The following is a 50,771-nucleotide window of genomic DNA, read 5'->3' on the forward strand; positions in this document are numbered from 1 at the left end:
TTGCTCAGTCCAGGGTCTTCATGCTTTGCTGATCCCTCCGGAGTCGCCACTCTCCGCTACAATCAACAGGATCCCCCAACTATCAAATGAGGTAATGGAAATGATGATGAAGAATCAAGTTAATGAACGAGAACAGATGGAACTGCTTACGATCAAACAGTTAATTCTGCAAGACCATCTGGTTCGTAAATTAGAGGCAGAAATTGATTTTTCCTTCATTTATCTATTGGTTGCAGATTTATATTCTCTACTCAGGAGACCATGCATAGATCCTGTTGTTCTCAATAAAATGTCATTTATTTAATCCCCTAAACCCACTTAGGATTGTCCGTCGTATACCATGCTTCTCTTTGGATTCGGTAAAACGCGTTCAACTGTCTCTTTAAATTTCCATAGACTTCTTGGATTCCATATAGGTGTCTTAAGTCTTCTGCTACGTCTAGTTAGTCCTGCCAACTGGACATGGAGCCCCAAATTGAATTGTTGGCTGAATGATGTGAATGTGTCCTGGGACATTCAGTTGATTGAAGTGCAGGACGGCGACTCCTGGGGATCAGCGCAGCGCGAAGACCCCACAGGAAAAGCCGTAACGAAGAACGGTTTTTGCGAGCATAAGTGCAACGTTGGGAGCACATCTTTGCTTTCGAAGCGACGAGGAGGCTGAGGGCAAGCCCCCGGAAAGCGACCGTCCGGAACGGAGATCAACGGCCTGTCATCCTTCATTTCCAGAGTCAACGATGCAAAAAGACAAAAGGGATGGAAATCAAATCGATTCTCATCCCTTTTGTCTACAATCTGAGGGACATGCCTAAATTGGCGTGTCCCTTTTTCATTGATAATGTTTGAAGAGAACTTGGGTACCTTTATCACCGTATCCTTTAGCCATAAGGTCCTCATAAAGACGGATTGCTAGCTGTAATCCCGGCAGATCCAGTTCCATGACACTTGCTTCATCAAGTGCAATACGCAGATCCTTAAGGAAATGCTTCGTGTAAAAACCAGGTTCAAAATTCCCAGAAAGCATACGAGGTCCAAGATTTGAAAGGGACCAAGAACCTGCAGCGCCAGGAGTGATGGACTCTAAAACGCGTTCTGGATCCAGTCCTGCTTTTTCGGCATATGCAAGTGCTTCACAAACACCAATCATATTAGTCGCAATGGCAAGCTGATTGCTCATTTTTGTGTGCTGTCCAGCTCCTGCACGACCTTGAAGTACAATTTGACTTCCAAATATCGAAAAAATCGGTTTGACTTGCTCAAATACGGTCTCGTCACCGCCACACATAATCGAAAGCGTTCCATTTTTAGCTCCTACATCTCCGCCAGAAACAGGAGCATCGAGTGAAGTCATTCCTTTTTCAATAGCTGCTCCTTCGATTTTTTTTGCAAGTGCCGGACTAGAAGTCGTCATATCCACAACAATTTGTCCACTTCTTCCATTAGCGAGGATACCATCAACATTTAGATAGATTTCTTCAACGTCGGCAGGCATGCCAACCATCGTAAAGATGATATCTGCTGTTTGTACAGCCTCAGCGACCGTAGAAGCCCACTTAGCTCCTGCCGCAATAAGTGGCTCCGCTTTCCCTTTCGTACGTGTATGTACAGTTACTGGATAGCCAGCTTGAAGCAAATGATCGACAATACTAGATCCCATTACCCCTGTTCCGATAAATGAAATATTTTCCATGTTCATAATCCCCCTTAAAATTAATGACACTATACTAATAATACTCTAAAATAAGCTGCATTTCTTGCTGTGAACAAAAAAGAGACGGTCCTGGGAAAGGACCGTCATCAAAAGGGGGAAATGAGAATGTTGCTGTGTTCAATTGTAGTATCCCCCTTCGTCAGATTTCTAAACACGTTCAGCCAATATTTTCACTTTTAATTTTTACTTTTCTCTCTAAACTACTATTTTTAGCAACGGCGCTCTTTTCATCGTAAGAATAGACATTCAATAAGTGATCCAATTCCACGCTCAGTTTGACCGTCTCATTGGAGGATAGACCTTTTTCCTCTGCAGTCTTCAAGAGTTCCCTGCGAATAAATTCAATTTTATATTCCAGATTATCCATAGAGATCCCTCCCGAAGATTAATTACAAAGCTTAATATATAATAACATAAAGCCAAAACAACTGTGTCAAAACCTTTCGACAATTCGCGACAAACAATTGTCGAAACAATAATAATTTGTACATTCTCTCATTTCATGATACTTTACCTGTATTGCTTTTGTTAAGTATACTAAGATTAATTAGTCGTAAAAGGAGTTGAATCAGATGGAAGAAATGGAAGAATTGAATATTGCAGAAGTTGGAACCATTATTGAATTTAAGGATGGTTTACAGGGGATTGTAGAAAAAGTGAATGAGAACTCGGTTATTGTGAACTTAACGTATATGGAAAACTTCGAGGAACTTGGGCTTGAAGAAAAAACAGTTGTGAACCATAAACGCTACACCATCCTTCATAAAAAAGAAAATTGAAACTTTTATTGCAAATTTGCGTCACATTGAGTAAGGAGGAGATGACCGTATGAAAAACAAAAAATTACTTTACACAGCATTGTCTGCCTCACTATTATTAGCCGCTTGTGGAACGGATACAAGTGAAGAGGACAACGATAAGCAGCCAATTGAAAATACTGATCAAGGTGCTGATACTGGCACAGAAGCATCTGAAGGTACGGAAAGTGAAACTGATGGAGCAGAGGGAACAGATACTACTGACGAGAACGCTTCAAGTGAAGATGAAGCGACGGAAGATGATACAACTAGTGATTCAGAATCAGAAGCGGACAGTAGCGAATCTGATGACGCTACGACGTTAGCAGATGCTGTAGAAACAGAGAGCGATGAGCAATCCTTTAAAATGCAAGTGCTCCCTACTTATGAATTGACGAGTGAAGAGCCAGGACGTGACATTCTTTATGTAAAAGAACATGAAGATAAATATATGGTTATCGGAACAATGCAAGCTTCTGAAACTGATTTTGACAAAGCTGTAGAAAACATGACAGAAACGCTTGCTGCTACAAGCGAAGATGCGTCTCCTGTTGAATTGACAGACGTAGCACAACTTCCAACTAGTAAAGAACTAGAAAAAGTGAAAGCGTATCGTGTAGATTCAGCTGAAGGTCCCATTACAGCAATGATCTTCCAAAAAGGAGAGCTAATCGTTCGGGTCATGATGTATGATAACAACGATGAGAGCTATTATGAAGAATATTTGAAAATGGCTGAAACGATTCAACCAAAATAAGACCACTAACAAAAAGCTGAACAGCAATTTGCTGTTCAGCTTTTTGTTGAGGACAAATCACGAATGGATACTCCCAACTTTTGGAGCAAACTTGTCGCTTGTTCTTGCTCCTCATTAGTCAATGATGAAAGTAAACTAGTAATGTTCTCTGCATGCCCTGGAAACAATGCATCCATTAATTGTTCCCCTTGTGTAGTAATTTCTACATACGTTACGCGTTTGTCGATAGAATTGACTTCTCGTTGTAAGTAACCGTTGGACTCCAGTTTATTAATGACATAGGTCATTGAACCGCTACGCATTAAAATCTTTTCCCCAATTTTTTGGATAGGCTGTTTTCCTTTGTGGTACAACAACTCGAGAACCGCAAACTCCGTCGGATTCAACCCTTTAGAAGAGATCAGTCGATTCGTCTCTTCGTGCAGCACTTTATTCGCCCGTGATAGGACTACAAATAATTTTAGTGCGCGTTCGTTTGCTTTCCCCATAAATTATTCACCTGCTGTTTTCCAATTTGATCTATGAAGATAGTATAGTTGGTTGAATACCAATTCGTCAAAACTGATTCAATATGAATTGTTAATTAGCAGAGGATTGCTCGACTATTACACAACTCTCCAAATAATGTTGTGGAAATACCAATGTGAATGTTGTTCCTTGTTCTGCCACACTTGAAACCGCTACGGCTCCCCCCAAATCTTCCATTGTCTTGAGAACGAAAGGTAGTCCCAGACCTGTTCCTTCTGGTTTAGAGGTGAAAAAAGGCATGAATATATTTTTAATCTGCAATGGAGTCATTCCTTTTCCTGTATCCGTAACAGAAAGAGTAAATGAGGTACCTTCCGCCTTTTCAAGTTTCAGAGTCAAAATCCCTCCGGGTTCCATAGCCTCGAATGCATTTTTAAAAATATTCAAAAGAACTTGTTTGATTTTATCTGCATTAGAATAGATCATCGAGTTGCAAAAAGAAGCATCTTGCCAGTCGATGTGAATCGATTCAAACATTGCTTTCGGCTTCATGATCTCGAGCACTTTCGTAATAAGTACTCCTAAGGAGAACTCAGAAATTTTTTCTTCCGATGGTTTTGATAACATAAGCATTTCATTCAGAATTGCTTCCATCCGTTTTAGCTCGTCGTCCACAACAGACAAATATTTCGCTGTATCTCCTGTTGCAGTCACTTCCATTAACTGCACAAATCCTTTTAACGTCGTCATCGGATTACGGATTTCATGTGCAATACTTGCTGCCATTTGTCCTACTGTTGACAAAGATCCGGAATGATCCAGCTTCCTGCGAAGCATTTCTATCTCTGTACAATCTTGTATTTCCACGATATACAAGTCGCTATCGCTATTATATACGGCATGAATCTCAAAAAATTGAATCGTATTCGGTTCATCTTCAAATCGTTCTCTGATGGTGACTTCTCCAATAGTGCGAAGTGTTTTTATATAGGCCTCATACTGGGCCTCTGCATTCCTCTTTTGCGTGTTGAACTTTCTATACAACGATTGAGCACGTTTTCCAATAACCGCATTCCTAGTTAGGTTAAATAATTCACTAACTCGATTATTGACATCAATAATGTGACCTTCACGATTAACAATCATCGTTAACCTTGAGGCATGCGTAAAGCACCCTAAATAATCAACTATTGGTAGTTCTGTACAAAAAACTGGCAACACAAATGTAACGATAGCTTGTTGTGTTTGGTTTGAATAAAATATATGAGCTTTACATAAACACTCAACATTCTCTTCAGAAACCACGGTGAAATCATCTAATACGATTTCTTTTGTTTCAGTGCATTCTTGCTTAAAGTCATTCCAGCTGCGTAAACCATCTCTTTTAAGTAACGATAAAAAGTTATCATTTTGTCCCAACGAAAACTTTTCACAAAATAAGAAATTTGCCTCAGCAATGACACCATCCATACTGACCAAAATACAAGGGTGACGATTGTCGGTAACGAAAAGTGATCCATAACTATTCACATTTTCTAATTGTTCAAGCATTCTTTACCCTCCCGAGACTGTTTAGACAAGATATGAAATAGCACCATATGTTATAACTTACATAAATAAACGATTCAATGTGTATAATTCAGATTATTCCATATTTCCACAACTCGTTATATAGGCCTTTAGAATTATATTGCACAAATTTTCTTCCATACAAGGTTATTCAAAGAAATATAGAATCATCTAATTGAACATTCAATAAATTCTTTCATTCTAAATTACCCTATAATTACTCGCTCTTTTGGATAACGGAAAGAGGTTTTGTTTACTTTCCCACCTAGTGTGAATAGAAAAGAAATAAGCCCCACTCGCCCAATGAACATGAGCGCCATAATAATGACCTTGCCCGGGACAGATAAATCAGCAGTAATTCCAAGAGACATACCGCACGTTCCGAATGCAGAGGTTATTTCGAACAATAATGCGACCACTGGTACACCCGGCTCCGTGACTAACATTATAAGAAGTGCAGTCATAACCATGAAGCCAGCCAGCAAAATGACGGCATACGAACGAAAAATGTCGACAAGCTTGATACGCCTTTTGAATATGTGAATAACATCTTTCCCTTTTGCAAAGTTAATGAGAAATAGTACAGCGATAGCAAATGTCGTAGTTCGAATTCCCCCACCGACTGAACTTGGGGAGGCACCGATAAACATCAATGAACTGATTACGATATCCGTCGCATCACTAAAGTTAGTAATATCGTATGTTGTTAAACCCGCAGATCGTGCGGAAACAGAGTGAAACAGGGAAGAAAAGATCTTTTCATGCCAAGACATCCCTTTAAAAGAATGAAATGACTCTAAAATATAGATCATCACCGCACCTACTAACAACAGTATTCCAAAAGTAGATGTCGTAATTTTGGTAAATAGTGAAAAACGAAAATGAGGGACCTTTTTTGAAAAGAAACTTTTTACTTCTACAAGAACAGGGAATCCAATAGCTCCTAAAATAATTAACACCATAATAACAAATTGTACAAAATAATCGTTGAAATACGGCAACAAGGAAGCATCTGTGATGTCGAATCCCGCATTTGTTGTTGCAGAAACTGACAAAAACATTCCATTCAGCAGTGCTTCTGAAAAACTATCGTAGAGAGGCATAATGTAAATGGTCAGGACGATTCCACCAATTAGTTCAATCAGAAAAATAATCCGTACAATTTGTTTAATCAATTGTACGACCCCAGCTAGTGAGTACTGATTATGATCTACCATAATGAGCTGTCTTTCTCTTAATCCAATACGTTTTTTTACGAGCAACCAAAAAAACGTACCAATAGACATAATCCCGATTCCGCCTATTTGCAGAACGAGCATTAGCATACATAGTCCGAAAACAGTGTACGTGCCTGCGATACTAATCGGCGTCAGTCCTGTAACGCTGACAGCGCTGACAGATGTAAATAAGCTATCGATAAAAGAAACCTTCACACCGGGTTTATAAACTCCAGGTAGATTCAACAATAGAAAAGAAAATGCGATTGCTAAAAAATAATAAAACACAATTAATTGAGCAGGTGTGAATCTGTGTAAACTATCTCGGTTAAATTTCATTTTGTATCCGATCCTTTCCTTCAGGAGGACATAATCATACCATATTCGAATTTATCCTGTCAGAAAAATTCGGTTCTCTTATAGCTTCGGCTGCTAGTTTCATTTTCAGTCACCTAATTTATCCTCGTTATTAAGATTTACCTAGTAATTATGTACAAGCTAATCAAAAAAACTGTCCACTGCGAGAAACATCTCTCGCGCTGGACAGTTTTAGAATCGTTATTTGGATTTTTTTCTATTACTTGCAACAGCAGTTAAATAACCGCCTAATGCGATGGCTGCAAGGACAGACCAGAAAATAAGTTTCCACGTCAGAGAATGTGGAAATTCTGTATCGAGAATTTGAACATTAGGATGTGCCAGTGTCATTACAGCAAGTTTAACACCTACCCAGCCAACAATAAGGAATGCAGCTGTTTCAAGTGCTGGAAACTTCTCAAGCAATGTTACAAATTGGCGAGCTGCAAATCGAATCATAACGAGACCGATAATTCCACCAACCAGCATGACGGTAAATTGTCCACCATTAATGCCCCCGATATGGAAGTTACCTAGTTCTGGAAGTGTTACCGCAAGTGCTACCGCTGCAAGCATGGAGTCTAGTGCAAACGCAATATCCGCAAGTTCAACTTTTAATACAGTAACCCAGAAACCAGACTCTTTCCGTTTTTTCTTAGTCGGATCCGAACTTTTATGATGTCTTTGGTCGTAAATATTTTTTGCCGAAATATACAATAGGTAGACTGCACCTAGCGCTTGAATTTCCCAATAATTCACAAGGTATGTGATGAAAAACAGAGCTGTAAATCTGAAAACAAATGCCCCTAATAGTCCGTAGAACAATGCTTTCTGTTGTTGTACTTTTGGAAGATGTTTCACCATAACCGCCATAACAACTGCATTATCTGCTGCAAGAAGGCCTTCCAAAACAATTAGTACAAGTAGGACCCACGCGTATTCAAAGAAAATACTTTCCAACAAAAATTCCTCCCTTTTTTTCAATCAAAAAAACCCTCACCTAATAAAAGGCAAAGGTCTCGCTAAGTCGGAATTCGTTAAAAATCCAGCTATCATAACCGATGGCGCTGTATCACCATGTATTGACGACTATGAAATAGGTTTCCCTATAGCTACTCCCCTTTGACAAACGTCAAAGACATTCAGTTGTTGGGTACTTTTCTCCCTCTATTATACTAATCATCAGCTGTTCTGTAAACTAAACATCCGCTTTTTCAAAAAAGTTTCTTCTCGATGTTTTAGTTTCGACACAATCGATACCAATCGGGAGAATCGTATTTTGTAGCTGCTGTTTTTTCAAATAAAACATTCCTTTGCAGATACTCACATTATATGAGAAATCGGTACATTCTATGAATGATTGTCCTATTCATACCATACAAAAAAGCAGAGGGATCTTCTCCTCTGCTTTTAAGTCAACTTCTATAGATCATTTTGGTTATCCACAGATGTTGTGGGTCGTGCACGTCTTCTTGTTTCTTTATCGAAGAGACTATAAATAATCGGTACGATGAAGAGTGTCAAGAACGTGGAGCTGATGAGTCCACCAATCACGGCAATTCCCATCGGTTGGTTTATTTCTGTACCTTCACCAATACCAAGTGCAAGTGGTAACAGGCCAAGAATTGTCGTTAGAGCTGTCATAAGAATCGGACGCACACGGTTTTTAACCGAGATGACGATTGCATCATACGATTTCATACCAGCAGCCTTTTGCTGGTTAATGTAGTCCACAAGAACAATCCCGTTGTTCACGACGATTCCTACTAATACAAGAATACCAATGATCGAAGTGACACTTATAGGAGTGTTCGTCACAAACAAACCAATCGCGACACCAATCACCATCAACGGAACAGAGAACATGATAACAAATGGGTATTTAAACGACTCAAATTGAGCTGCCATAACAATGTAAACGAGAACTACTGCAAGTATAAGTGCTAGCATCATATCGTTTGCTGCACTCTCAAAGAGTTCACGGTCTCCACTGTAGGACATCTTCACTTCATCCGGCAACTTGAGTTCATCAATAGTATCGTTCACGGATTTCGTCATCTCTCCAAGTGATTTATCATTTTCATACTTCACATCGTATGAAACAGAGTGTGCTTGGTCAACACGTTGAATAGCAACAGGACCTTCAGCAATATCGATTTTCGCAATCTGCCCTAACTTAACAAACTGTCCTGTTGGTGTACGAAGCTTAATCTTTCGTAACGCTCCGGTGTCTTTATAAAACTTTTTGTCATACTGGACTTTTACCGTCAACACTTGATCATTTTCATCGACGATTTGAGTTGCAAATGTACCTCGTGTAACGTCTGTAATCGTTTGAGCTACTTGATAAGGAGCCAAACCAAAATTCGCGGCTAACTTTGGATCAACGGTGACTTGGACTTCCTCAACTGTATCCATTAAGTTATTAGAGACATCTGTTACACCATCTAACTTTTTGAGAGCAGCATCTATCTTTTCAGTTGCCTCATTTAACCGGGATTCGTTTGTATCTTCAATTGCAAATGTCAACGTATTCGGATTAGAACCTGCAGCAGCTTGTACGTTAAAGCTAATCTCAGCAGTATCCCCAATCGCTTTTTCGACTTTCGGCTTTACATCATCCATAAAATCGAATACGGAGCGCTCTCGATCTGCTAGCGGTTTCAGCTTTACATACATTTCAGCTGTATCCGCTTGAGAACCACCTTGTGCCATAGACTGCTGCGTTCCACCGACTAGACTGACATATACGTCGACATCTTTTTGTTCTTTCAACACATCTTCTACTTTTTTAACTGCTGCATTCGTTGTTTCTAGTGAAGATCCATTTGGAAGTTCAACATTAATGCTGAAGAAACCTTCATCAGTAGACGGTAAAAATTCCGTCCCGACTTTAAACAAACCAAATGCACTAGCGCCAAGTAAAACTACCGTCATGACTAGAATAAGGAACCGATGACCTAAAGACCATTTGATGGACTTCTCGAATGTACTGAGTGTTTTCGAGCGTCGTCTACGTGCTTCTACATTGCGACGTGGTTTACGTAACATGCGACTCGCCATCATTGGCACAACAGTCAATGCAACAACTAATGATGCAAATAAACTAAATGAGATCGTCAACGCAAATTGAGTAAAGATTTGTCCGATCAATCCACTAATGAAAATGACTGGAACGAAAACAGCCAATGTCGTCAAAGTGGATGCAATGATCGCCCCACTGATTTCTTTAGCCCCTTCGCTTGCTGCAACTTTTCGGTCTTTCCCCATAGCAAGGTGCCGTTCAATATTTTCAATCACGACAATGGAATTATCCACTAGCATTCCGATACCGAGGGCTAACGCACCTAACGTCATAATGTTGAGTGAGAAGTCCGCAAAGAACATTAGCACGAATGTCACAACAACAGAATAAGGAATCGCAACACCAATAATAATCGGACTTCTAATTCCCCGTAGGAAGAAGAAAAGAACGATCATGGCGAAGAGACCACCAAGTATGAGTGATTGACCTATGTTATTAATGGCCAATTTTACGTAATCACCTTGGTCAAATAATATATCCGCTTCGACGTCCTTAAATTGTTTTTCGTCTAACATCCGATCTAATGATTGTTTGAAAGACTTGGACACTTCAGCAGTATTCGCTCCCGATTCCTGGAGGACAGAGAGTAACACGGCTTGTTGATCATTTGCACGAGTTAACGTGCCACTATTTGCTTCTGTGCGGGTGACAGTTGCGACATCTTTTACATGCAATCGCTTACCAGTCACAGGATTTGGACCAATAATGACGTTTTTCACATCATCAGCTGAATTGAGGGTACTGATAATACGCGTCGTAAGTTGTTTGCCACCAGAGGCACTCACTGGCTCACCTGGCATCGTTACGTTCGAAGCTTGAACTGCTTGCAACACGTCAGCTTGAGTGAGCCCGTTCTTTTCAAGCTTACTCTCATCTAATACAATTTGAATTTCTTCGACAAGCTTACCAGATACGCTGACACTCGCGACACCATCAGTTTGCCGTAATTCTGTTTCCAATTCTTCTGCAATCTTCCGTATGTCCACCTCTTCAGAATCTGTTTTAAGTGCAAGTTGAATGACCGGGAATTGAGAAGGATCAAACTTCATGAAACGAGGTTTATCCGCACCTTCAGGTATAGGAACCTGGTCGATTCGCTGCAAAATGTCGAGCTGAACATCGTCGATATCAGCAGACCAATCAAACATCATGAAGACTAAGGTAGCACCTTCTTGTGAAGTGGATTGCAAGGACTTTAACCCAGGTGCTGTGGAGAGACTTTCTTCTAGCGGTTTTGTTAGCTTTTCGCTTACTTCTGTTGGAGATGCGCCCCCATAATTCGCAACGACCACTGCGACTGGTGGGTTTAAATCTGGTATGAGCGTAACGGGTATTTTTAGAAAAGATACGGCCCCGAGAATAATAATTAAAAACATCGTGACAATCGTAAATACCGGGCGTTTAATCGAAAAATCGCTTATTTTCATGTGCGCGTCCCCTTTTGTCTTAAATACAATACTTTCATCATATGCAATGCGTCGCTTGAGTTCAAACAGAACGTTCGAAAATTTAATGATAGTAAAAAAACTCGTACACAAATAGGTAACGAGTTTTTAATGTGGGCTACTGCTTATAACAAACTATATAAACGAATATCCGGGAACTTGTCACCGAACCAACGCATTGCAAAGTCGTTTTCAAATAGGAAGACTAAGTTATCGAAACGGTCTTTTACGAGCATAGAGCGTGGACCAGTCATAGATTCCTTTACGTCTGCTTCGTTTTCAATCCACCGCGCAACTTTAGAGCCGATGTGCTCCATTTGGACTTCGACATTATATTCATTTTTCATACGATGCTCGAACACTTCAAATTGAAGCTGACCTACTGCACCAAGTATGACTTCTTCAGTATGAAGTGTCTTGTAATACTGAATAGCGCCTTCTTGAACGAGCTGTAAAATCCCTTTATGGAAGTGTTTCGACTTCATAACATTCTTTGCCGTAACTTTAACGAATAATTCTGGGTTGAACTGTGGCAACGCTTCAAATTGGTATGTGGACTTACCGCCAACAACAGTATCTCCAATCTGATAGTTCCCTGTGTCATACAATCCGATAATATCGCCTGCTACCGCTTCATTCACTGTCTCACGATCATCTGCAAGAAACTGAGTGGTTTGTGATAACTTTACCGTTTTCCCAATACGAGGTATGTTTACAGACATTCCTCTTTCAAACGAACCAGACACAATTCGAACGAACGCAATCCGGTCCCGATGGGCTGGGTTCATATTTGCTTGAATCTTGAAGATGAATCCTGAGAATTCATCTGTCATTGGGTCTACATATTGTTCGTTTTCTGTTATTCGTGGTTGCGGTGAAGGAGCAAAGTTCAAAAAGGTTTCCAAAAATGTCTGGACACCAAAGTTTGTCAAGGCACTTCCGAAAAACACAGGTGTAAGCTCACCCTTGGCTACGCGACTTTCATCAAAAGAATTCCCTGCTTCTTCTAACAAAAGTGCATCTTCCACTGCTTGTTTGTAATAAGAAGTTTCCATCATTGGATGGGGCTTAGCCAGTTGTCCTTCGTCGTCTAACTCAAGATACTTATCTTCCCCTTCAACTCGGGCTTGTTCAATACGATTATTGTAGCGATCGTAAATCCCCATGAATTCTTTCCCCATACCGATCGGCCAGTTCATTGCGTAGGACTCAATGCCGAGAACTTCTTCTAGCTCTTCCATTAACTCAAGTGGTTCTTTACCTTGTCGATCCATTTTGTTCATAAACGTGAAAATGGGTATACCACGCATACGACAAACTTTGAAGAGCTTGATAGTTTGAGGCTCGATCCCTTTTGCTGAGTCGACCATCATAACAGCTGCATCGACCGCCATAAGCGTTCGATAGGTATCCTCACTAAAGTCTTCGTGTCCCGGTGTATCGAGAATGTTAACCCGTTTTCCGTCGTAATCGAATTGTAAAACAGAAGAGGTCACAGAAATACCACGTTGTTTTTCAATTTCCATCCAGTCGGACGTTGCATACTTTCCACTTTTCTTTCCCTTAACTGTCCCAGCATCCCGGATGGCGCCACCGAAATAGAGCAGTTTTTCTGTCATCGTCGTCTTCCCGGCATCTGGGTGAGAGATGATGGCAAACGTTCGTCTTGAAGCAATTTCTTCTTGCATATTTTTAGTCATTTCCTTATTCTCCTTCGTATATGAGCCCGACATTTAGCTGCCGATTATGCCTTTACCAAATTTCTTTTCCGCCTCTTCAAGTGCAATTGTTGCATCCGAATGCGGATATTTTGTTGAGCCGATAATTTGATAATCTTCATGTCCTTTACCTGCGAAGATAATAATATCGCCTTCATCAGCAACTTCAATCGCATGTCGCACGGCAACTTCGCGATCTCCTATACATGCAAACTGCTGATGAGTCATTCCTGCTGCAAGTTCAGATGTTATGGAGTCATATGGTTCGTCTCTCGGATCATCAGTGGTTAAAATCACGTAATCCGCAGAGGAAGCTTTTTCAGCCATCACAGGACGTTTCTTCCGATCCCTGTTCCCTCCTGTGCCAATGACAAAGATAAGTTTCGATTCTGCTGATTTATACGGCAGTACAGCATCAATCGCTTTTTCTATCGCATCAGCAGAATGGGCATAGTCCACGTATATTGTTAAAGGCAGTTCAGTTTCCACTCGTTCCATTCGGCCTTTAATAGGTGCCAGATAACGGAGTGGCGCTAAGATATCGGGGATTGCAAGTCCTTTTGCATAGAGTGCAGTAATCGCAGCAAGAGCATTGGATACACTAAATTCACCAATCATTCGCATGTCTACTTCCCATTCACCTTCTGGCGAGTGTAGCGTAAACGAGCTCCCATCTGTTCGAAGGTCTATATTTGAAGCAGAGAACATTGCATCCGCATGAATTCCGTAAGTTAGCACAGGATAGGATGTCATCTCCTTCATCTTAGTGTGCCACTTATCATCTGCGTTCAACACAGCAACTTTTTGTTGTTGTAAGTCTTGCCCAAGCTGAGCAAACAGAAGACCTTTCGCATTGCCATAGTTCTCCATCGTTCCGTGGAAATCCAAATGATCGTGTGTCAAGTTCGTGAAAACGGCAATATCAAATTCTGTTCCCGCTAACCGTCCCTCTATGAGACCATGAGAAGAAACTTCCATCGTCATCGTGTCGCAACCTTCTTCTGCTGCTCGTGCAATCATCTTTTGTGTTGTCAACACGTCCGTCGTTGTATTTTCCGTTTCATACAATACTCCATCCAAGTTGAACCCGATTGTCCCTGAGACAGCTGAACGTTCACCAGCTCCCATTAGGATGCCGTGAATGATATTACTTACACTTGTTTTTCCGTTTGTCCCAGTTACCCCGATCATTTTCATTCGTTTGGAAGGATAACCACACCAAGCAGAAGCGAGTAAGCTAATTGCTCTAGAAGTGCTTTCTACGTATACCACAGCCACTTTTTCAAGATCGACTTCTATTGGTTTGGAGGCGATGATAACCCGTGCACCTAATTCGACTGCTTGTCTAACATATTGGTGTCCATCTACTGTAAAGCCTTCAATACAGACAAATACTCCTCCTGCACTGACAGCTCGAGAGTCTGTTGTTAAATCTGTTACTTGTTCAGGTAGTACCCCTACCTCACGTTTAACTGGCAAAACCGCCAATAATTGTTTTGTATTCATTGTACTCCTCCGTTCAGCCGTACCTTACAGTGGTCCATTTTCGATTTTCGACCACCTGCTTTTTTTAGGCAATACATTCATTATACGTTTTTTTTGTTGCTACGTCATGGTTGAATTAACGAATCAAAAGAAAAACCACTGATCTTAACGAATCAGCGGTTTAATGTATTTCAGCTTATTACCGTATGGAGGAAAAGCAGCTCTCATTGGAATCGCAGTACTACGATTCATCATAGCTTTTTCATGAGTGAAGACGTCAAAGCTTGCTTTTCCATGATAATTACCTTGTCCGGACGATCCCACTCCTCCGAATGGCATGTGAATGTTGCCAACATGAGAAATTGTATCATTGATACATCCTCCTCCAAAAGGCAACTGTTCTGTGAAGTATGTAGCAGCTTCCTCATTTTCAGTGAACATATAACCAGCAAGTGGTTTTGGCATTTTACGAATTTGATGCAGCAATGCACCTAAGTTTTCATACTCAAGTACTGGCAAGATTGGTCCGAACAATTCATCTTCCATAGAAGGGCTGTCAAAATGAATACCTTCTAGGACGGTCGGTTCGATATATAAGTCTGCTCTGTCAGTGTTTCCACCACTACTTACAACATGTTGCTCTCTTTTAAGAATAGTTTGGAGACGATCGAATTGTTTCTCATTTATGATCCGACCGTAGTCCTTGCTTAAGGACGCATCTTTTCCATAAAAACGTCGAATGGCCTTTTTAATCTCTTTTAACAGTGGTTCCTTAATCGTCTTATGTGCCATTACATAATCTGGCGCAACACACGTTTGACCCGCATTCGAGAACTTCCCCCATACTATCCGTTCAGCAGCAATTTTTAAATTAGCTGTCTGATCTACAATCGCAGGACTCTTACCGCCTAGTTCAAGTGTTACAGGGGTTAGACGTTCAGATGCCGCTTTCATAACAATTTTGCCTACCGTGACACTGCCTGTAAAGAAAATTGAATCAAACGGAGCATGTATCAAGGCTGAAGTTTCTTCTTTTGCGCCTTCTACAACTCGAACATATTCGGGTGGAAATTGCTGTTCTAGAATTTTTCTAACAACAGCAGCAGTATGAGGTGCTGCTTCAGATGGTTTTGCAACTACACAGTTTCCAGCTGCTATTGCACCTACTATTGGTTCCATGATTAGTTGAAACGGATAATTGAACGGTCCAATTACTAAAACCGATCCAAACGGCTCTCGGATAACATAACTTTTCCCAGGCTGTAAATAGAGTGGTGTTTTCGCTGTTTCCGGTTCCATCCATTCAGCTAAATGTTTCAACACGTGACCAATACTTGAAAGAACAAATCCGATTTCAGTTACATATGCTTCAAAAGAATTTTTCCGCAAGTCCCGGTAGAGCGCTTTTTCGATTTCTTGTTCATTTGCTTGAATCGCTTCTTTTAAGCGGATTAGCATTTCTTTTCTAAATTCAATAGAACGAGTTGCCCCTGTAAAATAAAAATTATGTTGGCGCTCAATTATTGATTCTACGTCTTTAGATGTAAAGTTCATGGACGTTCCTCCTCTTAAGCGGTTTCTTCTATCTTAACTACCTTTAGAGTGTTACGCAAAAATCCAAACTGCTCAATATCAAAAAGTTATTTAAAAGTCAATCATTCAAAAGGATCTGTTTTTGTTATCATTAATTCCGACAAAATACGCAGGTTAGCAACGCCTGTCGATTCATATACTAACCACATCAGGCAGTTCTACAAAATTGGAATTTCGTAGCAGGACTATCGGAGCCTTTTTTCAGAACAACGTTTTGAGCCAAACAGAGTTTGGGTAAAGAGTGTATAACAAGCAACCAACCACATTCTTTAAGGGAGGAACTAATGATGACAACAACTGATACTTGGTGGGAAACAATTTTTGAAGGTAATTTAGCTGCTGGCTTGAATAAGGAACGTATAAACGAATTAGACGAAGAGCACTTCCTATATTTTAGAGATGAAGAACTCACTCACGAGGTCGTCAACTGATTTTGAAGACGAATCTCGCCCAACAGACTTTTCAAAACGACGGTGGTACATAAAACAGCTTTTCTTTTGCGGAACGCGAAAAGAAAAGCTGTTTTTGTTTGCCTAAAAATGGACATCCTTGTTACTTCTATAATCCTCATAACTCTCCGACTTGCCTAAAAAACCCTATATTTCTAATAACTTTATCAAACAAATTATAAATAATCTTACACCCATTTAATAGGTGATGCAAATTGTTCGCTCATGAATTTGAACAGATAAGAACCTTTTGTGACATACTCACTTGAGCATTGTAATCTTGGTTTCACGGTACTATTATAAAGTTCGCACGGAAGTCGTTTACATTTTCATGAAAAATACAGACCGCTTTTAATTATTCGAATATATTTTAACGGTCAATTATATCGACTTCCATTGTCACCATTTCACCCTTGAGAGGAGTTCTATCATGAAAAAAAAGTGGATAGCACTAACGCTATTTTCTATTACAGCCATTTTGCTTGCCGGTTGTGACAACCCACTGCTCATATTAGATCCAAAAGGTCCGCAAGCTAGGACATTATCGAGCACAATCCTGTTTTCTATCGCAATGATGGCAGGCATCCTTCTCGTCGTCTATGTACTTTATACAGTTGTTCTTTTGAAGTATCGTGCTTCAAAACTAGATGACGATTACGAACCACCACACGAAGAAGGAAACAAATGGTTAGAAATCATTTGGACAGCGATTCCGGTCGTCATCGTAATAATTCTTTCCGTTGTTACCGTGTCTACCACTAGTACAGTGGAGCAAAAATCTGTCGCTTATGCCGATGAAAAGCCAATTGTCATCTACGCTTCTTCCTCCAACTGGAAATGGCATTTCAGTTACCCAGAAGAGGGAATCGAAACTGTAAACTATGTGAATTTCCCAGCAGACCGCCCAATTGAGTTCCGACTTTATTCATTCGGACCGATTACAAGTTTTTGGATTCCACAACTTGCTGGTCAAAAGTATGCGATGAGTGACATGGTGAATACCATCCATATGTCTGCAGATGTCCCTGGATCATTTATAGGGAAAAACTCGAACTTCAGTGGTGAAGGTTTTGCCAAAATGGAATTTGAAGCTCAATCACTGTCAGATGCAGATTACAAGGAATGGGTGAACGATGTGAAAACAACTGCCCCTAAGCTAACAGAAGATGAGTTCGACGATTTGTTAGAAGCTGAACACGTCGGTCGTAAGACTTATTCTTCTAACCACCTTGAATTCAAACCCGCTCCTGAAGGGGAAAATAGTGGACATCATCACGGTGGATCTACATCAACTGATGATCAACATGAAGATATGGATATGGATATGGATATGGATATGGATATGGATATGGATCATGATGCGCACTAAGTGCATGCAGTGCAACTTCAACCTTCCATTCACATACTTAACAAACGAAAGGAGTTCAACGATATGAAATGGGACGAATTTTTCGTAACCGGAGAACCGATGATTTACGCAGCAATGGTAAGTATTGTTGTTGTATCTCTTGCGATCCCGATTGCGCTCACATACTTTAAAAAGTGGAACTGGCTTTGGATGAACTGGTTAACTACAGTTGACCATAAGAAAATCGGAGTCATGTACATTCTCTCTGCACTTCTCATGTTATTCCGTGGAGGCGTCGATGCACTCTTAATGCGTGGTCAGACAGCCATTCCTGATAACGGATTGCTTGACGGTCAACATTACAATGAAATCTTTACAACACACGGGGTTATTATGATCCTGTTCATGGCAATGCCATTCATCATCGGATTAATGAACGTCGTCATTCCGCTACAAATCGGAGCACGCGATGTTGCATTTCCTCGATTGAACGCAATCAGCTTCTGGTTATTCTTTGCTGGTGCGATGCTGTTCAACATTTCGTTCGTCATCGGTGGTTCACCGGATGCCGGATGGTCTGCGTACTTCCCACTTGCGAGTCTGGAGTTCAGTCCGACAGTCGGGAATAACTATTATTCGCTCGCGTTGCAAATTGCCGGAATTGGTACCCTGTTAACAGGTATTAACTTCTTGGTGACGATTCTCAAAATGCGTGCACCTGGTATGACACTCATGAAAATGCCGATGTTTACATGGTCTGTTTTGATCACAAACGTCATTATTGTCTTTGCATTCCCTGTTTTGACAGTTGCACTTGCATTGATGACACTCGATCGTCAGTTTGGCACACAGTTCTTCGCCATGCAAAGTGGTGGTATGGACATGCTTTGGGCGAACCTGTTCTGGGTTTGGGGACATCCTGAAGTGTATATTGTTATTTTGCCAGCCTTCGGTATTTACAGTGAAATCATCTCAGCATTTGCACGTAAAAACCTCTACGGCTATAAATCGATGGTTGTCAGTATGGTTGCAATTTCGCTACTATCCTTCGTCGTTTGGGCCCATCACTTCTATACAATGGGCCACGGCGTTATGGTCAATAGTGTGTTCTCAATTACAACGATGGCCATCGCGATTCCAACCGGTGTGAAAATATTCAACTGGTTATTCACGTTACGTAAAGGGAAGATCAGCTTTACGACACCTATGTTGTATTCACTTGCCTTCATTCCAATCTTCACCATTGGTGGGGTAACAGGTGTCATGCTTGCTATGGCGAGTGCCGACTATCAGTATCACAATACAATGTTCTTAGTTGCCCACTTCCACTATGTACTTATACCAGGTACGGTGTTTGCGGTCATTGCCGGGTTCCATTTCTGGTTCCCTAAAGTGTTTGGTTTCATGTTAAATGAAAAGCTTGGAAAGCTGTCATTCTGGTTTATCACAATCAGCTTTAACGTGACGTTCTTCCCGCTCTTCATTCTCGGATTAAACGGAATGACACGTCGGATGTATACGTATTCAGAAAGCACTGGATACGGACCACTTAACATGTTATCCATGGTCGGTGCGGTCGGTCTTGCGATCGGTTTCATCATCCTTGTATACAACATTTACTGGAGTGTTCGTTACAGTCCTCGGGATATAGACCAAGATCCATGGGATGCTCGTTCACTTGAATGGAGTACACATAGCCCGGTACCTGAATATAACTTTGCATTGATCCCAACTGTGAATAAATTGGATGCTCACTGGTTTGCGAAGAAAGAAGGAAAACCACTCGCAACTGGAAAGTATGAGCCAATCCATATGCCGAATAATAGCGGTCTGCCTGTCATTATGGGTGCACTGTTCTTCTTCTGGGGCTTCTTCATGGTATTCAGTTGGTGGATCCCTGCGATTGTCTTTGGAGTTTTGATTTTAGGAACACTTGCGTATCGATCATTCGAAAAGGATCACGGACGTTACATTTCTGTTGAAGAAATTGAACGCACAGAAAACGCATTGCGAGGTGCACAGCATGAAAATTGATCACTCAGTACCTATGGAATATAGTACCGATGAAAATAAAATGAAGATCCTTGGTTTCTGGATCTTCTTGGGGGCGGAAATCGCCCTCTTCTCCACTTTGTTTGCGGTGTACTTTACATTACAAGGCAATACAAATGTCGGACCTTCTGCATCTGATTTGTTCCATCTAAGTCCGGTCATGATTGAAACGATTCTTCTCTTGTCAAGTAGTTTCACGATAGGTCTCGGTGTACATGCGATGCGACTTGGCTTGAAGAAACCGATGATGACATTCTTCGGTATTACTTTAGCGCTTGGTGCTGCATTCCTGGGTGTAGAAGTTTATGAATTCGTAACGTATGTTGGTGAAGGTGCAACGATTCAAACAAGCGGATTCTTATCTGCCCTCTTCACTCTTCTCGGAACGCACGGATTGCACGTAACATTCGGTCTCCTTTGGGGCGGCTCGATTTTACTACAAATTAAAAAGCGTGGCTTTACGCCGGAAACTGCGAATAAGTCATTCATCTTCTCTTTGTATTGGCACTTTCTTGACGTTGTTTGGATCTTCATCTTCAGCTTCGTCTACTTGAAAGGACTGATGTAAGATGAAACAACTTTTTCCAGCACAGCACGTTATGGGATTCTTATTCTCCCTGTTACTATCACTTGTAGCACTTGTAGCAGTACTTTTTGACTTATCATTTACTGCAGGAATGACGATTCTCGTTGTTACAGCTCTTGTACAAGCAGGATTGCAACTGTTCCTGTTCATGCACGTGAAAGAAAATGCAGAGAGCAAGACGCTGTATTTAAATATCCTCTACGCCTTGTTTGTAGGACTAGTCACGATTTTCGGGACATTGTTCGCAATGCGTTGGGGCTATATGGTGAAATAAAGTTAATATAAAAAAAGAAGCTGCCTCAAAAGGTCATGAATTGACTTTTTGGGACAGCTTTTTAAATTGGTTAATTATTATGGGAGATTAGACGGTGATGATTTTCGTTTCAGATGGACGCGGGCCAACAGGATGTAGGTCATGCAACCGTTGCCGCACGACGCGGCGAACTTAGGTTGTTTCCATTTGAATCCCTCCGGAGTCGCCTTCTTCCACTTCAATCAACGGAGCTTCTATTATTTAGCGACTTCGCTAATCTTTGATCGTATAAAAGACTTCTCATCTAACCCTTAAAGAGAAAATCAGAATCGATTTCTAAAATTGTTCGGACTCCTGCTAACGCCATGGAGATTTCAAGTTCGTGGAGAATTTTCTGGACTACTTGTTTTACTCCTTCTTCTCCACTAATAGCTAGTCCATAGATGAGTGGACGACCTAATAAAACTGCGTCTGCACCTAGTGCGAGTGCTTTGAATACATCGCCCCCTGTTCGGATTCCACTATCTAGTAAAATTGGAATACGGTCTTGTACGATTTGTTTTATATCGGGTAAGGCATCTAATGAAGCAATGCAGTGGTCTAACTGTCTTCCGCCATGATTAGAGACGATAATACCATCTATATTGTGCTCAAGGGCTAACTTTGCATCTTCAGGATGTAAAATCCCTTTCACCAAAATCGGTAAATTCGTCATCTCCCGAACTTTCTTGAGCTCATTCCAATCGAGTCCTGGCTGGTCGATGATGTCAATTTGTTTTTGTAAAGCCGCTTCCATATCTTCATCAGGTGAACGATCTAGTAATGCACAAAATGCGGGGTCAGTTAGATAATTCCCACACCCGTCTCCTTCTTCTAATGGGGAATATTGATTGTGAGCATCCGTTTCACGAATGCCCAATACCGGGGTGTCTACAGTGACGACAATTGCAGAATATCCATTCGCTTCAGCTCGCTGCACGAGGCTCCTTGTTACCGAATCCTCAAGCGAACAATAGAGCTGAAACCAACGTGAACCATCCCCTAACTCATTCGCAATCTCTTCCATCGAAAAAGATGATGCACTGCTGACGACAAATGGGATATTTACTGCTTTAGCTGCTCTTGCTGAGGCTAATTCTCCTTCCGGGTGAGCAATACGTTGTACTCCAATAGGCGCGAATAGAATCGGCGAAGACAGCTTTTCATTGAAAACAGTACACGACAGATCTACTTTGGTAACATTTCGCAAAACGCGCGGCCTGATTTTCCAATTTGAAAAGACTTGAAGGTTCTCTTTCATTGTAGCTTCACTGCCCGCACCTCGAGCAATGTAGTCGAATGCTTCTCTGCGAGTTTTTTCGTATGCTTTTCGTTCTAACACGTTTTCAAACACAGGTTGTATTTCTGCTGCTGTGATCATTTCCTCACTCCTCTTTTTGAATGAAAATTAAAAAGCTTTATCGCACTCAGCTCAACTTCCAACTGGGCCGATAAAGCTCATTTTATTAGTTAAAAACGAATAGGTGTGCAATCAGCACAATAATCGGCAACGTAATAATCGTGCGCTCTATAAAGATAATAAACAGATCAACTATTGATACTGGAATATTTGAACGTAAAATAAGAATTCCGATTTCAGACATGTAGACTAATTGTGTTAACGAAAGTGCTGCTACAACGAATCGTGTAATTTCTGCGTCAATCGATCCTCCGATTACTGCTGGTAAAAACATGTCTGCAAACCCAACTAACATCGTTGGTGCTGCTTCAGCTGCTTGCGGTAATTGCATAAGTTCCAATATCGGGACAAGAGGATACGAAATGATGCTAAAAACTGGTGTGAATTCAGCAACAATTAGTGCAAGTGCACCAAGACTCATTACAAGTGGAATTAAGCCTAACCAGATATCTAATACTGTCTGGATACCATCCTTCGCTAATCCCATTGGACTTTTTGCAGTACTTGCCTTATCCAATGCCTGTCTCCATCCCCATTGGATATTAGAAACACCTTCAGGCTGAGACTCATCGATTCTTTGTCCAACCGGTTCATAATACGTATCTGCTTTTCTTGAAAGTGGTGGAATCCGAGGCATAATGATAGCAGCGACCACACTTGCTATGGAAACGGTAATATAAAATGGAATAAACAAATGATCGATCTTCGCAACTTTTGCTACAACTAGAGAAAACGCAACCGAAGCAATAGAAAACGTAGTGGCAATAACTGCTGCTTCACGCTTTGTATAATAGCCTTCATCATATTGCTTCATCGTAACTAACACACCAACAGTCCCCGCACCCATCCATGATGCCATGGTATCTATTGAGGAACGGCCAGGTAGAGTAAATAACGGACGCATAATTTTCTTCAACAAAGCTCCGACAAACTCCATTAGACCAAATTCAACTAAGAGTGGAAGTAAAATCCCCGCAAACAAGAACCATGTCAATAAAACTGGAGCTAAGTCATATAACACGACCCCACCCGTGTTACGAGAAGCAATGAACTCTGGTCCAATCTCGAAGAAAGCCATAACTCCAACTGCCAGACCGAATACGCGTGTTGTAATACCGAACCAACCGACTAGGAATACGTTTTTTAAAAATGGTCGATTGACAATCACTGACGGCTTAAATGCGACAGTTAAAAGTGTGAATGCAACTGTGAAAGCTAACAATATCAATATGAAGTGGGGAATATAATCCCCAGCACCTTTCAGAAGCAACGATGCGAGGACCCCAACCCCGATTGTAACTTCCCCATTCACTTTGATCGGTACTAGAAATAGTAATATACCAATAAGTGATGGAATCAGAAACTTCCAAACGGTACTCTTTGAACTTGTGTTCTCCCCTTTGAACGCAACAGACATGGCTTTTCCCCCTTTTAGTTTGAAACTGATTGAATGGCTGTCTTCAACACATCAATACCTTTATCAATTTGATCCTTTGTGATAGTAAGTGGTGGGATCATTCGAATTACTTCACCCGAGTTCCCGCAAAGATAGAACAAAACACCGTCAGCCAAACACTTGTCGAGAACTTCCATTACTACTTCCCCAGAGGCAATTCCTGTTTTCGGATCACCTAATTCGATGCCAATCATTAGTCCGACTCCCCGTACATCCCGAACGATAGGGGATTCTTCCTTCATCTCGAGTAGCTTTGCCATTGCATAGGCACCCATTTCTTGTGCGTTCTCCAGTAATTTCTCTTCTTTAATGATTTCTAATGAAGCTAGTGCTGCAGAACATGCAATTGGATTTCCACCAAACGTGGTACCATGTGCTCCTAGTGGCCATTGATCCATCAATTCTTTTGAAGCAATCGTTGCACTGAGTGGTAACCCTGCACCAATCCCTTTCGCCACCGCCATTATATCCGGTATTACGTCGAATGTTTGAGCCGCAAACCAATTTCCGGTACGCCCGAATCCGGTTTGAACTTCATCAAAGATTAGTAAAATCCCGTGACGGTCACAGATTTCCCTAATTTTTTTCAGCCACGATGCTGGAGGGATGATATAACCACCTTCACCGAGAATCGGTTCGATGATCATGCATGCAACTTCCTCCGGGTCAACTTGATGACTAAACAGTTCCTTCGTATCCCGCTCTAGTTTTCCAGCGAAATACACATCTGGATCCTCTCCTTCAGGTAGATATTCTGGAAGTGCATAGGGCAACTGGTAGGCAAGCCATGAAGGTTGAAGGTGTTTTCGATATTTACTTTTCGAGGTTGTTACACTGAGTGCTCCAATCGAACGTCCATGAAAACACCCTGTAAAGGAAACAACATATGGTCGCTTCGTAACATATTTCGCAAGCTTGAGTGCTCCTTCAATCGCTTCTGTTCCACTGTTCGCAAAAAAGAAATTATCAAGGTTTGGGGGCAATACCTTTTGCAGCTCCGCAGCCAACTTTAAAATCGATTCATATATAATGACGCCAGACGGTCCGTGAACTAAATGATCCGCACTATCTTTAATGGCTTGCACAACTTTCGGATGCCGATGGCCAACGTTTTCAACCGCAATCCCGGAAGTGAAATCTAAATACTCTCTACCATCCACACCGTAGTAATAGCACCCTTCTGCACTTTTCACTGGCAAGTTCGGATGATCTTTTGCCATACTAGGTGCTAAAAAGTTACCAATTGAGTCAACCATTTGAACCCAGTCTTGCTCTTCGTTAGTTTGTTTTTGCATAAAATGACCTCCCTAATACTATTTGTTCTAACACCTTATCGAATAAATATAGATCAAAATGAATTTTTATTCAATTTATTTCTATATATTTTCTTCTGTCTGTGTATATTTCTTCAGCTTTCGAACTACAGAGGGCTGACTTATTCCTAGAATCCTTGCCATTTCAGTCGTTGTTTTGTAACGTTTTTTCGCCCTATTAAGTATTTGCATTTCTACTTGTTCAAGAATGACCGGCAGTGTTTCACCGACCAAAGTGAAGTCTGAAAAGTCATCTTCAGGCAATCTATATTCATGCGGTAAATCATGAGTATCGATCACCTCGCCAACACTATGAACAACTAATCGTTCAATAACATGACGAAGTTCTTGAATATTGCCTCTCCACTCAAGTTGCAAGAGTTGAGTAAAGACGAGGTCAGTCATCATTTTTTCCGTCTTATATTTTGCCGAGAAGGTTTGAAGAAAATGGGAAATAAGAGCGCTTACATCTTCAATACGATCTCGCAAGGGTTTTAAGGTAATAGGAACGATATTGAGTAAGTAATATAACTCTCCCAAAAATTTTTTTTCACTAACTGCTCGCTGTAAATCCGTCTCCGAGGAACATATTATTCTTACATGTAATGGGATAGAGAATTCACACCCCAGAGGTTGAAAACGTTCCTCTTTGAAAATTTTTGCAACTTTTGCTTGCAAATGAAGCGACATTCTATCGACATTTTTCAGAAAGAAGGTACCTCCCTCCGCGATGCTTAAAAGTCCAGGCACTGTTATAGTGTCACTTGATTGTTCACCTACAAGTTCTTTTAAGAATATGGATTCAGGAATGGTTGCACAATCGAATTCAATGAATGGTCCATTACTTCGCATACTCTCTTTATGCATTTCTTTCGCAATCGTTGTCTTTCCTGTTCCTAGTTCTCCATATAGGACAACAGGTACATCAAGTGAAGCAACACGCCGTGCGGTTGAAAAGGCTTCCTGCGTACACTTACTTCGCATTATATATTCAGATGCAGTAAACATTTGTCTACGCAAATGCTGTACTTCTTCTTGCACTTTCGCCATTTCATATTCAATTTCTTTCATATAATCCTGGATTACGAGTAACTCAGACACATCATAGGAATAGCTAATGACATAATCGACATCCCCGTTGTAATTAAAAAACGGCATTCCTGTGATCAAAATTTTTGAACCCGATGCTGTTTTCTGAATCGTAACGATTTTCTTCTTCTGTTTTAAAACTAATGGTGTAACTGCAGGAGTAAATATTCCTTCCTTTTCTAATTCATATACTGACTTTCCTATTAAATCTTCCGCTTCTAATCCATATCTGTGACCGCTAATCCGTGTAGCTTTCATGATAATTCCCTCGTGATTTGTAACAATAACATCCTCATCATGAGTTTCCAGAACTTCTTGAATTGAGTTCGGGGTTAAATGAAATTGTGCCATACCTTCTCCTTTCATTTTGAATAGAATTTTCAGATATTATCAAGTTATGAATCAACTATACAGGAATGAATAAGAAGTATGCAATAGTATATTTGAATTTTCAATATTTTAGATTAACTTGTTCGAAGTAGCTAGTCACTGACCTCTTTGAATTCAACGCAAAAAGAGAGACGATTGAGTTCAATCATCTCTCTTTTTTCTCCTACTATATAGGTCTTACTTCAATACTTCTCCAAAGGTACAGCGCCGCGTAACTTAAATAAGGAGACCAGTCAGAAAAACGATCACGTATTTCGTCTTGCGTTGGTTTGCGATCTAATTTCCACAATGATTTGAGTGCATTTTGAAGTCCGATATCTGCAACTGGAAACAGGTTCGGTCTTCCGAGACCAAACATCAGAAAACCTTGCGCGGTCCATGGTCCGACACCTCTGTAGGCAATGAGTTCCTCAGCCACTTCTTCGTCGTTTTTCATGCGCATCGCTTCAAGGTCTAATGCTCCTGTAGCTATCGCTGACGAGAGACCGATAACATACTCTGCTTTCCTAGTACTGAATTGCATTTCCCTCAGTTCGTCAACTGAGACAGCAGCAATTCGTTCGGGTTTCGGATACCGCCAGACCCCATCTTGCTGGGAACCGTATTTTTCCACAAAACGCATAAGCAACGTGTTAGCAAATGCCAGATTTAATTGTTGATGGATAATACTCTTCATAAGCTCACCATAAAGCGAAAAGCTTCTGACGAGCGGTGTGCCGATATGTTCTTGAAAGATAGGAGCTAGGTCTGTTTTAGCAAAATGAGCAGCAATCCCATCAAGAGATTCTTCAAAATGGAAAAGCCATTTGATGTGAGCAAGTTGCTCCTCGTCTTCCAAGCCATCAATGAGAAAAGCTGGATCTTCTGTAGTCCCTGTCGCTTGAACCTTGACCAGATTTCCTTCTTCCATCGGAACACGCACGAAGCGTTGCTGAAGATCCACAAAATTCACAGGTGTCCCGGATAATCTCTCAAGCGCACGATCGAAATCATATGGGAATGATAGTTTCAATTCAATGTTCAAAAGAATAACCTCCTTGCAAGATAATAAACGATTACCTTGATAATTACTTGTTATAATTAAAAGAATATTATAAAATCAAGGTTGGATACATGACTATAATTTTCAACTATCGGAGGAAACGAATGAGTCTATTTATACTAGGGGTATTGTTTGTATTTGCTAAATTCAATTTGCAATTCCTAGAAACTGGAGTCCTCTATTACGTTACAAATAGCATCGGGTATATTTTAATTTATATCGGATTAAGGAGTATAAGTAATAGCTCAGACTCCATTCGACGCATTCAACCCGTTGTTTTGTTCATGATTTTGCATAGCATTGGATTCTCAGTTTTAAATGGATTTGGACATTCGATTACAACCATTCCGCTTTCCACAGGAGTCGATACTGTGGTTGCTTTGAGTCTTACGTCATTAGCGGTGGCTGGCATGATATTGATATTTTATATTATCCACCAACTCATTCTTGCTGTTCGCAACAACACCGATGATTTCACCTCTTATTCTAACATAACCATTCTCGAGAAAACCCCTAGCATGCTGGTAGTATTGCTAATCGTAACAGGTGTCCTATTCTTTACAATACCTTCTGTCGCTCCTATTTCAATGATCTTGTTACTGGTTGCAGAAGTATTTTTCATCCTCAACTTTTCAACAAAAGCGCAACAAGCCGATTAATCACAAAAAGGTTAAGTCATCAAACCAAGGTATAGAACAAATAATAAGGGGTCGAATCCAATACGGATTCGTACCCCTTTTCACATTTTTGACGTCCGTATCCCTCAAGAAAACCGGTTAACGTAATACAACTTCTCAGCTAACTGAAACTAATAAAAATATTAGTACGTAATCCAACTTAATCCTGTAGTTCCTTCACCCGCATGTACGCCCACGCAAATACTAAGTGGAACAACTTGTACTTTTAAAGTTGGGAACTCTTGCAATAACTCGTTCTTCCAAATTTCCGCGTCAGGGGCATTATTGCAATTAATAACAGCAACTTCTGGTACAGTACCATTATCCATGTCCGTACGAAGTAAAGAAGTCACGTTTATTTTTGCTCGCTTATTTGAACGGACTTTTTCTTTCATGAGCGGTTTACCATTCTCAAAACTAATGATTACTTTAATGTCCAGCAAATTACTTAAGAAGTTCTGAGTTCCAGAAACACGTCCACTTTTCTGTAATTGGTTTAGACTGGCGGGTATAAAGGACAACTTCGATTTGGATGTTATTTCGTTAATGGTTGCAACAACTTCTTCCACATCTTTACCGTTCGCAAACAGTTCATCGCCGATTTCAATCATTTTTACCATAGGAAAAGAACCGATTTTCGAATCAATAGGATACACTTTGAAATCTGTCATTTCACAAGCCGCCTGTGCGCTTTCAAATGTACCTGAAAGTCCACTCGATAAGTGTAAAGCAATGGCAAAATCGTATCCTTCTACCTGCAGTTTTTCGTATAAAGAAACCATCTCTCCGATTGCGGGCTGCGAGGTTTTAGGTGAATCTTTCGATACGTGTAATTTATCGTAAAACTCTTTCTGTGTCAGATCGATGGATTCCTTATATGCCCCATCGGAAAAAACAACACCAAGGGGCAGGATATGTACATGATGTTTTTGGATGAAAGATTCCTCTAATTGCGCAGCTGTATCCGTAATCCAAGCTATTTTCTTCATTAAAAACTTCTCCTCTAACTGTAAATTTCATATCGGAATTAGCTAACTACTACCGATAACTTACACCACATATTATTAGTGCAATAGTGACAGTTGTCATATATAGAAGAAGTTTAAAATTAGCTGTCATAATTTGAACATATATAGCATCCCTCTTATTATCTATCGCATTGGTAGACAGTAAGTAGGTATTTAAAATATTGCTACTTCACTAGAATGCGAGAAGAATGATCCAAAAAAGACACTCTTTAATATCTACTGGTTTCTCTTCAGTTGTACAAATAGACCATTAACTAACGGAGAAAATCGAAGAACAATTGTTTAAAATACTAGTGGATAATAGCGAGCTGCTGCTTCAAAATTTGTACTTATATTAAACCGCTAATCTTATATGCAAATGCAGTGGAAAACTGTTTGGGAAGTGAAAGAAGATATTCAGAGCATGGCAAGAATGGAGTTGGGATTTTTTCTTGAGTTAACGGAAGAGTACACTTTACAAATTCACTATTAAGAATGAGAATTACTTCATGCCAAAAGGTGGAATTGAAATCGTTCATCAACTCCTTTGAAAGACCGCACCAAAATTTTAGGTAGGCGTGAAACTTGTCAACTCGCAATCATTAATACTATACATCTCTCATAGAATGCTCTGAACAAACAACTGAAAAGGAGCAGGTGTATGACAACTACATTCGTAACACAGTCATTAAATGAAATACGTTTTTGGGCGAGAATTATGAAAGAACATGCTTTCTTTTTAAGTTTGGGATTTACAGCCGATCAAACCGAACTCATTCAAGAAGCAAGACAGTTCATCGATGTGTTTGAAAAAATCGAAGAACAATTGAATGAGTATAATGAAAGGACAGATCCAGAAGTCATTAAGCGCTTTAATATTCAAGTCTTCCAGGCTGCAGTATCCATTTGGGCATACAAAAGAAAAGTACTGGGATTAATTTTAAGTTGTAAAATCGTATCTAATAATATGCCATTGCTCGTTGACCATACAAGTCGAGAAGCTGCTTACTTCGCCAAGCGTTTAAAAGAATTAAATGAAGGCAAATTAAAACCATTACCAGAAGCTATTATTAAAGAAAATGTATTTTTCTTGAAAATCATGGCAGATCATTCAAAATTTATCGGTCACCTATTAGATCCCTCTGAAAGAAAACTTGTTGATCAAGCTAGAGAGTTCAGTAATGATTTTGATCAGCTTCTTTTCCAAGCACAAGATTTGGATCATATGCGTCCTCAATCCGAAACCACGCCTTTATTAGATCAGTTACTCGACCAAAACCGCGTTTCTGTAGTATCGCTCCGTGATTTCAAGAAAACTGCTAGAGATTTAATCGAAGCTTGTAAAATTAAAAGTACCATGCCTGCACTTCTTGCAGATCATGTGTACCGTGAAGCAGATCACTTCCTGGAAATTATCGATGCATTTGATGAACATCTCACTACTTTAAAAAATTGAATTTGGGACTGTCACAAGTGTCGTAAAAAATGACGTTTTGACAGTCTTTTTTATGTACCTATTCGCGCTTATACTCCTTAATCGTTTCATTAGATTTCAACTTTCGCTCATTTTATAGGTTCCCCCTTCATCTTCTCTTATTACAACCTTCATATAATAAGAGAAAGAGGAGGTGGAAAAATTTATGACAAAGCATTTATATCCCACTTGCACATGTTATGAAAAGATCCATCATGATGATTGCTGTCATCATTATGATTATAGTTGTTGCAACCACAACCACTATAAACATGAATGTTGCTGTTCATCTCATCATTTTGGTTGTCGCAAGGACTTATGTAATCCTTGTTTTAGAATTCGATTGGGTGGCTTGCAAGACGGACTTAGCTTCCGATTACGCCAAATGATTTGCTGTGAAGTGGAGTTTACTTTAGAGAATGACAAAAATGTAATAGGAACTATCGTTTTTGTAGGATCTAACTTTGTTGAGCTATTTGTCATAGATAAGTTGCCAATAGATTGTGAAGAAAATAATAATTTGGACAGAGAATCAAAAAAGGAAAGTAAAGAGGAATCTACAAACGAAGGTTATCATGACTGTAGAGAACATCCAATTGGTACAACATTGATTTTTTCTTTTGATAAGATTTCACATATGACAGTCATTAGTCCCTGTCCTACAAAAAATCCATGCAATTAATCAATTATAAAAACCAGTCCCTTTAGGCACTGGTTTTTTATGTGTCCATGATGATTCTTCCAATTTTTTCAATAGGGATAACTTTTTTCTCTTCTTCTGATTTCAAAACAATTGATTCCTTATTCACATCCATAAGAATTCCTTCAATCAATGTTTCCTCAATGACGATTTTAACTAGTTCCCCCTCAAAAAGTAGAAGATAGACTGCTAATGGAATTCTAAAGAACAACTGAATAAGCTCTGGTGAGGAGGCAACGACTTTACCAAATTGAAAAGTCAACTCTCGCCGTAAATAAGGGTCGATATCTACTAAATCCGCATCAGGAAATGGCTCTGCATAACGCCCAGAAGGTTTGACCAAGTTAATTTGGTTATGTGGCACAACCATGTTATGTTTGTCATGACGTAAAAGAACAAAGTCGAATGCAGAGATTACTACTCTTCCAACCATGATTTCGCCTTCGGGATTCGTTAGTTCCACATCCAAACCGATTAATCCGTCAAAGACTTTTTGATAAGTTTCTTGCACGGATCGATCATCTTCAAGAGCGAGATCTAACAATAATAGATTTGCTTCTACTATTTTCTCTTCTACTTTCTCCATCATATCAGGCGGAAGACAGCTTTCAGGTGAAGGGAATTGGGGTGTCTTTACTCTTTCAGGGCAACAACTCTTTGGAACAAAAAAATCAATGCTTTGGTCATTATCGGGGAGGTCTTCACTATTTTCCATTTATACACCACCTTTCTTTAAGAGAAAAAATCATCTCTTTTTTTTGCACCTAATTGTCCAACTTAGGAAGATGTTTTTTCAATTCGTCAAATACCCTCATGATCCCCCACATTCCTTGCTCGATATCCCATCTAATATTTCCAGAGCGATACATAAAGTCTCCAGCAAATCCACTATAAGCTCCTGCTCCGCCTAACAATTGCAAATTGCTCGCAGCCCCCGCCACGTTAAAACCAACGAATGACTCCGTTCGTGAAAAAATATCTTTCGTATCAAACTTCCATCGGTGACCATGCAAATGAAACGTATGGGATCTGCGTCTTTCCGCTGGTGTTACTAACCGTATGGTTACAGGATCCCCTACATAGCTTTCAAATAACGGGGTGGACGGATCACCGAACGCTTTAGAGCTGAACAAATCATGGAGCACAGGATGTTCCTCATAGCGGTTGATTAATCGTTCGCTTCGGTAGTTAAAACCGCGTGATCCTTGATCATACGTATCAAGTAAATCTTCGTCGACTTCTGGCGGAGCTAACAAGATACCATCTACCGGATCGAAAATGACTTGGTTATTTTTGTCCAACAGCCGCACACCATCATGCATGATCAAAACGAATTCTCTTATATCTGGCAACAACGGATTACGCAATATTACGTTCGCCCCCGTTATGACTGGTTTCAGCGTATACGGGTCCAAGTATTCTGTCCCCCTTGCTTCTGCGATAAAAGCTCCAAATGCGCCTTGAGATTTATGGTTGCGGATATCCGCCATATCCCATAGGCCACATGCGCCTACTTGGGAATCTACAAACCAGCGATACGTTCTGGATTCACCTGGTCCGACGGTTTGATCGCCATTGAACCCGACCGTTTCACCAGCAGATGTTTTCACGTCATAATCAATCAATTGTGGGTGTAAAGAAATTCGAAGTGAGGGTGGGTAAAAAGCTTGTTCTTTAACAATGGGGTACGGGTAGATACCGTCTTGGAACGGAAATAGTTCCTGTTTTAAAAAGCTGGTTAGCGTTACATCTACGGTATCTCCTACATTAGCTCGAAGGATGAGCGGCTCTGGTTTTTTTCTTCCATCTTTGATTGCCTGCATATCTTCGCGAAGTGCAAATATAACCGCATGAGGGTCATGATCACCGAAAGAATTGTAAACAATCGATGTCTGAAAAGCGACCACGTCATAACACCTATGTGGCCCTTTTACCTCAATTACAGTAGGGTCTTCTGCTGGCGGCGGCTTCGTCCCCTTACATTCTGGCAATGGCTTAGATTGTTTTAAGGGATCAGCGCGATCTGGTAATTTAATAAGTTCTGGCACTTTTTCATCATATGCTCGTATTAACCCCCATAATCCGTTCCATAAATCTTCTTCAGTTTCAAATGTCCACAAATAATCGCCTGATCGCGGAACGTGCATCTCCATCGTAAAGGATTCCGAGATGCCAATATGCTGTTGGTTGTCTAATTTGGAATTTAGATCCCCGCGTTCCTTTAACCACTTCAAACCGTGCACATTAAAGCTATGTGACTCTTCCTGTGCGCCTTGCAGAAGTCGAATTCGGATGGAATCTCCTTCGTACGCCTTAAATATAGGGGTAACAGGATCACCCTTTACAAAAGAGCTAAAACTATATGCAGGATCACACTCTTTGTCTAAACGGAATTGCAAGGGTTCGTTTTTATAATTCACCCCAAATAATCCCGGATCATCCGGTGACCCCGGAAAAGGCGGCGGAGCTAACGGCTTTCCATTTTTGTCGAACAAATGAGTGAAATCTTGAACAAATAATGCAAAGTCACGATAGTCTGGAATTAGTGGATTACTGACTGTAATTTGTGATCCATAGTCTACTTCCTCCCCTGTTGCTGAGTCTAGGTAATTAGAAAAACGCGGATGGACGACTCCTGATCCGAAAACTCCATGCTGCTGATGTGTGCCGGGGAATAAATGATCGTGGAAAAACCATGCTTTTAATTCTACATCTGAGTAATAAGAATATTGAATCGTTTCTCCTGGTAAAACAGAAGAATCATAGTTCCAGCCTACATTCGCACCATCGTTTACAAGTACATCAAATTTCACAAAATGAATATGCATGCCCACTTCATACGTCCGCGTTACAAGTTGGAATGCATCTCCATCAAGAATATGCGGTAATCGGTTTGTAAAATTAATTTTATAACAAGTATTTGCCGATGCATGGATAACTAGAGGTTCTGGCGCTTTCTTTCCTGAACAAACATCTTCTATATTCTCATCCAGTACATACATGCGGCCAGTTGGATCGTGCCAGCCTTCTCGATTATAAATAAGAGGGATTTCAATTAATGAGATGTTAAATTCTTTAATAGGAGCATTGGCAGGAGATGGATCTGTAAAGACAGCTCCTGGTCGAGGATTTTCAATAGCTGCATGTCGCTCCAATTCAGTTAACCCTCTTCCTCCAACAATTCCAAGTGGTGGGCGCGGTGCTTTCAAACCGACTTTGCCTGGAATAAAATTCGGAAATCCAGGTTTTAATTTTGTTGGTTTTGGAGGAGGATTCCTGTCTGGCAGAGGCTTCAGCGCTTTAATAGGAACCCCGTTCGGATAACATTGACTCCCATCTTGAAGTGTATCAAATATTCGGTTCATCCCCCACATCCCTGCTACAAAGTGAGGATATAGATGACAATGAATTACCGCATCACCAAATGAGCCCTGCAAACTGCCTAAACCGTACAGCGGCTGAATCGTGTAATGGGATTGTGGACTTATTGCCTGTGAATCAAAGATCTCAGAAGAAAGATCACTAGGGTCACTAAACCATTGATGAACATGATAATGAAAAACATGCGTTTCTTTTACGCCACCATGAAAAAGCCTTATTTTTGCTGGATCTCCGACATAACCTCGCAAGATTGGCGTCGATGGATCTCCAAACACCCAAGAATCATGATGAACTTCTTCCCCTTCACAATTCGGACAGACCACCCCTTCAGAGATGAGCTGCTGTCGTCTATTTTCCGGTTCATACCGGTAATTGGCCCCATGAAAGGATTCCTCTTCTTGATTTGAAAAATGATTAATCGGACGGTTTCCTGTTAGATCATCCACTTCCATTTCATCGTTGAACATCCAAACATATTCACGAAAAGAAGGTAAGATGGGATGATGGATATCAGCATATTGACCGCTATTTATAACCTTTCCTGTTTCTGGATTGGTCCACCAGGAAAAACGGCTCTGTACACATAATCCACCAACCAACCCATTTGAATTGGAACCTTCTTCTCCACTTGATACATTTCCTAAATCCGAAAAAAAATAGTTTCCTTCTTTTAAAACATGCAGCCGATATAAAATCTTATTGTTAGGTGCTACGGTACTATCTTCGTTATACCCTACGTTCGCTCCATCATATTGAAAGACGTCATATTCAGCTTCTTGAAAGTGGATACCGGTATGAAATGGTAGCTTATTTTCAAATATAATTTCCACAGTATCGCCTTCATTTGCTCGAATAAACAGTGGCTGTACGAGATCTACAGGAGTGAAAGGGTTCTTTTTCACCAATTTCTTTACCTTTTCTTCATTTTCTTTTAACACATACATCATCCCGTTTGGGTCATGATCACCGAACGTGTTCAAAACGATTCGAATGGGAATCGCTACCACGTGATAGACTCTTTTCATTTGCATCACCTCTTTTTCTAATCTTTCAAATCGGGAATTTTAGCATCTACCCCTGTTTCTATATAGAACACCTCAATGGCATCAGTATGCACGAACCATGTTTTTCCTTCCAATGCAGGAACAGATGTTGTTTGGACAAACAATTCGATGGAGTCATCGACTACATTTATAATTTTTCCGATAAACATAAAAGGAAAGGACTCCGTCAATATAAACACCCTTCTCCCAACTTTTTTGCTGAAATACTCCACCAGCGCTTGCTGCCTAACATCATTAATTGTCTGAGAATCGTTTTGCTGTGCCATTCACGCACTCCTTTATTAGGTTAATGGAAATACTAAATCACAAGGTACTTCTGCCGAATAGGAAACAATTTGCTCATGGGGGATGCTCAGAGGAAATGGAAATTTGTAAAACGGAGCATTTACCATTTTGACGATCACTGGTGATAATGTCAGATGTCCTTGTTGTACTTCTGAAACGGTACCGCAAAAAATAGGACGAAATACTTGACCTAATAAGTTTAGCTGTACAGCTTGCGTAATAATCAGCACTTCCTCGCCTAATAAACTATTAAAATCCCGAAACAGAGTTTCTTTGTTAGTATCCATCTTTTCTGCCTCCCTTTACTTTTTTATAAAGATCATAAAACGTAATACACACTATTTTTTTAAACAATGGGAAAACTCGTAATGTAGATACATACTGTATAGTCTCTAGTCGTATAGAAATTGATGTACTGAACCTTTTAAGGAGTAAATGGTTTTTCGTTGTTTTAACAATACTTCCCACAAATCTTTCTTGACCAGTAACGATCTCCACCCACGTTCCTTCCCAAGAATTCATGTTGGTTCGAAGTGATTCTTCAAAAAACTGTTGCACTAATGCCTCTCGCTTCATCACAGTTTCACCAAATTTAAGCATGAGTTTTCTCTGCAGCTGATTATCATATATATGATGTTGATGAGGATTTGAATAGGTGGGAAAACCAAAGGGAATATTTGCTGTTTCGATGAAGACATATGGAATCCAGATTCTTCTTTGTAAATCTGTCAGCATTACAAAGTCTCTGCCAATTGCTGCTACTTTCCCTTCAGTTCTAAAAGTTTGATCGTTTTCTACGAAAGAGTTAATCACAACTTGTTGATTTCGTTTGCTCTTTAAAAATTTCTTCAACGTCAAAGTTTTTCGAAGAGGTTCATGAAATCCTGCTATTTTAAACATATTTTTCTGACCAATATAATCTGTCAGAATCCTCGTTTCTTCCTCAGAACCAACACTTGTTGGTGATGAAAACGAAGGATTTTCATTCTGATGTTTTACTATTTCCTTTTTGTCATTTACACCTTCAGACTCTTTCTTTATTAGGATCATCTCCCTGCAATTGTTTTCACATCCTATCGACTAAAGAAAGTAACGGCATGTTATTTAATTAATTGCTGTAAATGGTCTGCAATTTCTTCAATTGCTACTTGCTTATCCACTGTGGCCATATCATGATGTGCACGTATTTGATTATTTGAATCAACAATATACATAGAGGTAGTATGCGTTAGAAACCCATCTTCATTTTTTTCATAAAAAAAGTTGAAATATCGAGAAAACTGATAGGTCTGTTCATCAGTACCACGGAAAAACAACCAATTTTTATCATTAATACCAAACATTTCTTTGTATTGTTCAAGGACCTCATTCGTATCATATTCAGGATCTACGGTCACAGCAATGATGTAATACCTCTCTTGAGATATGCCCCTTTCATCCATGATTTGTTTTAAATCAATGAGATCCAACATTGTAGTCGGACAAACATCAGGACATTGCGTATAAATGAAAGTAACAAGCTTTGGTTTGTCTTGAAAAGCAGCTTCATTTCCACTCACTTCAGTTAGTTGCCACTCCTTCACTGACCCGATATATGGCATTTCAATCGTTCGAGGCCATAGCAAATACAAAACAAAAAATCCAATAAAAAAGACAGATAAATAAATTATTTTCTTCAATCACCTTCTCCTTTCTGGAAAACATCAAAATTTTATACCTTGATGGAGTAACGTATTAAGAAACTAACTATGGCATGTAAACAAGCGACGAATATGGTCAGAACGTACATATTGGTAGCTATTAATGCAGTTGTGTCAAGCGGAATATTACATAAAGCTGGATTTTTCAGCACAGCGCCTAACATCATGCCCATCACGCCGCCAATCGCGCCGTTATAAATACCGTTTATCAGTGCTGGTGCTTTTATGAGAGAACCAAATCTCCAGCCGATCAAAATTCCTATTACAACAGGAAGCAAATACATCATCCGATAATCTCCAGGTAGCAATATTTTCAAGTAGAGAGCTAAAGTAAATGAAGAAATCGATGTAATGGCCATGCACATCGTCTTTGTAAACCGATCATCAAATAATAAATTTTTATGTTTAAATAGTCGATAATTCAACTTCATTTCAAAAAAATTCCATATGCACAACAGTGTAATAAGCAGCACTTTTCTTTCACGACCTTTTAATTGAAATGAAGATCACAAATATACAACATGCAAAAAGCACGTGAATAAATGTTATAAACAAAATTGGAATTTCAATAACAGTTCCAATCATCGGTGCCATTAATCCTACGATTATTCCATTCGTGATACCTGTGACAAATGTTTGATAGTCAATCAATAACCCGAATGCCGCACCGACGAGTAATCCTATAACCGTTGATATTAGTGTAATAAATGTAAAATGAAATGGAAATTGCAAGATAAGTAAAACTCCAAAAAGTAAAGCCGCCATCCCCCCCATTACCATGCTTATATTCATACCTAGATGAAAACCGATTAGTTTCTTAACTTTCCTGCTATGCATATAAAATCCGAGTATTATGCAAATATCCATATACAATAGCAACAATATGATTGTCTGGTTCATATTTCACCTCCGTATATACTATGGAACAAATCCACAATTGGAACTTTAATTCTAGTTACTATGGTAATAAAAGCGATTTTGGTTACCTCTTTCTTTTTTGTTTCATACACTGATATGACGTTTATTAATGAGGAGGAATTTAATGGAACTTGGACCCATTTCTGCATTCGATGGTTTTCCAGTTTGGTATAAGGACTTAAATGGATTACGTCTTCAACTGAATGTCAATCCTGCTGATCCATTCTCTGGCATCACTCCTGCCGACTTGCCCAATCCGGCAGAGCCCGTTTCGTTTCCCGATAATTATCCGGAAGAAGCTTTCTACATGTCAGCAGAAGCTGAAATGACAACTGGCACACAAGAAAGAGCGCGTTTAGTTTTAGCGTTAGAAGCTGCTTTTGTGAATGAAGTCCCTCGGGAAAATGAACAAATTGTATTTGGCAGAGTTCGTATCCGCGTGGCTGGCTTGCGAGCAAATGAAACTTATACAGTTACGCATCCATATGGTATCAACACATTTATTGCAGAGCCAGATGGAAATGATCCTACAGTCGGGGAAATAAACTTTACTGAAGATATTGGCGGTGTAAATGGGGGAGATTTTGACCTTGCACTAAATAGCCGTGTGGATCCATTTTTACAATGGAATCCAACTATAGCGCCTACTGCTCCAGCAGGTTATATTGGCGATCCGGCTGTTGAACATCAAATAATAGGAAGTCTATTTGAAGATCAGTTTGGAGAACTTCAAAACATTTTCAGAGTCGAAGGTCCAGGAATTGGTATAGGGTCACCAGATCGCTCAACAACGCCCGGCTTGAATCCTGACAATTGTATTGAAACAAAAAACTTTTCAGTTCTAGGGAAAATTTCCACAATAGCTGGTGTCGATGTCACAAGGGCAACTTATACACAAAACGAGATTGATAATGGTGTGATAGATGTATTTGCTGTGTCTGATGATGAACCCCAAAATATTAATGTTGGAGGTGCAGGCATCGAAACTGCATCGTTACAGAGGTTTAACAATCAATTTTTTGCTCGTGTTTCTTTTACAGGCGCTCGACCTCCTAATATCATTACGGTCACAAATTTAAGTGATAATCCGCCAAGCCTTAAGAACATCACACCGATAGACTTTATTACAGCTACCGCTGCCTTTAACACAGATACGCAAGAACTGACAATTGATGCTGCATCGAGTGATACGATAGGAAGTCCGTCTTTAACAATCGAAAACTTCGGCATCGGTGAACTAGAAATCTTACCCGGTGAAACGTTTACGACAAGCGTACTAATTCCTCCACTCCAACTAACTATCCATTCAAGCGCAGGAGGAAAAATAACGATTCCAGTATCTGTCACAGGCTCTTCGACAAGTCCTGGCAGTGTCATTGCAAATGCTGGAGAAGATACAACAGTACTTTCAGGCTCAACTGTTACATTAGATGGAAGCAACTCTACAGGGTCAATTACTTCATTTAGCTGGTCACAATTATCTGGTTCTGCTGTTATTTTAATTAACCCTGATACTGCTACACCATCTTTTACCGCACCTAATGAAATTGATACACTCATTTTTGAATTAACTGTTGACGGTGAAGGAGGTCCATCAACTGATACGGCCAACGTTTCAGTGATCTCGTCTGCGGATGCGCCAATTGCAAATGCCGGACCTGACCAAATAGTTCAACAAGGAGCCACTGTCACTTTGGCCGGGAGCGCTACAGGAATTGTAACAAGCTACCAATGGGAACAAATCGCTGGTAATCTAGTTGAATTAACGAATGCCAATGCATCGAATGCTTCGTTTACATTTCCAACACAAGCAGGGACTGTTTCTTTTCGTCTAACCGTCACAGGACCAGGCGGGAATTCATCCGATGAGGTCAAAGTAACATCTATCCCACAAAATCTAACCATTACACGCGCAGAATTCCGTACAAGAGATGCCGAGTGGCGAATTACTGGCACTTCAGATACAGTCGGACCAAACGCTTCAATATCAATTTTCTTAGGAAACGACTTAACAGGCCCACTTCTTGCACAAGTACCCGTAGATGCACTTGGAGATTGGCAATTTAGAGTTGAAAATTCTACACTTCAACCAGATGAAACAAGAGCAATTTCAGTTCAATCAAGCTCAGGTGAGTCATTAATGAATGTTTTACTTACAGTTCGAAGTTAACCACAAAAAACTGAATGTTAATTCCCCACAAATTTCAACTATAAAATAAAGGAGAGAATTGGATGGACCGTTGTCCCAAATGTAATGAAACCATTTTTTGCACATGCAAAAATATACCAAATAGCGGAAGGGGCCCGCGAGGTTATCAGGGGCCAAGAGGGGAAAACGGATGTCCAGGTCCCCCTGGGAAGCAAGGACCAAGAGGAGAAAGAGGAGAACGAGGACCACGTGGCTATACAGGAGCGCAAGGAACGCCTGGCGAACAAGGAAATGAAGGTCCAAAAGGTGATACAGGCTCTAAAGGAGAACAAGGACCGCGGGGACCACAGGGTAAACCTGGAACATTAAGTTCTGCTTATGGATTTACCTATACCGAAACCAAAAAGACTACTTCAGGTATTGTTAATTTCAATATTGCTAGTCCCCTTCAGGACATAGAACTTTTACCTGAAGGACTTCGCATCATGACAGATGGTATATTTCAAATCAGCTATAAAGTCATTTTTGAGACAAAAGTCATTTGTTGCACTCCTTCTACATTCCACATCCAAGTTAACGACGCAATCAAAGTAAATGCATCTATGACAGAATCGGCTACTTCCACCTCTCTTACAACGACCCTATTATTATCTTTACTAGAAGGTGACGTTGTAAAATTATTTGCATCCTTACAAGAAGGTGGAAGTTATAAGTTAGCGTCCTTACAAATTATCCAAGTTGGATAATTTCAGCTATCAATTAATTTTATTCCCAACAAAAAAAGCTTCTCAAATGCTTTACTAAGCGCATGAGAAGCTTTTTTGTTAAGAATGCAATATAAACCTATCTTTAATATTAATAATACCCATATGAATACTTCAATCAATTTATATCTGAATTTTTCAATACTTTTTCGTAAAGTGAGATTAAATATCAATTAAAAAACATTATTATTACTTAAAGTAGTCGCTAAAAATTTTTCTTACAAATAGCTTTTTGATGAAATATGTCAATGGATACAAAATGTAATGAAACTCGCAAAATCCAATTTAGAAAAAGCATGGGATTTAAATATTATTATTGCTGGTTCAATAACTGATAAAACTGTATCATTCTATAACGAATCACTTCAGTTTTTTAGAGCTGTTGGGAACTACAGAGGTTTTAGGTTTTAGGTTTTAGCAGGCATATTCACTGCTTGCACGAAAGAAGAGAAGATGAAGCAGCATTCCTGGAATCCAATAACTCAGATCGACTATAAGAGGACATTGCTAAACCAATAATATCATTGAATTTAAAATTTTTTGCAGTGCTATACGAGGTGTCTACTCCTTTAACTCGGTAAGTATTAAATGACTTGTATGTAACAATGGCTTATCAATATGGCAGGTTATACTGACCCTGTTCAACACATATTAGAAATTCCTCGTCATAGGACCTTCCCTATCAATTCACCTAATGATTATAAGTACACTGAATTCCAATGAAATACAAACTGATCCATAGTTATCATTTGAAACTTTTGCTAACTTAATAATCAACGACAAAAAAAACAGACCCTAGGCATCCGGCCTAATAGGTCTGTCTTGGAGAAGTATCGTTGTTCCGACGATACTTCCTGCGGGTTTGGCACCCAATGATTCCTACTGGGCTCGAACCAGCGACCTCTACCCTGTCAAGGTAGCGCTCTCCCAGCTGAGCTAAGGAATCGGGAATTTTCAATTGGCTACAATGACAAGAACTCGTTTGAGGTAAACGATCTGTCACTTAGCACATTTATGATAATACCATGTTCCTGAGATTCTTGCAATACAATTTTGTGAAATAGTTTTACTATCCGTCCCATCCATTCACCTCTTCTCGCCCAATGCATACATTGAAGTAGGGAGTTTTCGGATAGGAGGGTACGCCGTGGTAAATCCTGATAGTCTGGATTTCATAGGCATTGAAGCCGGCGGGCAAGCCGCCAAAATAGATGTGATTGGTAGTGTCATCTCCATTATTGGGGAGACCATCTCTACCTATGCCGCTGTACTCGCAATTGAAGAAGAGAAAAATGAAAGAGACAAGGAGCCAAATAACGAGGCACTGTTGAATGAGCTAAGGGAAATGAGAAAACAAATTCAATACTTAACGAACGAAATTCAATCACTTAAGAAAAACCAAGACAGGGACAGTCCATGGCGGCTTTGAATTAGCTGCGGAACTGTCCCTTTTTCGATTGATTTATATAAGCCAAGTACTCTTCACTTCGAAAGTTCATCCAGAGCTAAAACTTTCAACGAAAGAAGTTCTTCTTCAGTGAGACGGCTTTCAACTTGTTGCAATAATTGCTGTTGTTCTTGTGCAGTCATCCCAGACTGTGCTTTTTTCTGTATGTCTTGCAACTCGCTAATACTGAACTTCTTCAGTACAACTCGAGTGGCCTGTTCTTTTGTTTGAATAGGTAATTTACTGCGATCCGCAGTTTTTGCGTCTTGTAAATATGCCTGTACTTCTGGATTGCTATTGATTTCTTGTTTGACTGATTCTAGTTGTCCACTACTTTCCAACTGAGTAGTCACTTGATCCATCGCTTTGTCAGCTATCCAATTCGTTCCGAAATAATAGGCAGCACCGACTAGTAGTGCAACTACAACTACTGTCACAATGAGTTTTTTGATAAACCTCACGTTCCTCTTCCTCCTTCAATTCATTATTCATTAGACGTTCAGCACATTACAAAGTTTCAAAAAAACAAGCCCGCCTGCATAGTATGACAGACGGGCTGGAATTATACAGTTGCGGTTTCTTCTTCTTTGTTTTTGTCTTTAGTGACTAGTTGAATTGCAAACAGAATAACAAACAATCCAAGTCCGATAAAATCCGTTTTCGTTTCTGGATAGATCAGCATCATCCCCGTCGCAACCGTAATGATTCGTTCGATCCAGTTGATTTTTCGATACCAGAAGCCAATCAGACCTGCGCCTATTGCTATCATCCCGATTATGGCCGTGACGGTCACCCAAATAATTTCCCACACACTGGCGTCAATCATGAGCATGGCAGGGTTAAATACAAACATATACGGAATAATGAAAGCCGCGATGGCAAGTTTGGCCGATGTGACACCAGTCTTAATCGGATCTCCACCTGAGATTCCGGAAGCTGCAAAAGCTGCGAGCGCAACTGGCGGTGTGATATCTGCAATAATACCGAAGTAGAATACGAACAAGTGAGCAGAAATCGCAACGACTACCGGTACTGTTGCATCTGGTGTATCCAACATCAGCAACGTAATGATTGCTGGTGCTGCAATCGTAGAAGTGATGACATAGTTTGCTGTAGTTGGTGAACCCATTCCAAGAACGATTGCAGCAAACATTGTAAAGATAAGCGTTAGCAAAATGTTTCCTCCAGCAGCTGACACAAGTCCATTTGCTAAACTTAGTCCAAGACCTGTTTTTACAACTACTCCGACAATAATACCTGCACAAGCTGTCGCTGCAGCTACAGCGAGTGCTGTACGTGCACCGTCCACAAGTGCTTGAATAATATCTTTAAATCCGAGACGTGTCTCTTTGTTGAACGAACTAACAACAAGTGTTAACACAATTCCGAGTAACGCAGCTTTCATCGTTGGAATACCAAGTAACAAGAATACAATGATTCCGATGATAGGAAGTAGTAAGTAAATCTTTTTCAATGTTTCTTTACGATTCGGAATCTCTTCAGGTTTCATTCCTTCTAGTCCGACCCGTTTTGCTTCAAAATGCGTCATAATCCAAATACCTGTGAAATACAGCAACGCTGGTATTGTAGCTGCTTTAGCAATTTCCCAATACGTAACGCCGCCAATGAATTCCACCATCAAGAACGCAGCAGCCCCCATGATTGGTGGCATGATCTGTCCCCCTGTTGAAGCAGCTGCTTCAACACCGCCAGCAAATTCTTTTCGATAGCCGAGCTTCTTCATCATTGGAATTGTATAAGAACCTGATCCAACAACGTTTGCTACAGAACTACCGGAAATTGTTCCTTGCAGAGCACTTGAGAAGATTGCAACTTTTGCTGGTCCACCTGTCAATTTACCTGCCAGTACAACTGCTAAATCATTGAAATAGTTGCCGACTCCCGTTTTCACAAGGAATGCCCCGAACAACAGGAACACGAAAATGAAGGTAGCAGATACGCTAATCGGTGTTCCTAGAATCCCGTCTGTTGTAAAGAACATCAACTGGACTAGATTATCTAAATTCTGACCTCTGTGTGCTAGGAAACCTGGGAAATAAGGTCCGAAAAATGCATAAACTAAGAACACACCTGAAATAATCGTAATTGGTAAGCCTACAGCACGACGAGCTGCTTCCATCGTTAATAGGACAGCCAATATCCCGACGATCAAGTCTAAATCAGACACACGACCTACTCTTAAAACGAGTTCGTTCATATTGAGCGGCCAGTACAATCCAACACCAATAGAAAGAAGAGACAAGATCATATCATAAAATGGAACTTTGTTTCGTTTCTCCCCTGGTTTTTTACGTGCCGGAAACAGTAGAAAAATCAGAGATAGCGCAAATCCTAAGTGAATCGATCGCTGAATATAGGCTGTGAACGGTGTTCCGATTGAGGTATACAATTGAAAAATTGAAAATGCTAACAGGCCAAAAAACACAATCTTGCGGAGTATGCCTCCTAAATCCCTCGTGTTGGATTCAGGGTCGTATTTTTGAAGGAGCTCTAACTGTTCCTTTTCGGAAAGTGTTTCAAAACGCTCATCATTTGGATTAGTTATCGGATCCACTTTCTGTTCTTTCTTTCGCTTTGCCATTCAAGTTGACTCCTTTCATGATTTCATATAGGGTTAATTTTTTCACACGGAATTCGTACGAATGTCCACGTTCCAAGTAAGCTTTTAAATTCGTTTCTTTCCCTTTATAACGAAATGCTAATTGTGCATCTACATCTCCAATATAAAGTACAAAAGAATCGACTACTTTATCCTCATATGTAAGTGTATAAATGCCATCTTCCGTCACAGACAATGTTTCTCCTTCTTCTGCAAATCCCGGAAGACCAATTCCAACATCTTCATAACGCATCGTTAGAAATTTTAACGAACTGTCCTCCTGTACCTGATAGGTTTCTAGTACATCTGTTAAAAAAATCGAATGGACATATCGGATTTGAAATTCCAAGTCATCCGATAAGAGTCGATACGTCATTTGGGGATTTTCCGTCCTCGTTTCTGTAAACGTAAATGCTCGTTTTACTGGAATCGTTAGACTACTGACAATTAGAAAAATTACAATGAGCAAACCAAGCGGAATCCCCCATCGTTTCATCCGCTCACCTCTTTATACAGTTCTAAGAATGCAGAAGGGACGAATGAAGCATCGATCGCCTCACCGCCCCATTCCCTCTTTCATTTCTTATTTGTTTACTTCGTCAAAGTACTTTTGAGCACCTGGGTGTACTGGAATCCCAATTCCGTCAAGGCCAGTTTCAGCTTTGATTAGTTTCCCTTTTGCGTGCTGAAGTTTTGGTGCATTGTCGTAAATTGCTTTTGTAATTTCATAAGCAAGATCTTCAGGAACTTCGTTTTGGATAACAAGCATAGCTCCTACTGAAACAGTAGGTGTATCTTCAGCCAAACCATAAGTTCCAGCTGGAATAACTTCTTTAGCATAGTATTTATACTTGCTGATGAGTTCATCTGCCTTGTCATCTTCAACAGGTACTACAAAAACTTTCGCTACTGCGTTCAAACCTTCAACAGCACCAGTTGGAGTTCCAGCTGTAATGAATGCCGCGTCAATTTGACCTGCTTGTAAACTTTCCTGAGACTCCCCAAAGTCCAGGTTTTGTGGCTTGATATCTTCCATTGTCAAACCGTGGATTTCAAGAAGTTGCTCTGCATTTGCATACGTACCAGAGCCAGGAGCTCCAACAGACACTTTCTTACCTTTCAAATCATCAAATGTTTTAATTCCCGTCTTGTCCAGTGTCACTAGTTGTACAGTTTCAGGATAAAGTGAGCCAATTGCAGAAACTGTATCGACTTTATCATCCTTAAACATCATTTCGCCTTCTTGTGCATAATACGCGATATCCGTTTGTACGAAAGCGATTTCAGCATCCCCGTCTTTAAGTGCTGTCATGTTAGCTGCGGAAGCCTGAGATACTTCAGCTGATGTTTTTACACCTGTATCTTTTTCGATGAACTCCGCAATGGCACCACCAAGAGCGTAGTACGTACCTTGAGTTCCTCCAGTTAATACACTAAGGAACTTATATTCTTTACTGCTATCTGAATCCCCTTTTGCTCCATCTTCCTTTTCCCCAGCATCATCTGATGTGCCACACGCTGCAAGTGCAAGCACTGCAATGAGTAGCATCGAGATGAGCCCTAAAAGTTTCTTATTCATCCAATAACCCCCTATTTATCTATTCCTCTAGTAATGTATATTCTACCATGTAAGCGGGTTCAATTGTCAATCTTTTTCAGAAAACAAAATTATTTGCAACCGTTTTCATTATGTATACATAAAAAAGAAAAGAGCGATTTATCACTCTTTTCAATTCTAATTTTTTGTCATTTTCTTACTTCGCAGCATCTTTCACATCGTCGAACGTCAATCCGGCCTCTTCCAGATCACGTGATCGATGGGCAATTCGAGCTGCCGCACATGATGCAACACTTGCTACTAAATCATCTAGAAATGTATGGACTTTATTTCCTTTTTTAGTATCTAAATCATTAATAATACCGACTTTGTTTTTATCTAAGTGACCAAACGTCGTCACTGCAATCGAACCATATGTAAATACGGCTCCTAGAGCAATTGTTTCATCTACTCCGAAAAGACCTTCATCCGATTCAACGATATCTTGTAACGGTTTAGATAATTTGCCTTGTTCACAAAGCTCGTCCAGCTCAATGCCAACTAGTATCGCATGTTGAAGTTCGCGCTTTTTCAATACATTCACGACAGAGTCCACACACTGTTCAAGCTGTAGCTCTTCATTATAAGGCGCTTGCATTTCATAGACGATTTTCGCGATATCTATCAGCTCTACCCCACGGCGCTGCAACGCTTCTTTTGTTGCTAGTGCAATTACTTCTGATCGTACTTTGCTTTTTCCGTCAAACATAGCTACCATCCCCTTCTAATTTCTAGCTGCCCGACTTTCCGCCAATCGTGCACATTATACCCTCTAACCATCCTATGTTACAATTTCCTTGAATAGACTTGTGAGGGGGTTACATGATGAACAATGGAAAAATTCATGATATTCAATTTTACAGCAAAGAACTTCAGGAAGAAATGGAGCTGCTCATTTACCTTCCGTATAATTATTCTCCACTATATAAATACTCGGTCCTTTTTGCATCAGATGGAAAAGACTATTTTCAGTATGGAAGAATCGGAAAAGTTATAGATGAATATTTAGATAAGGAAGAGATTGAAAATGTTATCGTTGTTGGCATTCCATACAAATCTGTTGCTGAACGTCGTAGAATGTATCATCCAGATGGAAATCGTCAAAAAGACTACATCCGTTTCCTCGTCCACGAACTCGTCCCTTATATAGACGAGCATTATCCGACTTATCAAATTGGCGGAGGGCGAGGACTGATTGGTGATTCTCTTGCTGCCACAGTTTCTTTACAGGCTGCATTGCAATATCCAAATTGTTTTGGCAAAGTCATACTCCATTCTCCTTATGTGGACGAAAATGTGCTTGAAGCGGTAAATTCAGCTAAGAACCCTTCATGTCTATCGGTTTATCACGTCATCGGAACTGGGGAAACCCAAGTTGCTACGACTGTCGATGGAAAACAAGACTTTTTGACTCCGAATCGTGAGCTCAACAAATTATTTGGAAATAAAGGATTTCCGTACTTCTATGAAGAATTTAATGGAGAGCATACCTGGAAATATTGGCAGCCAGATGTGCGTCGTGCTGTCCAAATGGTATACGGACAATAACCAATCGGACAATTCCAAACAATTCTGCTATACTTAAAAGAAGAGTTGTATTCACTTTCCTAAGGAGGTTTTTTACATGAAATACGGCGTTGTAGCATTTCCATCAAAAAAATTGCAAGATCTAGCAAATGGATATCGCAAACGGTATGATCCTCACTACGCTCAAATCACTCCTCATATGACTGTAAAAGGTGTTTTCGAGGCAGATGAAACTGAAATTAGAGAAGTGGCTGAAGCATTGCGTAACGTAGCAATGAAAAACAAGCCATTCGAGCTGAACGTTTCAAAAGTAAGCTCTTTTGCGCCAATAACAAATACTATATATTTTAAAGTTGCCCCAAATGAGGAGCTACTTGCTTTGCACAAAGCTCTCAATAATGAGGAGTTTTTCGGTCCACTACCACAATATGCGTTCGTTCCTCACATAACAATTGCTCAAAGTCTAACTTCCGGTGAGCATGATGACATTATCGGTCAATTAAAGATGCTTGGTGCAGATCACTCAGAGATCATTGATCGCATCCATCTTCTGTATCAACTAGAGGACGGCTCGTGGACAGTATACGAAACGTTCCGTCTACAAGAGGAAAACTGATTTGTACGAGGTGAAGATCGCCGCGTCTGAACAAGAACGTGAAGCTGCATTTACTGTACGGAAGAAAGTATTTGTAGAAGAACAAGGGGTTCCCCTAACGATGGAAATTGACGAGCACGACACGTCTGCATCCCATTTCGTCGTCTATGATGGGCAGAAAGCAATCGCTGCTGGTCGCATCAGAAGTATCGCCAGTGAAGTGGGGAAGGTGGAACGTGTTTGTGTATTAAAAGAATATCGTGGCCAACACCTTGGTGTACTAATTATGAACGCTCTTGAGGAACATGCAAAAAAGACTGGCATTCACAAAATCTTGTTGAATGCTCAGTCTTATGCAATTCCTTTTTACGAGAAACTTGGGTATGGTGTCACTTCTCCCGAATTCATGGACGCGGATATTCCTCATCGCGCCATGGAAAAACAAATGGACCCAGCACTTTAGAATATTGAAAAGCCCCATTCCTATTTTAGGAATGGGGCTTCAGACTGCAAACAAAAGGGATGGAAATCGATTTGATTTCCATCCCTTTTGTCGTTTGGCATCGTTGATTCTGGAAATGAAGGATGACAGGCCGTTGATCTCCGTTCCGGACGGGCGCTTTCCGGGGGCTTGCCCTCAGCCTCCTCGTCGCTTCGCTCCTGCGGGGTCTTCGCGCTGCGCTGATCCCCAGGAGTCGCCGTCCTGCACTTCAATCAACTGAACGTTCTTTGACACAATTACATCATTCAATCAAAGAATGCAATCGGAGTGCTCCATGTCCAGCTGGCAAGAATAACTAGATGTAGTAGAAGACTTGAGACAACGATATGAAATCAAGGAAGTCTAAGGAAATGTAAAGAGACCGCTGAACGCGTTTTTGCCGATGCCAAGGAGAAGCATGGTACGCGATGGACAACCCTAAGTGGGTTTAGGGTATTAAATAAATTACATTTTATTAAGTACAACTGTATGCTGGTCTCCCATATAGGTAATATTGTTCTCCAACCTATTGATAAATGAAGGAAAAATCAATTGCTGCCTCTATTTTAAGGACCAGATGGTCTCGCAAAACTAATTGTTCGATCGCAAGCATTTCCATCTGTTCCCGTTCTTTGATTTGATTCTTCATCATTATTTCCATCACCTCATTTGATAGTTGAGAGATCCTGTTGATTGTAGCGGAGAGCGGCGACTCCGGAGGGATAAGCGAAGCTTGAAGACCCTGG

Annotated in this window: 46 protein-coding genes, 1 tRNA gene and 1 pseudogene; 17 read left to right on the forward strand and 31 right to left on the reverse strand. The window is 40.3% G+C overall.

Features of this window, described 5'->3' with window-relative positions:
• Window positions 1-100 precede the first annotated feature (100 nt).
• Window positions 101-301 (forward strand): annotated as a pseudogene (locus N693_RS18895) (IS5/IS1182 family transposase); the annotation flags it as partial.
• 528 nt (window positions 302-829) lie between these two features.
• Here the strand turns inward: N693_RS18895 and N693_RS0104385 are convergent.
• Both N693_RS0104385 and N693_RS0104395 read right to left on the reverse strand, forming a co-directional pair.
• Window positions 830-1,690, reverse strand: coding sequence for an NAD(P)-dependent oxidoreductase (locus N693_RS0104385; RefSeq protein ID WP_371257545.1), 861 nt, complete (start codon window positions 1,688-1,690; stop codon window positions 830-832).
• A gap of 178 nt (window positions 1,691-1,868) precedes the next feature.
• Window positions 1,869-2,078 (reverse strand): aspartyl-phosphate phosphatase Spo0E family protein, encoded by a 210-nt coding sequence (locus N693_RS0104395; RefSeq protein WP_025783581.1) that lies wholly within the window; start codon window positions 2,076-2,078, stop codon window positions 1,869-1,871.
• Window positions 2,079-2,283: 205 nt separating this feature from the next.
• Between N693_RS0104395 and N693_RS0104400 the strand changes: the two genes are divergently transcribed.
• Window positions 2,284-2,490 (forward strand): DUF2187 family protein, encoded by a 207-nt coding sequence (locus N693_RS0104400; protein WP_156028866.1) that lies wholly within the window; start codon window positions 2,284-2,286, stop codon window positions 2,488-2,490.
• 49 nt (window positions 2,491-2,539) lie between these two features.
• Complete coding sequence (locus N693_RS0104405; RefSeq protein ID WP_025783583.1) at window positions 2,540-3,265, forward strand: hypothetical protein; 726 nt, start codon at window positions 2,540-2,542, stop codon at window positions 3,263-3,265.
• Between the two features lie 35 nt (window positions 3,266-3,300).
• On the opposite strand, the gene N693_RS0104410 is transcribed toward N693_RS0104405, so the two are convergent.
• From N693_RS0104410 to N693_RS0104450, 8 genes are all read right to left on the reverse strand, one after another.
• A complete protein-coding gene (locus N693_RS0104410) occupies window positions 3,301-3,753 on the reverse strand; it encodes a MarR family winged helix-turn-helix transcriptional regulator (protein ID WP_025783584.1) in 453 nt (150 codons plus the stop codon).
• A 91-nt stretch (window positions 3,754-3,844) separates the two neighbouring features.
• A complete protein-coding gene (locus N693_RS19610; RefSeq protein ID WP_025783585.1) occupies window positions 3,845-5,284 on the reverse strand; it encodes an ATP-binding protein in 1,440 nt (479 codons plus the stop codon).
• A 224-nt stretch (window positions 5,285-5,508) separates the two neighbouring features.
• Complete coding sequence (locus N693_RS0104420) at window positions 5,509-6,858, reverse strand: TrkH family potassium uptake protein (RefSeq protein WP_025783586.1); 1,350 nt, start codon at window positions 6,856-6,858, stop codon at window positions 5,509-5,511.
• A 219-nt stretch (window positions 6,859-7,077) separates the two neighbouring features.
• Window positions 7,078-7,836: a TerC family protein gene (locus N693_RS0104425; protein ID WP_025783587.1), complete on the reverse strand. Its 759-nt coding sequence runs from the start codon at window positions 7,834-7,836 to the stop codon at window positions 7,078-7,080.
• Window positions 7,837-8,298: 462 nt separating this feature from the next.
• Complete coding sequence (locus N693_RS0104435) at window positions 8,299-11,388, reverse strand: efflux RND transporter permease subunit (protein WP_025783588.1); 3,090 nt, start codon at window positions 11,386-11,388, stop codon at window positions 8,299-8,301.
• A gap of 143 nt (window positions 11,389-11,531) precedes the next feature.
• The gene (locus N693_RS0104440) at window positions 11,532-13,106 is read right to left on the reverse strand and encodes a peptide chain release factor 3 (RefSeq protein ID WP_025783589.1); all 1,575 of its coding nucleotides are present in this window, start codon (window positions 13,104-13,106) and stop codon (window positions 11,532-11,534) included.
• A gap of 33 nt (window positions 13,107-13,139) precedes the next feature.
• Complete coding sequence (locus N693_RS0104445; RefSeq protein WP_025783590.1) at window positions 13,140-14,630, reverse strand: UDP-N-acetylmuramoyl-L-alanyl-D-glutamate--2,6-diaminopimelate ligase; 1,491 nt, start codon at window positions 14,628-14,630, stop codon at window positions 13,140-13,142.
• Window positions 14,631-14,774: 144 nt separating this feature from the next.
• Window positions 14,775-16,163, reverse strand: coding sequence for an aldehyde dehydrogenase (locus N693_RS0104450; protein WP_025783591.1), 1,389 nt, complete (start codon window positions 16,161-16,163; stop codon window positions 14,775-14,777).
• 326 nt (window positions 16,164-16,489) lie between these two features.
• Here N693_RS0104450 and N693_RS20365 point away from each other — a divergent pair, with 326 nt between their 5' ends.
• From N693_RS20365 to qoxD, 5 genes are all read left to right on the forward strand, one after another.
• Window positions 16,490-16,633: a hypothetical protein gene (locus tag N693_RS20365; protein WP_172643569.1), complete on the forward strand. Its 144-nt coding sequence runs from the start codon at window positions 16,490-16,492 to the stop codon at window positions 16,631-16,633.
• A 448-nt stretch (window positions 16,634-17,081) separates the two neighbouring features.
• A complete protein-coding gene (qoxA, locus tag N693_RS0104460) occupies window positions 17,082-18,020 on the forward strand; it encodes a cytochrome aa3 quinol oxidase subunit II (RefSeq protein ID WP_025783592.1) in 939 nt (312 codons plus the stop codon).
• Window positions 18,021-18,083: 63 nt separating this feature from the next.
• Window positions 18,084-20,033, forward strand: a complete 1,950-nt coding sequence (gene qoxB, locus N693_RS0104465; protein WP_025783593.1) for a cytochrome aa3 quinol oxidase subunit I — start codon at window positions 18,084-18,086, stop codon at window positions 20,031-20,033.
• The gene (gene qoxC, locus N693_RS0104470) at window positions 20,023-20,619 is read left to right on the forward strand and encodes a cytochrome aa3 quinol oxidase subunit III (RefSeq protein ID WP_025783594.1); all 597 of its coding nucleotides are present in this window, start codon (window positions 20,023-20,025) and stop codon (window positions 20,617-20,619) included. Before qoxB ends, qoxC begins: the two co-directional genes overlap by 11 nt.
• 1 nt (window position 20,620) lies before the next feature.
• Window positions 20,621-20,911, forward strand: a complete 291-nt coding sequence (qoxD, locus tag N693_RS0104475) for a cytochrome aa3 quinol oxidase subunit IV (protein WP_025783595.1) — start codon at window positions 20,621-20,623, stop codon at window positions 20,909-20,911.
• A gap of 283 nt (window positions 20,912-21,194) precedes the next feature.
• On the opposite strand, the gene N693_RS0104480 is transcribed toward qoxD, so the two are convergent.
• From N693_RS0104480 to N693_RS0104500, 5 genes are all read right to left on the reverse strand, one after another.
• Entirely contained in the window at window positions 21,195-22,310 is a 1,116-nt protein-coding gene (locus N693_RS0104480) for an alpha-hydroxy-acid oxidizing protein (RefSeq protein WP_025783596.1), read from the reverse strand.
• 85 nt (window positions 22,311-22,395) lie between these two features.
• Window positions 22,396-23,766: a YjiH family protein gene (locus N693_RS0104485; RefSeq protein WP_025783597.1), complete on the reverse strand. Its 1,371-nt coding sequence runs from the start codon at window positions 23,764-23,766 to the stop codon at window positions 22,396-22,398.
• Between the two features lie 14 nt (window positions 23,767-23,780).
• A complete protein-coding gene (locus tag N693_RS0104490; protein ID WP_025783598.1) occupies window positions 23,781-25,100 on the reverse strand; it encodes an aspartate aminotransferase family protein in 1,320 nt (439 codons plus the stop codon).
• 81 nt (window positions 25,101-25,181) lie between these two features.
• Window positions 25,182-26,558, reverse strand: coding sequence for a sigma 54-interacting transcriptional regulator (locus N693_RS0104495; protein ID WP_025783599.1), 1,377 nt, complete (start codon window positions 26,556-26,558; stop codon window positions 25,182-25,184).
• Between the two features lie 205 nt (window positions 26,559-26,763).
• On the reverse strand, window positions 26,764-27,627 hold the full coding sequence (locus N693_RS0104500) for a DNA-3-methyladenine glycosylase (RefSeq protein WP_371257546.1): 864 nt from the start codon (window positions 27,625-27,627) through the stop codon (window positions 26,764-26,766).
• A gap of 116 nt (window positions 27,628-27,743) precedes the next feature.
• Here N693_RS0104500 and N693_RS0104505 point away from each other — a divergent pair, with 116 nt between their 5' ends.
• Complete coding sequence (locus N693_RS0104505) at window positions 27,744-28,298, forward strand: hypothetical protein (RefSeq protein ID WP_025783601.1); 555 nt, start codon at window positions 27,744-27,746, stop codon at window positions 28,296-28,298.
• A gap of 161 nt (window positions 28,299-28,459) precedes the next feature.
• Here the strand turns inward: N693_RS0104505 and N693_RS0104510 are convergent, their stop codons facing one another.
• Entirely contained in the window at window positions 28,460-29,305 is an 846-nt protein-coding gene (locus N693_RS0104510; protein ID WP_025783602.1) for a DegV family protein, read from the reverse strand.
• 679 nt (window positions 29,306-29,984) lie between these two features.
• Between N693_RS0104510 and N693_RS0104515 the strand changes: the two genes are divergently transcribed.
• Window positions 29,985-30,779, forward strand: coding sequence for a DUF2935 domain-containing protein (locus N693_RS0104515; protein WP_025783603.1), 795 nt, complete (start codon window positions 29,985-29,987; stop codon window positions 30,777-30,779).
• A 184-nt stretch (window positions 30,780-30,963) separates the two neighbouring features.
• Window positions 30,964-31,479, forward strand: coding sequence for a hypothetical protein (locus N693_RS20145; protein WP_156028867.1), 516 nt, complete (start codon window positions 30,964-30,966; stop codon window positions 31,477-31,479).
• Between the two features lie 37 nt (window positions 31,480-31,516).
• Here the strand turns inward: N693_RS20145 and N693_RS0104530 are convergent, their stop codons facing one another.
• The 8 genes from N693_RS0104530 to N693_RS0104565 are packed head-to-tail and all read right to left on the reverse strand — an operon-like array spanning window position 31,517 to window position 38,827.
• Window positions 31,517-32,212: a hypothetical protein gene (locus N693_RS0104530; protein WP_025783605.1), complete on the reverse strand. Its 696-nt coding sequence runs from the start codon at window positions 32,210-32,212 to the stop codon at window positions 31,517-31,519.
• 49 nt (window positions 32,213-32,261) lie between these two features.
• Entirely contained in the window at window positions 32,262-35,903 is a 3,642-nt protein-coding gene (locus N693_RS0104535; protein ID WP_025783606.1) for a multicopper oxidase domain-containing protein, read from the reverse strand.
• Window positions 35,904-35,920: 17 nt separating this feature from the next.
• On the reverse strand, window positions 35,921-36,208 hold the full coding sequence (locus N693_RS0104540; protein ID WP_025783607.1) for a hypothetical protein: 288 nt from the start codon (window positions 36,206-36,208) through the stop codon (window positions 35,921-35,923).
• Window positions 36,209-36,223: 15 nt separating this feature from the next.
• Entirely contained in the window at window positions 36,224-36,514 is a 291-nt protein-coding gene (locus tag N693_RS0104545) for a hypothetical protein (RefSeq protein ID WP_025783608.1), read from the reverse strand.
• Window positions 36,504-37,277, reverse strand: coding sequence for a hypothetical protein (locus N693_RS0104550; protein ID WP_025783609.1), 774 nt, complete (start codon window positions 37,275-37,277; stop codon window positions 36,504-36,506). Before N693_RS0104550 ends, N693_RS0104545 begins: the two co-directional genes overlap by 11 nt.
• Before the next feature lie 50 nt (window positions 37,278-37,327).
• Window positions 37,328-37,906, reverse strand: coding sequence for an SCO family protein (locus N693_RS0104555; protein ID WP_025783610.1), 579 nt, complete (start codon window positions 37,904-37,906; stop codon window positions 37,328-37,330).
• Between the two features lie 32 nt (window positions 37,907-37,938).
• A complete protein-coding gene (locus N693_RS0104560) occupies window positions 37,939-38,358 on the reverse strand; it encodes a hypothetical protein (RefSeq protein WP_025783611.1) in 420 nt (139 codons plus the stop codon).
• 49 nt (window positions 38,359-38,407) lie between these two features.
• Window positions 38,408-38,827, reverse strand: a complete 420-nt coding sequence (locus N693_RS0104565; protein WP_025783612.1) for a hypothetical protein — start codon at window positions 38,825-38,827, stop codon at window positions 38,408-38,410.
• Window positions 38,828-38,969: 142 nt separating this feature from the next.
• On the opposite strand from N693_RS0104565, the gene N693_RS0104570 reads away from it, so the two are divergent.
• Window positions 38,970-41,015 (forward strand): hypothetical protein, encoded by a 2,046-nt coding sequence (locus N693_RS0104570; RefSeq protein ID WP_025783613.1) that lies wholly within the window; start codon window positions 38,970-38,972, stop codon window positions 41,013-41,015.
• 62 nt (window positions 41,016-41,077) lie between these two features.
• Window positions 41,078-41,740 (forward strand): collagen-like protein, encoded by a 663-nt coding sequence (locus N693_RS0104575; RefSeq protein ID WP_025783614.1) that lies wholly within the window; start codon window positions 41,078-41,080, stop codon window positions 41,738-41,740.
• An 891-nt stretch (window positions 41,741-42,631) separates the two neighbouring features.
• On the opposite strand, the gene N693_RS0104580 is transcribed toward N693_RS0104575, so the two are convergent.
• A tRNA-Val gene (locus N693_RS0104580) sits at window positions 42,632-42,704 on the reverse strand.
• Window positions 42,705-42,905: 201 nt separating this feature from the next.
• Between N693_RS0104580 and N693_RS0104585 the strand changes: the two genes are divergently transcribed.
• Window positions 42,906-43,187, forward strand: a complete 282-nt coding sequence (locus tag N693_RS0104585; RefSeq protein ID WP_025783615.1) for a hypothetical protein — start codon at window positions 42,906-42,908, stop codon at window positions 43,185-43,187.
• A gap of 53 nt (window positions 43,188-43,240) precedes the next feature.
• Here the strand turns inward: N693_RS0104585 and N693_RS0104590 are convergent, their stop codons facing one another.
• The 5 genes from N693_RS0104590 to N693_RS0104610 form a co-directional block, all read right to left on the reverse strand.
• Window positions 43,241-43,666: a hypothetical protein gene (locus tag N693_RS0104590; protein WP_025783616.1), complete on the reverse strand. Its 426-nt coding sequence runs from the start codon at window positions 43,664-43,666 to the stop codon at window positions 43,241-43,243.
• Between the two features lie 101 nt (window positions 43,667-43,767).
• Window positions 43,768-45,807 carry a TRAP transporter permease gene (locus N693_RS0104595; RefSeq protein WP_025783617.1) on the reverse strand — a complete coding sequence of 680 codons (2,040 nt, stop codon included), beginning with the start codon at window positions 45,805-45,807 and terminating at the stop codon, window positions 43,768-43,770.
• Window positions 45,764-46,321, reverse strand: a complete 558-nt coding sequence (locus N693_RS0104600) for a DUF1850 domain-containing protein (protein ID WP_025783618.1) — start codon at window positions 46,319-46,321, stop codon at window positions 45,764-45,766. The genes N693_RS0104595 and N693_RS0104600 overlap by 44 nt, the downstream gene beginning before the upstream one ends.
• An 87-nt stretch (window positions 46,322-46,408) precedes the next feature.
• A complete protein-coding gene (locus N693_RS0104605) occupies window positions 46,409-47,404 on the reverse strand; it encodes a TAXI family TRAP transporter solute-binding subunit (protein ID WP_025783619.1) in 996 nt (331 codons plus the stop codon).
• Between the two features lie 175 nt (window positions 47,405-47,579).
• The gene (locus tag N693_RS0104610) at window positions 47,580-48,131 is read right to left on the reverse strand and encodes a phosphatidylglycerophosphatase A (protein ID WP_025783620.1); all 552 of its coding nucleotides are present in this window, start codon (window positions 48,129-48,131) and stop codon (window positions 47,580-47,582) included.
• 116 nt (window positions 48,132-48,247) lie between these two features.
• On the opposite strand from N693_RS0104610, the gene N693_RS0104615 reads away from it, so the two are divergent.
• From N693_RS0104615 to N693_RS0104625, 3 genes are all read left to right on the forward strand, one after another.
• Window positions 48,248-48,970, forward strand: coding sequence for an esterase family protein (locus tag N693_RS0104615; protein WP_025783621.1), 723 nt, complete (start codon window positions 48,248-48,250; stop codon window positions 48,968-48,970).
• Between the two features lie 76 nt (window positions 48,971-49,046).
• The gene (locus N693_RS0104620) at window positions 49,047-49,565 is read left to right on the forward strand and encodes a YjcG family protein (protein ID WP_025783622.1); all 519 of its coding nucleotides are present in this window, start codon (window positions 49,047-49,049) and stop codon (window positions 49,563-49,565) included.
• Window position 49,566: 1 nt separating this feature from the next.
• Window positions 49,567-50,007, forward strand: coding sequence for a GNAT family N-acetyltransferase (locus N693_RS0104625; RefSeq protein ID WP_025783623.1), 441 nt, complete (start codon window positions 49,567-49,569; stop codon window positions 50,005-50,007).
• Between the two features lie 544 nt (window positions 50,008-50,551).
• Here the strand turns inward: N693_RS0104625 and N693_RS20795 are convergent.
• Window positions 50,552-50,771, reverse strand: a 220-nt coding sequence (locus N693_RS20795; protein WP_216593576.1) for a hypothetical protein, incomplete at its 5' end; no start/stop codon positions are given.

The sequence above is a fragment of the Sporosarcina sp. D27 genome, from assembly GCF_000586555.1.
Taxonomy (GTDB): Bacteria; Bacillota; Bacilli; order Bacillales_A; family Planococcaceae; genus Sporosarcina.

Bases quoted from the DNA above. Each gene is read 5' to 3' on its own strand.
- qoxD (WP_025783595.1), top strand. From the start codon at position 20,621: ATGAAACAACTTTTTCCAGCACAGCACGTTATGGGATTCTTATTCTCC.
- N693_RS0104575 (WP_025783614.1), top strand. From the start codon at position 41,078: ATGGACCGTTGTCCCAAATGTAATGAAACCATTTTTTGCACATGCAAA.
- N693_RS0104600 (WP_025783618.1), bottom strand. From the start codon at position 46,321: ATGAAACGATGGGGGATTCCGCTTGGTTTGCTCATTGTAATTTTTCTA.
- N693_RS0104615 (WP_025783621.1), top strand. From the start codon at position 48,248: ATGAACAATGGAAAAATTCATGATATTCAATTTTACAGCAAAGAACTT.
- N693_RS0104505 (WP_025783601.1), top strand. From the start codon at position 27,744: ATGAGTCTATTTATACTAGGGGTATTGTTTGTATTTGCTAAATTCAAT.
- N693_RS0104605 (WP_025783619.1), bottom strand. From the start codon at position 47,404: ATGAATAAGAAACTTTTAGGGCTCATCTCGATGCTACTCATTGCAGTG.
- N693_RS0104450 (WP_025783591.1), bottom strand. From the start codon at position 16,163: ATGAACTTTACATCTAAAGACGTAGAATCAATAATTGAGCGCCAACAT.
- N693_RS0104400 (WP_156028866.1), top strand. From the start codon at position 2,284: ATGGAAGAAATGGAAGAATTGAATATTGCAGAAGTTGGAACCATTATT.
- N693_RS20145 (WP_156028867.1), top strand. From the start codon at position 30,964: ATGACAAAGCATTTATATCCCACTTGCACATGTTATGAAAAGATCCAT.
- N693_RS0104445 (WP_025783590.1), bottom strand. From the start codon at position 14,630: ATGAATACAAAACAATTATTGGCGGTTTTGCCAGTTAAACGTGAGGTA.
- N693_RS0104485 (WP_025783597.1), bottom strand. From the start codon at position 23,766: ATGTCTGTTGCGTTCAAAGGGGAGAACACAAGTTCAAAGAGTACCGTT.
- N693_RS0104490 (WP_025783598.1), bottom strand. From the start codon at position 25,100: ATGCAAAAACAAACTAACGAAGAGCAAGACTGGGTTCAAATGGTTGAC.
- qoxA (WP_025783592.1), top strand. From the start codon at position 17,082: ATGAAAAAAAAGTGGATAGCACTAACGCTATTTTCTATTACAGCCATT.
- N693_RS0104550 (WP_025783609.1), bottom strand. From the start codon at position 37,277: ATGATCCTAATAAAGAAAGAGTCTGAAGGTGTAAATGACAAAAAGGAA.
- N693_RS0104595 (WP_025783617.1), bottom strand. From the start codon at position 45,807: ATGGCAAAGCGAAAGAAAGAACAGAAAGTGGATCCGATAACTAATCCA.
- N693_RS0104395 (WP_025783581.1), bottom strand. From the start codon at position 2,078: ATGGATAATCTGGAATATAAAATTGAATTTATTCGCAGGGAACTCTTG.
- N693_RS20365 (WP_172643569.1), top strand. From the start codon at position 16,490: ATGACAACAACTGATACTTGGTGGGAAACAATTTTTGAAGGTAATTTA.
- N693_RS0104495 (WP_025783599.1), bottom strand. From the start codon at position 26,558: ATGGCACAATTTCATTTAACCCCGAACTCAATTCAAGAAGTTCTGGAA.
- N693_RS0104570 (WP_025783613.1), top strand. From the start codon at position 38,970: ATGGAACTTGGACCCATTTCTGCATTCGATGGTTTTCCAGTTTGGTAT.
- N693_RS0104510 (WP_025783602.1), bottom strand. From the start codon at position 29,305: ATGAAGAAAATAGCTTGGATTACGGATACAGCTGCGCAATTAGAGGAA.
- N693_RS0104410 (WP_025783584.1), bottom strand. From the start codon at position 3,753: ATGGGGAAAGCAAACGAACGCGCACTAAAATTATTTGTAGTCCTATCA.
- qoxB (WP_025783593.1), top strand. From the start codon at position 18,084: ATGAAATGGGACGAATTTTTCGTAACCGGAGAACCGATGATTTACGCA.
- N693_RS0104420 (WP_025783586.1), bottom strand. From the start codon at position 6,858: ATGAAATTTAACCGAGATAGTTTACACAGATTCACACCTGCTCAATTA.
- N693_RS0104610 (WP_025783620.1), bottom strand. From the start codon at position 48,131: ATGTTTGACGGAAAAAGCAAAGTACGATCAGAAGTAATTGCACTAGCA.
- N693_RS0104565 (WP_025783612.1), bottom strand. From the start codon at position 38,827: ATGAACCAGACAATCATATTGTTGCTATTGTATATGGATATTTGCATA.
- N693_RS0104480 (WP_025783596.1), bottom strand. From the start codon at position 22,310: ATGATCACAGCAGCAGAAATACAACCTGTGTTTGAAAACGTGTTAGAA.
- N693_RS19610 (WP_025783585.1), bottom strand. From the start codon at position 5,284: ATGCTTGAACAATTAGAAAATGTGAATAGTTATGGATCACTTTTCGTT.
- N693_RS0104440 (WP_025783589.1), bottom strand. From the start codon at position 13,106: ATGACTAAAAATATGCAAGAAGAAATTGCTTCAAGACGAACGTTTGCC.
- N693_RS0104620 (WP_025783622.1), top strand. From the start codon at position 49,047: ATGAAATACGGCGTTGTAGCATTTCCATCAAAAAAATTGCAAGATCTA.
- N693_RS0104545 (WP_025783608.1), bottom strand. From the start codon at position 36,514: ATGGATACTAACAAAGAAACTCTGTTTCGGGATTTTAATAGTTTATTA.
- N693_RS0104535 (WP_025783606.1), bottom strand. From the start codon at position 35,903: ATGAAAAGAGTCTATCACGTGGTAGCGATTCCCATTCGAATCGTTTTG.
- N693_RS0104435 (WP_025783588.1), bottom strand. From the start codon at position 11,388: ATGAAAATAAGCGATTTTTCGATTAAACGCCCGGTATTTACGATTGTC.
- N693_RS0104540 (WP_025783607.1), bottom strand. From the start codon at position 36,208: ATGGCACAGCAAAACGATTCTCAGACAATTAATGATGTTAGGCAGCAA.
- qoxC (WP_025783594.1), top strand. From the start codon at position 20,023: ATGAAAATTGATCACTCAGTACCTATGGAATATAGTACCGATGAAAAT.
- N693_RS0104405 (WP_025783583.1), top strand. From the start codon at position 2,540: ATGAAAAACAAAAAATTACTTTACACAGCATTGTCTGCCTCACTATTA.
- N693_RS0104560 (WP_025783611.1), bottom strand. From the start codon at position 38,358: ATGAAGTTGAATTATCGACTATTTAAACATAAAAATTTATTATTTGAT.
- N693_RS0104515 (WP_025783603.1), top strand. From the start codon at position 29,985: ATGACAACTACATTCGTAACACAGTCATTAAATGAAATACGTTTTTGG.
- N693_RS0104385 (WP_371257545.1), bottom strand. From the start codon at position 1,690: ATGGAAAATATTTCATTTATCGGAACAGGGGTAATGGGATCTAGTATT.
- N693_RS0104530 (WP_025783605.1), bottom strand. From the start codon at position 32,212: ATGGAAAATAGTGAAGACCTCCCCGATAATGACCAAAGCATTGATTTT.